This is a genomic window from Pseudomonas sp. LJDD11 (assembly GCF_024584215.1).
GTDB lineage: Bacteria > Pseudomonadota > Gammaproteobacteria > Pseudomonadales > Pseudomonadaceae > Aquipseudomonas.
Genome location: NZ_JANJFL010000017.1, coordinates 1 through 57,671 on the forward strand (window position 1 = coordinate 1; position 57,671 = coordinate 57,671).

The 57,671-nt window shown below is 59.9% G+C and carries 47 protein-coding genes and 1 pseudogene (1 of these 48 running past the window's edge); 22 read left to right on the forward strand and 26 right to left on the reverse strand.

Translation table 11 applies throughout. The annotated features are described in order from the left end of the window. Positions 1–108: 108 nt before the first annotated feature. Complete coding sequence (locus NRB16_RS18790; RefSeq protein ID WP_045492854.1) at positions 109–1,062, reverse strand: sensor domain-containing diguanylate cyclase; 954 nt, start codon at positions 1,060–1,062, stop codon at positions 109–111. A gap of 3 nt (positions 1,063–1,065) precedes the next feature. Continuing rightward, a complete protein-coding gene (locus NRB16_RS18795; RefSeq protein WP_045492857.1) occupies positions 1,066–2,064 on the reverse strand; it encodes a response regulator in 999 nt (332 codons plus the stop codon). A gap of 914 nt (positions 2,065–2,978) precedes the next feature. On the opposite strand from NRB16_RS18795, the gene wecB reads away from it, so the two are divergent. The 15 genes from wecB (at position 2,979) to NRB16_RS18870 (ending at position 17,039) form a co-directional block, all read left to right on the forward strand. Continuing rightward, positions 2,979–4,226 (forward strand): non-hydrolyzing UDP-N-acetylglucosamine 2-epimerase, encoded by a 1,248-nt coding sequence (gene wecB / locus NRB16_RS18800; protein ID WP_045495059.1) that lies wholly within the window; start codon positions 2,979–2,981, stop codon positions 4,224–4,226. 48 nt (positions 4,227–4,274) lie between these two features. Beyond that, positions 4,275–6,479 carry a cellulose biosynthesis cyclic di-GMP-binding regulatory protein BcsB gene (locus NRB16_RS18805; protein WP_257106659.1) on the forward strand — a complete coding sequence of 735 codons (2,205 nt, stop codon included), beginning with the start codon at positions 4,275–4,277 and terminating at the stop codon, positions 6,477–6,479. A 12-nt stretch (positions 6,480–6,491) separates the two neighbouring features. After that, positions 6,492–8,600 (forward strand): glycosyl transferase family protein, encoded by a 2,109-nt coding sequence (locus tag NRB16_RS18810; RefSeq protein ID WP_257106660.1) that lies wholly within the window; start codon positions 6,492–6,494, stop codon positions 8,598–8,600. Further along, the gene (locus NRB16_RS18815; RefSeq protein WP_257106661.1) at positions 8,597–10,552 is read left to right on the forward strand and encodes a tetratricopeptide repeat protein; all 1,956 of its coding nucleotides are present in this window, start codon (positions 8,597–8,599) and stop codon (positions 10,550–10,552) included. The genes NRB16_RS18810 and NRB16_RS18815 overlap by 4 nt, the downstream gene beginning before the upstream one ends. Before the next feature lie 2 nt (positions 10,553–10,554). Continuing rightward, positions 10,555–11,427, forward strand: coding sequence for a hypothetical protein (locus NRB16_RS18820; RefSeq protein ID WP_253141019.1), 873 nt, complete (start codon positions 10,555–10,557; stop codon positions 11,425–11,427). A 444-nt stretch (positions 11,428–11,871) separates the two neighbouring features. Continuing rightward, positions 11,872–12,312 (forward strand): curli production assembly/transport protein CsgE, encoded by a 441-nt coding sequence (locus NRB16_RS18825; protein WP_257106662.1) that lies wholly within the window; start codon positions 11,872–11,874, stop codon positions 12,310–12,312. Between the two features lie 10 nt (positions 12,313–12,322). Then, positions 12,323–12,742, forward strand: coding sequence for a curli assembly protein CsgF (locus NRB16_RS18830; RefSeq protein WP_045492869.1), 420 nt, complete (start codon positions 12,323–12,325; stop codon positions 12,740–12,742). Between the two features lie 70 nt (positions 12,743–12,812). Then, entirely contained in the window at positions 12,813–13,949 is a 1,137-nt protein-coding gene (locus NRB16_RS18835; protein ID WP_045492871.1) for a hypothetical protein, read from the forward strand. Positions 13,950–14,039: 90 nt separating this feature from the next. Further along, the gene (locus NRB16_RS18840) at positions 14,040–14,864 is read left to right on the forward strand and encodes a CsgG/HfaB family protein (RefSeq protein WP_231906518.1); all 825 of its coding nucleotides are present in this window, start codon (positions 14,040–14,042) and stop codon (positions 14,862–14,864) included. Positions 14,865–14,881: 17 nt separating this feature from the next. After that, positions 14,882–15,388 carry a curlin-associated protein gene (locus tag NRB16_RS18845; protein WP_257106663.1) on the forward strand — a complete coding sequence of 169 codons (507 nt, stop codon included), beginning with the start codon at positions 14,882–14,884 and terminating at the stop codon, positions 15,386–15,388. 5 nt (positions 15,389–15,393) lie between these two features. Then, complete coding sequence (gene csgH, locus NRB16_RS18850; RefSeq protein WP_253141017.1) at positions 15,394–15,687, forward strand: curli-like amyloid fiber formation chaperone CsgH; 294 nt, start codon at positions 15,394–15,396, stop codon at positions 15,685–15,687. Between the two features lie 61 nt (positions 15,688–15,748). Beyond that, positions 15,749–16,144, forward strand: coding sequence for a lysozyme inhibitor LprI family protein (locus NRB16_RS18855; RefSeq protein ID WP_045492879.1), 396 nt, complete (start codon positions 15,749–15,751; stop codon positions 16,142–16,144). A gap of 5 nt (positions 16,145–16,149) precedes the next feature. Continuing rightward, entirely contained in the window at positions 16,150–16,293 is a 144-nt protein-coding gene (locus NRB16_RS18860; RefSeq protein WP_158497600.1) for a hypothetical protein, read from the forward strand. 5 nt (positions 16,294–16,298) lie between these two features. Continuing rightward, the gene (locus tag NRB16_RS18865; RefSeq protein ID WP_045492882.1) at positions 16,299–16,655 is read left to right on the forward strand and encodes a GFA family protein; all 357 of its coding nucleotides are present in this window, start codon (positions 16,299–16,301) and stop codon (positions 16,653–16,655) included. Positions 16,656–16,817: 162 nt separating this feature from the next. Then, positions 16,818–17,039 carry a hypothetical protein gene (locus NRB16_RS18870; RefSeq protein ID WP_257106664.1) on the forward strand — a complete coding sequence of 74 codons (222 nt, stop codon included), beginning with the start codon at positions 16,818–16,820 and terminating at the stop codon, positions 17,037–17,039. A gap of 74 nt (positions 17,040–17,113) precedes the next feature. On the opposite strand, the gene NRB16_RS18875 is transcribed toward NRB16_RS18870, so the two are convergent. The 17 genes from NRB16_RS18875 to NRB16_RS18955 form a co-directional block, all read right to left on the reverse strand. Beyond that, positions 17,114–17,668: a hypothetical protein gene (locus NRB16_RS18875; RefSeq protein ID WP_144403350.1), complete on the reverse strand. Its 555-nt coding sequence runs from the start codon at positions 17,666–17,668 to the stop codon at positions 17,114–17,116. 286 nt (positions 17,669–17,954) lie between these two features. Continuing rightward, positions 17,955–18,245 carry a type II toxin-antitoxin system RelE/ParE family toxin gene (locus tag NRB16_RS18880; protein WP_045492887.1) on the reverse strand — a complete coding sequence of 97 codons (291 nt, stop codon included), beginning with the start codon at positions 18,243–18,245 and terminating at the stop codon, positions 17,955–17,957. Then, positions 18,235–18,474, reverse strand: coding sequence for a type II toxin-antitoxin system RelB/DinJ family antitoxin (locus tag NRB16_RS18885; RefSeq protein ID WP_045492890.1), 240 nt, complete (start codon positions 18,472–18,474; stop codon positions 18,235–18,237). The genes NRB16_RS18880 and NRB16_RS18885 overlap by 11 nt, the downstream gene beginning before the upstream one ends. A 322-nt stretch (positions 18,475–18,796) precedes the next feature. Then, positions 18,797–19,909 carry an SGNH/GDSL hydrolase family protein gene (locus NRB16_RS18890; RefSeq protein ID WP_231906520.1) on the reverse strand — a complete coding sequence of 371 codons (1,113 nt, stop codon included), beginning with the start codon at positions 19,907–19,909 and terminating at the stop codon, positions 18,797–18,799. Between the two features lie 151 nt (positions 19,910–20,060). Next, positions 20,061–21,119: an SGNH family hydrolase gene (locus NRB16_RS18895; RefSeq protein WP_231906522.1), complete on the reverse strand. Its 1,059-nt coding sequence runs from the start codon at positions 21,117–21,119 to the stop codon at positions 20,061–20,063. Between the two features lie 49 nt (positions 21,120–21,168). Further along, positions 21,169–22,572, reverse strand: coding sequence for an MBOAT family protein (locus NRB16_RS18900; protein WP_045492897.1), 1,404 nt, complete (start codon positions 22,570–22,572; stop codon positions 21,169–21,171). A gap of 326 nt (positions 22,573–22,898) precedes the next feature. Continuing rightward, positions 22,899–24,032 carry a cell division protein FtsQ gene (locus NRB16_RS18905; RefSeq protein WP_257106665.1) on the reverse strand — a complete coding sequence of 378 codons (1,134 nt, stop codon included), beginning with the start codon at positions 24,030–24,032 and terminating at the stop codon, positions 22,899–22,901. Between the two features lie 10 nt (positions 24,033–24,042). Beyond that, the gene (locus NRB16_RS18910; RefSeq protein WP_257106666.1) at positions 24,043–25,458 is read right to left on the reverse strand and encodes an MBOAT family protein; all 1,416 of its coding nucleotides are present in this window, start codon (positions 25,456–25,458) and stop codon (positions 24,043–24,045) included. A gap of 21 nt (positions 25,459–25,479) precedes the next feature. Beyond that, positions 25,480–26,145 (reverse strand): alginate O-acetyltransferase AlgF, encoded by a 666-nt coding sequence (locus NRB16_RS18915; RefSeq protein WP_045492906.1) that lies wholly within the window; start codon positions 26,143–26,145, stop codon positions 25,480–25,482. Further along, a complete protein-coding gene (locus NRB16_RS18920; protein ID WP_045492909.1) occupies positions 26,142–26,804 on the reverse strand; it encodes an SGNH/GDSL hydrolase family protein in 663 nt (220 codons plus the stop codon). Before NRB16_RS18920 ends, NRB16_RS18915 begins: the two co-directional genes overlap by 4 nt. Positions 26,805–26,822: 18 nt before the next feature. Further along, a complete protein-coding gene (locus NRB16_RS18925) occupies positions 26,823–30,893 on the reverse strand; it encodes a cellulose synthase subunit BcsC-related outer membrane protein (protein WP_045492912.1) in 4,071 nt (1,356 codons plus the stop codon). Continuing rightward, on the reverse strand, positions 30,872–32,074 hold the full coding sequence (gene bcsZ / locus NRB16_RS18930) for a cellulose synthase complex periplasmic endoglucanase BcsZ (RefSeq protein ID WP_257106667.1): 1,203 nt from the start codon (positions 32,072–32,074) through the stop codon (positions 30,872–30,874). The genes NRB16_RS18925 and bcsZ overlap by 22 nt, the downstream gene beginning before the upstream one ends. After that, positions 32,071–34,326, reverse strand: a complete 2,256-nt coding sequence (gene bcsB / locus NRB16_RS18935) for a cellulose biosynthesis cyclic di-GMP-binding regulatory protein BcsB (protein ID WP_045495067.1) — start codon at positions 34,324–34,326, stop codon at positions 32,071–32,073. The genes bcsZ and bcsB overlap by 4 nt, the downstream gene beginning before the upstream one ends. An 11-nt stretch (positions 34,327–34,337) precedes the next feature. Continuing rightward, positions 34,338–36,557, reverse strand: coding sequence for a UDP-forming cellulose synthase catalytic subunit (bcsA, locus tag NRB16_RS18940; RefSeq protein WP_253141008.1), 2,220 nt, complete (start codon positions 36,555–36,557; stop codon positions 34,338–34,340). Continuing rightward, the gene (bcsQ, locus tag NRB16_RS18945; protein ID WP_257106669.1) at positions 36,554–37,669 is read right to left on the reverse strand and encodes a cellulose biosynthesis protein BcsQ; all 1,116 of its coding nucleotides are present in this window, start codon (positions 37,667–37,669) and stop codon (positions 36,554–36,556) included. The genes bcsA and bcsQ overlap by 4 nt, the downstream gene beginning before the upstream one ends. A 224-nt stretch (positions 37,670–37,893) precedes the next feature. After that, positions 37,894–39,051 carry a murein transglycosylase A gene (locus tag NRB16_RS18950; RefSeq protein ID WP_045492921.1) on the reverse strand — a complete coding sequence of 386 codons (1,158 nt, stop codon included), beginning with the start codon at positions 39,049–39,051 and terminating at the stop codon, positions 37,894–37,896. 144 nt (positions 39,052–39,195) lie between these two features. After that, positions 39,196–40,479, reverse strand: coding sequence for a TerD family protein (locus tag NRB16_RS18955; protein WP_257106670.1), 1,284 nt, complete (start codon positions 40,477–40,479; stop codon positions 39,196–39,198). A gap of 533 nt (positions 40,480–41,012) precedes the next feature. On the opposite strand from NRB16_RS18955, the gene NRB16_RS18960 reads away from it, so the two are divergent. Then, the gene (locus NRB16_RS18960) at positions 41,013–42,437 is read left to right on the forward strand and encodes an AAA family ATPase (protein WP_257106671.1); all 1,425 of its coding nucleotides are present in this window, start codon (positions 41,013–41,015) and stop codon (positions 42,435–42,437) included. Continuing rightward, entirely contained in the window at positions 42,421–43,062 is a 642-nt protein-coding gene (locus NRB16_RS18965) for a TIGR02646 family protein (RefSeq protein ID WP_257106672.1), read from the forward strand. Before NRB16_RS18960 ends, NRB16_RS18965 begins: the two co-directional genes overlap by 17 nt. Before the next feature lie 5 nt (positions 43,063–43,067). Here NRB16_RS18965 and NRB16_RS29740 read toward each other — a convergent pair whose 3' ends face one another. The 4 genes and pseudogenes from NRB16_RS29740 to NRB16_RS18980 form a co-directional block, all read right to left on the reverse strand. After that, positions 43,068–43,670, reverse strand: coding sequence for a methyl-accepting chemotaxis protein (locus NRB16_RS29740; protein WP_373568481.1), 603 nt, complete (start codon positions 43,668–43,670; stop codon positions 43,068–43,070). After that, positions 43,653–44,378, reverse strand: a pseudogene (locus tag NRB16_RS29745) (PAS domain-containing protein); the annotation flags it as partial. The pseudogene NRB16_RS29745 and the gene NRB16_RS29740, both read right to left, overlap by 18 nt. Positions 44,379–44,504: 126 nt before the next feature. Beyond that, a complete protein-coding gene (locus tag NRB16_RS18975) occupies positions 44,505–44,891 on the reverse strand; it encodes a hypothetical protein (RefSeq protein ID WP_231906526.1) in 387 nt (128 codons plus the stop codon). Between the two features lie 39 nt (positions 44,892–44,930). Continuing rightward, the gene (locus NRB16_RS18980; protein WP_084710159.1) at positions 44,931–46,139 is read right to left on the reverse strand and encodes a Calx-beta domain-containing protein; all 1,209 of its coding nucleotides are present in this window, start codon (positions 46,137–46,139) and stop codon (positions 44,931–44,933) included. Positions 46,140–46,456: 317 nt separating this feature from the next. On the opposite strand from NRB16_RS18980, the gene NRB16_RS18985 reads away from it, so the two are divergent. Next, complete coding sequence (locus tag NRB16_RS18985; protein ID WP_045492958.1) at positions 46,457–47,596, forward strand: glycosyltransferase family 1 protein; 1,140 nt, start codon at positions 46,457–46,459, stop codon at positions 47,594–47,596. A gap of 48 nt (positions 47,597–47,644) precedes the next feature. Here NRB16_RS18985 and NRB16_RS18990 read toward each other — a convergent pair whose 3' ends face one another. Further along, positions 47,645–50,497, reverse strand: coding sequence for a DUF4214 domain-containing protein (locus NRB16_RS18990; protein WP_257106673.1), 2,853 nt, complete (start codon positions 50,495–50,497; stop codon positions 47,645–47,647). Positions 50,498–51,167: 670 nt separating this feature from the next. Then, the gene (locus NRB16_RS18995; protein ID WP_257106674.1) at positions 51,168–52,586 is read right to left on the reverse strand and encodes a mannose-1-phosphate guanylyltransferase/mannose-6-phosphate isomerase; all 1,419 of its coding nucleotides are present in this window, start codon (positions 52,584–52,586) and stop codon (positions 51,168–51,170) included. 449 nt (positions 52,587–53,035) lie between these two features. Between NRB16_RS18995 and NRB16_RS19000 the strand changes: the two genes are divergently transcribed. From NRB16_RS19000 to NRB16_RS19015, 4 genes are all read left to right on the forward strand, one after another. Continuing rightward, on the forward strand, positions 53,036–53,941 hold the full coding sequence (locus NRB16_RS19000; RefSeq protein WP_253142626.1) for a DUF4214 domain-containing protein: 906 nt from the start codon (positions 53,036–53,038) through the stop codon (positions 53,939–53,941). 40 nt (positions 53,942–53,981) lie between these two features. Beyond that, a complete protein-coding gene (locus tag NRB16_RS19005) occupies positions 53,982–54,839 on the forward strand; it encodes a DUF4214 domain-containing protein (RefSeq protein WP_257106675.1) in 858 nt (285 codons plus the stop codon). 48 nt (positions 54,840–54,887) lie between these two features. After that, positions 54,888–55,781, forward strand: coding sequence for a DUF4214 domain-containing protein (locus tag NRB16_RS19010; protein WP_052483550.1), 894 nt, complete (start codon positions 54,888–54,890; stop codon positions 55,779–55,781). Between the two features lie 364 nt (positions 55,782–56,145). Next, positions 56,146–57,033, forward strand: coding sequence for a DUF4214 domain-containing protein (locus NRB16_RS19015; protein ID WP_257106676.1), 888 nt, complete (start codon positions 56,146–56,148; stop codon positions 57,031–57,033). A gap of 387 nt (positions 57,034–57,420) precedes the next feature. Here NRB16_RS19015 and NRB16_RS19020 read toward each other — a convergent pair whose 3' ends face one another. Continuing rightward, a protein-coding gene (locus tag NRB16_RS19020) for a DUF4214 domain-containing protein (protein ID WP_257106677.1) crosses the window boundary here: on the reverse strand, positions 57,421–57,671 show its 3' end. The gene runs 2,254 nt beyond the window's last position; 251 of the gene's 2,505 nt are visible here — the last part of the coding sequence; the start codon falls outside the window, past its right edge — the gene reads right to left on this strand; it ends in the stop codon at positions 57,421–57,423.

Sequence of the window (57,671 nt, forward strand, 5' to 3'; positions counted from 1 at the left end):
GGTGCGGTGCCACCCACGACCGCGACGTCAACGCCGCAAAGAACATTCTCGCGCTCGGGCATGAGCGTCCAGTTGTGGGAATCCCAGCCCTTTAGGGCCGGGAGGATGTCAATCCTGCACCGTCACCCGGTTGCGGCCGTTTTTCTTCGACTGGTACAGCGCCTGGTCGGCCCATTCGATCAAGGCTTTGTAACCGTTGCTCGGTTTGCTGAGGTCAGCCACGCCCAGGCTGATCGTGCAGCGAATACTCTGGCCTTCGTGTTTCACCTCAAGCGCTTCAACCGCCGTGCGCAAGCGCTCGGCAAAGATACGCGCGCCTTCCTTGTCGGTGTCGGGCAGCAGCACGACGAACTCTTCACCGCCATAACGGCCGGCGATATCGGCACCGCGTACCTGAGCACGGACCACCTCGGCCATCGCCTGCAGCACCTGATCGCCCACCTGATGCCCCCAGCTGTCGTTGACGTGCTTGAAGTGATCGATGTCGAGCATCACCAGCGAGGTCTGTGAGCCGTAGCGACTGTGCCGGGCGTATTCCTGTTTGAGCGCTTCTTCCCAGTGGCCGCGGTTGTTCAGGCCAGTCAGCCGGTCGGTGCTGGAAAGCTTCTGCAACTGGCGGTTGGCGTTGAGCAGCTGATGCCGGTTGGCCGCCACGTCAGTGACGTCATAGATCACCAGGCAGGTGTGGCTGATCTGGTTGTTGGTGCCACGCAACGGAAACAGGCTGGTGTTCTGGTACATGAACTCTTCCTGGCCGGTGATCGGCTGGTAGTTCTTGAAGCGCACCAGGTACGGCCGCTGTTCCCAAATGGTGAATGCAGGCGTGCCCAAGGTGATGACGTTATCGACCTTCTTGCTGAACCAGGCCCGGTTGAGTTCCGGAAACAGCTCGAAGAACGACTTGCCGATGGCCTCGAACGGAATCACTCCGGAGCGGTTTTCCATGAACGTGTTCCAGACCTGCACTTGCAAGTCGCGGTCCAGCACGACAATGCCCACATCAATGTTCTGAGTGACCGCCAGTAGCCAGTGAAGCTCTTTGATATCGATACGCTCGTTCATGGATCAGCTCATCATGTAGGCAAGTTTGTTCGTGAGCCGCTCGACCGAGTCTTCGGTGAACAACATCAACAGATCGAAGTGAATATTGTGCCCTTCAACGCTGTAGCTGACCTCGACGGCCAGGGTCTTCTTCCAGCGTTTCTGGTTGACGTCGATCAGGTCGTCGATGCCGCCCTGCTGACCAAGAATCTGCGGGTGGCCCAGCGAAAACGGCACGTCGATCTGCTCACCGATACCGCTCAGGCAGGCACCGATCACCAGAGTCGAGAGGTCCAGGAGCATTTCCATGTCGGTGTAATCGGTGGAGTCTCGCTGCATCAGCCGGGCGATGTCGGCGACCTCCGAGTCATGCAACAGCAACAAGGCTTCACCGGCAATACCGCCGCCGATGTAACCCTGGCACACGGCGGTCAGCCGCTGACCACGCTGAGCATCGGCCAGGGCCATGTGCAACTCGCCCACCTCAAGCATATTGACGTTGGGCACCGGCAGTTGCACGAACACCCCCAGCACCTTGGCCAGCAACGCCGCGGCACGGCCCATGGCGACGTTGACCGTCTCGCGCATGGCATCCTGAAAGCTGATCCGGCCATCGGCGCCAGCAACGATATGCGGCGCCTTGACGGCAGGCGGGCCCAACAGCGCCAAGCGACTCAGGGTCGCTTGCAGCTCGGTGGGGTCAGCAGGCTTTTTCAGAAATGCCAGGGCGCCCAGCTCCATCACTCGCCGCACCGCTTCGTCCTGGACATCCCCGGACACCACAACGACCTTGGCCGCCAGTTGCTCCGAACGGATCGCTGCCAGGGTCTGATAGCCGTCCATCACCGGCATGGTCAGGTCCAGCAGAACCACCTCGCCCTGCCCCCGGCGTATGGCATCGAGGCCTTCAAGCCCGTTGGTGGCCATGGTCACCGACACATCCCAGTCTTCAGGCAAGGCCCGGAGTAACTGCTTGCGCGCCATGTTCGAGTCATCGCAGATCAGTAGCGCTATCGTGGGCATCGCATGGTTTCTCACTGCAAAGAAAAGTTTCAGACCAATAATGGAACAGCCTTGATGGCCATTGGCAAAGAGCAATTAAAAGCGAGCGTATAACACTCAATGCTGCCTGCGAAACGTTACGGTGGGTGGAATATTCACCTTTGCGCCCGCTTGCCTGCAGCAATGCAATTAGCATGCTCAAGCCCTTGCAGCACGGGCTTGCCAGAAAATACCAAGCCTGTGCGAAGACCATTGCAATACGCCGCAGGACAGCCGACAGCCGCTCAATATTGAACCCGCTAATCATTCTCAACCAGGTCGATGATTAACAGCGCGCGGTTGACGACTAATAGTGCGCAAACACGGCACTCAACGCATCAGCCTGCTGAACTTTCCCACCTTGCGGCGGTCCTGTTTCGCCCTGTACGAAATGATTGAACTTTTAATTCCTCGCGCTCTACGCGTTCTGCCAACCCGTTCGCCATTCTGCCAATATGCAGGCGTCATAGTGCTGACATTAATGACTCCGCTCAGTCGAACAACAGTCGCTAGCCAATGCGTGAGCGCCAGATAATTAATACCCTCAAAACAGCTCAATCAAAAATAGAAAAATGAAAAATATCACATAGTTACGATGATATCAAAACGATAACACCCTCGTTTGAGTTAATCATGACTGCCCGTAACTTCAAAAGTTTCCCGTTCTTTCCTACGCAAAAATCAAATTAATATTTTGCAATTCTTAAATTAAGTGCTAATAATCCCTGCACTTCCGGGATGCAAAGCAGTGCAGTTCTTCATCACATGATGTGACCCCCCTATTGTCGATTCTGTTGACCCCGGTACTACGATAGAACCCGAATCATTAGTTGCCCGCACGCTGTAGCGTACGGGCCGACTGCTGTAAGCGCACGATGACTGCGCGGGAGGCCACCATCGCTAGCAACCAACCCAAAGTCCGTATTCTGTCCATCTTCGGCACTCGCCCCGAGGCCATCAAGATGGCACCGCTGGTCAAGGCGCTGGCCGCCGAGCCCGGTATCAGTTCACGGGTCTGTGTCACTGGCCAGCATCAACACATGCTGCACCAGGTGCTGGAACTGTTTGAGCTCAAAGCCGATTACAGCCTGGAGGTCATGCGCCCCAATCAAGGGCTCAACGGCCTGACCGCCGCACTGTTCGAGGCCATCGACCCGATGCTGGAGATTGCCCAGCCCGACCGGGTGCTGGTCCACGGCGATACCACCACGGCCATGGTCGCCGCGATGGCCGCCTTCCACCGGCGTATTCCGGTAGGCCACGTCGAGGCCGGGCTGCGTACCGGCGATATCCGCCAGCCATGGCCTGAAGAGATGAACCGGCGCAGTATCGACATGACCGCCGACCTGCTGTTCGCCCCCACCGCTGAGGCGCGTCGCCATCTGCTTGGCGAACGCCAGCAGGGCCGTTCGTTCGTCACCGGTAACACGGTCATCGACGCCTTGCAGCAAACGGCCCGGCGCATCGAACGCGACAGCGAACTGCGCCAGCGCCTGGACCACCAGTTCAGCTTTCTGCTGCCCAGCCGCAAGGTGTTGCTGGTGACCGGTCACCGGCGCGAGAACTTCGGCGCAGGTTTTCTCGATATCTGCAAGGCGCTGCGTACCTTGGCACAGCGTCCGGATATCCAGATCGTTTACCCGGTGCACCTGAACCCCAACGTCAAGGGCCCGGTCACCGAGCAGTTGGGCAACCTCGGCAACGTGCACCTGATCGAGCCACTGGATTACCTGTCCTTCGTGCGCCTGATGCAACGCGCCCACGTAGTGCTGACCGACTCCGGCGGCGTTCAGGAAGAGGCGCCGTCGCTGGGCAAACCGGTGCTGGTGATGCGCGACGTCACCGAGCGCCCGGAAGCCGTGGCCGCTGGCACCGTGCGGCTGGTCGGCACCGCGCCGCAGTCGATTGTCGAGGGCGTCAGTGCGCTGTATGACGACGACCTGCTCTGGCGCCGCACAGCCCAGGCCAACAATCCCTATGGCGACGGCAAAGCCTGCACGCGCATCGTCGATGCACTGATGGGCCGACCGGTCGATGACTTCGTTCCCGGCCAGGCCGACTGGCCCCGCGCAGACTGGCTACAAAATACCGCAAGCCTGCCACCGGCGGCGCACTCAGCGTATTCACGGCCGTTCAACTCCTAGTTCGGCGCTTACTTCACCCGCGATTTCCATTCGTTCGAGACCACATTGATGAAGTCCATCCCTGCGGGCGCTCTCAGCGCCCTGGCCTGGGGTGCGAGCCTGTTTGTGCTCGCCCCCAACCTGACCCTGGCCGCCGACAGCCCGCTGACCCAGGCCATTGCCCGGCTCAACAGTGATCTGCGCCAGGACCGCGAGATCCGCCTGGCGGAACTGGGCATCAAGGCGCCCATCATCCTGGGCTCGACCGATGCGCGACGTGAGCTGTACCTGCCGGTACCGGCCGGCGTGCCGCTGCTCGATGCCAGCCTGAAGTTCGATGCCAGTTACCTGAATGGCGAAGGCGGCCGCAACACCCTGTTGTTGTCGCTCGATGGCTACCCGGTGCGCGCCCAAGGCCTGAACGAAGCCCAAGGCGATGCCAGCGTCAGTCTGGGCATCGACAAGGCGCCGCGTGACAGTGGTTCGGTGCGGCTGGGCGTGGCTTGGTCGTCGATCGTTTCCCGGGATCTATGCGAAGACGAACGGGTCATCGGCAACGTGCTGCGCATCGAGCCCGACACCCGCTTGCAGTACAGCTACGACGCCGGTCAATTGCGTGATATCGGCGCGGCCTGGAACGCCTTGCCTGGCAAACCCGGCGTGCTGGTCGCGCCCGGCAGCCTGAGCGCGCAGAGCTACGACGCGGTCTGGCGCCTGGGGGTGGCGCTGGAGCGCATTGGCAAGCAGGCGCAGATTCTGCCGTTGCCCGCCGTGGGCGATCAGCTTGATCTGAGCGCCCTGAATATCCCTGCAGCGCTGCGCAACGTGCCGGCTTTCGCCAGCCTGGCAGGCCAGGGCCGCTATACCCTCAAGACCCCCGCCGAAGTGGGTGCCCTGCTGGTGCTGGGCCAGACCCCGAATGTGCAGGCTGATCTGGCGATTGACGATGCGCAGCTGCTCAAGGCCATCAACCTGGCCCTGGACGCCTTACAGGCCGAAGTCCAGAGCCTGGATGGTCAGGCCGCTGCCGCGCTGACCCAGTGGCGCCAACGGCATATCGGCGCAGGCCTCGGTGCGTTGGGCAAGAACGAAGCGCGCCTGGCGCTGGTCGGTGCCCGGCCGATGCTGCTGATCGCCCCCGACGCCACGGTCAAGGCCATGAGCCTGTTCAACTCGGCGTGGAACAAACTGGCCCGCAATCGTCAGTTGACCATTGCCGAAGCGCAACTGCCATTGAGCGAGGACGGGCGTCTGGCCCTGTCACGTCTGGGCGGCTCACCGGGTGGTCTGCAAGTGCTGGCCAAGAGTGACTGGAGCGCCACTTTCCCGTTGGGCAACGTTGCCTATGACGGCCGCCTGCCGGTCAAGGCGGTGGTCGATCTGGCCAGTTCACCGGGCGCTTCAAGCACCGCGCCGGTGGCCTCGGTGTTTCTCAACGATTACCTGATCGGCGCCGCACAACTGGTCAGCGATGGCCACAAGCAACGCATCGAGGCGCGGATTCCGGCTTATGCGCTGGGCTCGCGTAACGTGCTGCGCGTGTCGTTCCAGCGCCAGCCAGTCAGCAACCGTTGCCTGGAAACCCCGCAGGCGTTTCCAGTCACGGTGCTGCCCACCAGCCATATCGTCCTGAAAGACAGCACGCCGGGCAGCGACTTCGCCGGCATGGCCGCACGCTTTGCCAAAAACAGCCAGATCCTGGTACCGCAAGCCTGGCTGGAGCAACCCGCCAGCAGCCTGCCAACCCTGATCAAGATCGCCGACGCGGCCGGCATCTCGCCACTGCGTGCGCAGCTCAAGGTGCAGGCCGACGGCAAGGCCGCGGTGGCCCCAGACCAGACGTTTCTGGCCTTCGAATTGCCCATCAAGGACAGCGATGCCGCTGTGCAGGTCGACGACCAAGGCCGCTTGCTGATCAACCACAAGCAGCAACGCCTGCTTGACCTGCAACAGCTGGACGGCATGGCCGCCCTGCAAGTGGTCACGTCCGGCGGTCAGCAGGGCCTGGTGTATCGCACCCTGGGCAGCCATGCCCCGCAGTTTGATGAGCCACTGCTGCTGACCCGCGGCAACGCCTCGATACTGGGTTCTGAAGGTGTGCTGTCGACCTTCGACACGCACGACCCCAGCGGCAGTCAGTTGATCGACGCCGACGAGCCACGCGGCCTGGAGGCCTGGCGTCAGCCGTCACTGCTGTGGCTGATCCCCGGTGCCCTGCTGTTGCTCGTCGTCATCCTGCTGGCCGGCCGCCGCGCCCGCCGTCAACGCCAGTAACGGGACCGCTCGATGACCTCGCTCTACTGGCCGTACTGGCTGGCTCATTACTACAGCTACCTGGAAGCCGCGACCCTGGTGGTCGCGGTGATCATCCTCATCTCCAGCCTCGACGACCTGATCGTCGACCTGTGGTACTGGGCGCGGCGGCTGTACCGCAAGTACACCGCCGAGCGCCGCTACCGGCCACTGACCGAGGCGCAGTTGCTGGCCCGTGACCAGCAACCCATGGCCATCATGGTCCCGGCCTGGCTGGAGTACGACGTCATCGCGCCGATGATCGAAAACATGGTCTCGACCCTGGACTACAAGCATTACGTGGTCTTCGTCGGGACTTACATCAATGACCAGCGCACCATTGATGAAGTCGAACGGATGCGCCGCCGTTACAAGCAACTGCATCGTGTCGAGGTGCCGCATGCCGGGCCGACCTGCAAGGCCGACTGCCTGAACTGGGTGATCCAGGCGATCTTCCACTACGAGAAAACCCACGGCATGAGCTTTGCCGGCACCGTGCTGCATGACAGCGAAGACGTGCTGCATCCGCTGGAGCTGCGCCTGTTCAACTACCTGCTGCCGCGCAAGGACATGATCCAGTTGCCGGTGGTATCGCTGGAGCGTAACTGGTACGAGTGGGTGGCAGGCACTTACATGGACGAGTTCGCCGAATGGCACGGCAAGGACCTGGTGGTGCGCGAAAGCATGACCGACACCGTCCCTTCGGCCGGGGTCGGCACTTGTTTCTCACGGCGCGCCCTGGAAGTGCTGGCAGCGGAAAACCAGAACCAGCCGTTCAACACCGACAGCCTGACCGAGGACTACGACGTCGGTGCGCGCCTGGCCAAATACGGCATGAACGCGATCTTTGTGCGCTTCCCGGTGCAGTTCCGGGTGCTGCGCAAGTCGTGGTTTCGCAAGCCGTATGAATCGACCCTGAACATGCCGCTGTGCGTGCGCGAGTTCTTTCCCGATACCTTCCGCACCGCGTTTCGCCAGAAAGCCCGCTGGACCCTGGGCATCGGCCTGCAGGGCTGGGAGCAGATGGGCTGGAGCGGCTCGCTGGCCAACCGTTATCTGTTGTTTCGCGACCGCAAGGGTATCGTCACCTCGTTCGTCAGCATCCTGGCCTACCTCATCCTGATTCAACTGGTGGCGCTGATCGTGCTGCGCTACAGCGGCCTGTGGGATACCAGCTTTCCGACCCTGTTCGATAACAGTGACCTGTTGAGCGTCCTGTTGCTGGCCAACGGCGCGGCACTGCTGTGGCGTATGGCCCACCGTTTCTATTTCACCAGCGTGCTGTACGGCTGGCAGCACGGGCTGTTGTCGATCCCGCGCATGGTGGTAGGCAACTTCGTCAACTTCATGGCCGCCGCCCGCGCCTGGCGCATGTTCCTGATTGGCAAGCTGCTGGGGCGCAAGCTGGTCTGGGACAAGACCATGCACGACTTCCCCTCCACCGACCTGGTGGCCAGCGCGCCGCGCAAGCTGGGCAGCGTGCTGCTGTCGTGGCAGGCGATCAGTGATGAGCGGCTGCAAAGCGCATTGGATGAACAGCACAGCCGTCCCCTGCCGCTGGGCCGAATCCTGCTGAGCCGTGGCTGGCTGGATGACGAAACCCTGGCCGAGGCGATCGCCTTTCAAAATGACCTGCCACGTATCTTCGACCTGCAGACGCAGTGTCAGGATGACCTGCTCGACCATGCGCTCGTCCTGCGCTGGCGTGCCGTGGCGCTGGGCGCAAATGAACACGGCCAGCCACGCATCGCCGTGACCAGCCCGCTGAGCGACGAAGCGCTGCAGCAAATCAGCATCGCGCTGGGCGGTGAGCCGTTGCAGTTGATTGCCCGGGAAAGCGAAATCAACGCCCAACTGCGCCGGATCGGCGCCGCCACACAAGGCCAGCAACCTGCCAAAGGCACGCCGCTGCTCGGCGACTTGCTGATCGAAGCCGGGCTGATCGACCGTCAGGTGTTCGACCGGGCGATGCTCAATTATCAGCCACAACAACACGGAAGAATCGGCGACTACCTGGTGGATCTGGGCGTGTTGCCGCGCGAGACCATCGAACAGGCCGTTGAACGCCAATACCGTTTTGAGCCAATGGAGTCCACGCCATGAAGCGCGCACTGCTGCCGTTAATGGCAAGCCTGGCCCTGCTGCCGGCCAGCGTCATGGCCGAAGTCCTGCCGCTGGCCTTGAGCGGCCCGGCGTATCACCTGGCCAACGAGGCTTACCTGGCCTATGACCGCAAAGATTACGACCAGGCGGTCGCCAAAGCCCGTGAAGCCCTGCGCCAGCGTCCTGATGTGAGCGAGCTGAACGATCTGGTCAAACTGGCGCTACGTGACAAGGATCGCCGCGACCACCCCGAGCGATACCCCGATGCACGGCCAAAACCCGGTTATCTGGCCGGTAATCAGTCGCTGCGCGAATACCGCAACGGCCATTACGATGCCGCCGCCAGGGCTGCACTCAAGGCCATCAGCCAAGCGCCTGAAAACCTCGACTATCGGCTGATGCTGATCGAAGCCCTGCAACGCCAGCAGAAGCTGGAGCAAGCCCACGCAGCCACCACCGAGGCCATCGCAACATTGGGGCCGCAACCGGAGCTGGTGCGCCGCCGACAGGCGATCGAAGAACAGCAGTCGGTAGTGATTGCCGCCAAAGGCTACGAGGCTCTGGCCCAGGGTGACAACGACAAGGCAGTGAGCCTGGCCCGTGATGTGGTGCAGCGCTATCCGCAGAACGTCGCGTACCGGCGCTTGCTGGTCAGTGCCCTGATCGCCCATCAGCAATACGAAGCGGCCCGCGCCGCCGCCAGCGAAGCCTTGGCCCTGCAAGGCAATGACGCCACGCTACTGGCCCAGCGCGGGCAGCTGCGCCAGCGCCTGGGCGACGACGCCGGCGCGCGCCAGGACTACGCCCAGGCATTGGCTGTCGGCAACCTGCCCGACCGTGAACGCGCGGCGCTGTATGCGGCCATGGGCCAACCCGATACAGCGCTTCGCTATCTGCAACAGGCACGGGCCAAGGGCGAGCTACAGGCCGGCGACGAAGTGCAGATTGCCTACTTCCTCAGCCAGGCCGGCGAGCAGGATCAAGCGCTGGCGACGTTTCGCCAGGTGGACCGCAGTACCGGCCTTAAACCGGTCGACCTGCGCAACGCGGCCTACACCGCACAGCGCAGTGGCGATGACGTGCAGGCGATTGCCTACTTCGAGCGGGTGCTCGATTATCAGCGGGCCGGCACGCTGGACATGAGCGAACAGGAGGTATTCGACACCCGTCGCTCGGTCGCCGACCTGTCACGGCAATGGAGCCTGACCAACACCAGCACTTACCGCGGCGCCAGCACCAGCAGCGGTCTGGGCGGCGCACCCGGTGCCAGCAACGACAGCCTGCAAAACAGCACCGAAGTGGCCTGGCGCCCGCTGGGCTACAACAATGCGCGGTTCTTCGAGCTGTACGGCCGGCTGACCGACACACTGTGGAGCAAGGACGACAACGACACCGGTCGCGATGCCTTGCAAGGCGCGCTGGGGATCCGCTTCAAGCCGTTGTCGGCGTACAACGTGATGCTGGCCCTGGAGCGCACCTTCCCGCTGGCCGGCTCGAATGTCGACGGCGACTGGCTGGTGCGCCTGGGCTACGGCTCAAGCATCGGCACCGACCTGCGGGTCGACAAACCCGGCTGGTGGACCTCCCAACTGTATATGGAGGCCGGGCGCTACCTGCAGAACAGGCGCAACTACTTCAACAGCGAATGGCAGATCGGCCGCAGCATTCGTCTGGACCGTATCAGCCGCCGGCTGGTGATTTTCCCGCACATCGTGGCGGCCGCCGACTACGACTCGAAGATGCGCAGCCAGGTCGATGACCTGGGCCGCCAGCGCAGCTCATCCGGCAACGCCGGCGGCGTCGGAGTCGGTGTCGGGGTGCGCTACTGGATGCGTGAAACTCGTAGCAAGGCACCACAGTCCTACATTGACCTGTCGTTGCAATATCGCGAGCGGGTCTTCGGTGACGATCGCGCCGAAGGCGTCTTCGCTCGCTTTACCTACTCGTGGTGACCATGCCCCAGCTACCGCTGCTCCGTCGTCTGTCAACCCGCGCCCGGGTGCTCACCGGCGTGCTGCTGGGCTTGATAGCACTCGGTACCGGATTGCTCTATGCCATCGACAGCGAGCGGCCCGCGCCCGACATCGCCGGCATCGTCTGGCAGCCGGACAACGCGACGGTGGGCATCCAGGGCCAGTGGCACACACTCGGCGCCAAAGAGCTGCTGGTGCAGTGGTCAGTGGTCGACGATCAGGCATTCATACCCGGCACCGGCCTGCCGGGCGTGCCGGTGATGCCCGACTGGGAACGCATCGCCCGCGAACCCTGGGCGCAGGGTGTGATTCTCGGCCTGGCCGGCTATTTCAGCGAAAACCGCTCACGGGACAACATCGAGCACCTCGCAGCGTTGTCAGAACAGCTGGCCAGGGTCCAGACACCGCTAAACGTCACCGGCTGGTATTTCCCCGCGGAAGTCGACCCCAGCTGGACCCGCGCCAAAGAGCTGCCCGCGCTACTGGCCAAACTGCCTCGCCCGCTGTGGATCAGTGTCTATGACGGTGCCAACATCGGCCCTGCCGCCACTGCCGACTGGCTGCAGAGCTGGCTGCCGGCAGATGTCGGGGTGTTCTTCCAGGACGGCGTGGGCGTCTATGCGCGCACCGCGCCGGTGGCCCGCACTTACATGGACGTGCTCAGCCAGCGGCTGGGCAAAGACCGCGTACGGCTGATCGTCGAAGCCTTCCGGCCGCAATGGGGCGGCGGCTTTCGTCCGGCAACGCTGGATGAGCTCAAACCGCAAATGGCAGCGTATGCCGGCTATCCGCTGTACCTGTTCGATGGCCCACACTATGTGACGCCTGAGCTGGTCGAGGGTCTGAACCCATAAACATCTGCCGGGGTGCCGTAAGACAACAACCGGCACGGTTAAATACCTCACTCAAATGAATGCAACTAATAATTCATTTGATGCCAAATAACGCCATCTTATATCCGGGCAGCGGCCTATAAGCCGCCTTTATATTTCATCGCCCGCGGGATTCTCAACACCCATAACCGGCCCACCGTTAGATCATGCCTTTAATGGCTTATGTGCTCAACCCGTCAAATTAATTGACGTCACCTCTTCGCCTGACGGCCCCTGATGAAAGGCTGGCGCGCCCAGATCTATTATTGACGCCAGAAAACACCCCATAAGCCCATTCATTTCGTTAGTTATAAATAACAATTTGGCGCCAGAAAATTATTTCCTGTTTAGTTTAAAAAAACAGTAGCACTTTGTAATTAACCAGTTATAAATTGGCATCACACACCTGTTGTGACTCAACGACCCATGAACTACTTCCGGCTCCTGAGCGTTCTCGTTCTGCAACTGGTACTGGCCTCTATTGGCTTGGCGCAGTCGAGTGTCGATCAAACGCCAGCGCTGACGCAAAAACGCACGCTCGACCAGGACGTGGGCGGTCTGGTCATGGCGCAAACCATGACCCTGGCAGGTCGCGCGTTCTACGACAGTTTCGCCAGTGCCTGGAACGACAAGGACCCCGATGGCCGCTTTAGCGTGTCCATCAGCGAACGGCCCACGGCCCGGCTGGGCAGTCAGGTGTTTGTCGATTACGGCCACCGGCGCCTGGTGCAGATGTTTCTGCCGCCTAACCGCAGCCTTATCCCGGCGTTGGGCGCCAATGCCGCAGAGCAGGTTTATCAGGCAATTCTGGAGTATCAGGTGGCACAGTTTTTTGGCGATCCCGATATCGGTCGCGACGAACTCTAAAGGTAAGGTTATGCACCGTTATGCTTTGTTGCCTATCAGCCTGGGGCTGCTCTTTATTCTGGGCGGTCGCGTGCAGGCCAGCGAACTGGTCTACACACCGGTCAACCCTTCATTCGGTGGCAATCCGTTGAACGGTTCGGTGTTGATGAACCAGGCCACGGCACAGAACAAGTTCAAAGAGTCCAGCGCGTCCACCACCCAAAGTTCGCTGGAGCAGTTCAACAGCATGTTGCAGAGCGCCATTTTAAGCCGGGTCTCTTCGGCAGTGACCTCCAGCATCGTGGGCGCCGATGGCAAACTTTCGCCCGGCGTGGTTGAAACCACCGACTTCAGTATTGCCATTACCAACTTGCAAGGCGGGCTGCTACAGATTGTCACAACCGACAAAAGAACCGGCCAGACCACCCAGTTTCAAGTGAACCAACCGTAATACCGCCGTACTTGCTGTTCCTGCATTCACCGACCTCAAGAACCTGATCCTATTAATAAGGAAGACGTCCATGCGCACTCAAAAATCCCTGCTTTCACTCGCGGTTCTGGTTGCCCTGTCCGGTTCTGCACTGGCTGACAACAGCACCGTCAACGCCATCCAGAACGGCTCAAGTAACGCCATTACTTCGACTCAGATCGGTGCCAACCAGTCCTCGGTCTATGCCGAGCAGAACGGCAGGCGCAACACCGCCGGTATTGAGCAGACCGCCACCAGCAGCAGCGTGAGCGCGGTGCAGGCCGGCAGCAACAACACCGCGACAGCCCAGCAAAACGGCAACAGCAACCAGACCGGCATCAAACAGGTTGGTAATGGCGGTCAGACAGCCGCTGTGAAACAGGGCAGCGCGAACAACACCGCCAGCGTCGAGCAGACCTGGAACACCAACAGCACCGTGCAGATCGACCAGGGCCATACCTACGGCGGCAACAACAACCAGGCGTACGCCACCCAGAACGGTAACAACGGCACCACCAGCAACACCATTCAATGGGCCGGCTCAAACAACCTGGCGTCGAGCAACCAGCAAGTCAACAACGCTGCGCAGTCCACCATTAGCCAGCGCGATGGCAATAACAACAAGGGCTGGGTGACCCAGGTCGGCAACAACGTGGCCACCGCCACCATTGCCCAGTCACGCGGCGACAGCAACGAAGGTTCGATCAACCAGCAGTACGCGATTTACAACAACGCGGCCGGCATCGACCAAAGCTATGGCAGTGCCAACAAAGCGGCCATCGGCCAGAACGGCGGCTGGAACAACACCGCCACCGTGACTCAGGCCAACGGCAACCAGAACCAGGGTTATGTCACCCAGACCGCCGTGGCTGAGAGCAGCGCCGCCGTCAAGCAGACCCAGGGCAGCAACAACACCGCCAACGTCAACCAGTCCTACGGCTGGAAACTGGTCGCCAACGTCGAGCAGAAAGGCAACAACAACCAGGCCAACACCGTGCAGACCGGCGCTTACAACGAAGCCCGCCTGCTGCAGGACGGCTACAACAACGTGGCCAACGTCAACCAGAGCGGCATCGGCCTGGTCGGTCAGAGCAACGTCGTGGCGCTGACCCAGGCCAACAGCAACAACGTGGCCAACGTTACCCAGACCGGCGGCGCCGGCAACACCGCCACTATCACCCAGCGTTAATGGCTGTAGCCCCGCCCCCCACCCCGGGGGGCGTTCTGGGGAGTCACGGGCATGTACATCCCCGCGTTATCATTAATTGGGTGTGCAGCAATGCTGGTCAGCGGTTGTGCTACGTCCCGTCCAGCGGCGACCTTCAACCCCGCGTCGCTGGCTCCCCCTACCCAAATTTCCCGCGATCTGGCCAACCTGCCAGCCCCGGCCGGCCCGATTTCCGTGGCAGTCTATGGCTTGCGCGACCAGACCGGCCAATACAAGCCTTCACCAGACAGCTCGTTTTCCACGGCCGTCACCCAAGGCGCCGCGTCACTGCTGGTGACCGCCCTGCGTGACTCGAAGTGGTTCAAGCCGATGGAGCGTGAAAACCTGCAGGACCTGCTCACCGAGCGCAAGATCATCCGCGCGCTGGAGCAACCTCAGGACCAGGCCCAGGTACAGTTGCCCCCCCTGCGGCCCGCCAACCTGATCGTTGAAGGCGCCATCGTCGGCTACGAAAGCAACGTCCGCACCGGCGGTCTGGGCGTGCGTTACCTGGGCATCGGCCCTTCAGAGCTGTATCGCCAGGATCAGGTCACCGTCAACCTGCGGGCCGTGGACATCCGCACGGGCGAGATTATCCAGAGCATCACCACGACCAAAACGATCTTTTCCATCCAGGTCGATTTCGGCGTTTTCAAATATGTCTCGCTCAAGCACCTGCTGGAAGTCGAGACCGGTATCAGCCGCAACGAACCGGTCCAGCAGTGTGTGCGTGAAGCCATCGAGACCGCGCTGGTGCACATGGTTGCCCAAGGTGTGCGTGACGGCAGCTGGCGTCTGAAAAACCCTGACGACATCAACCAGCCGCTGCTGCAGGCCTATTTGAAGAATTACGACGAACAGACGCTGGCCATGCCTCTTACCGGGTCCGACAAATAATCCTTACGGAGCAGATCATGGCATTTAACATCAACCTGCGCGGCCATCTGGCCGCCGTCCTGCTGATCAGCAGCGGCCTCTGCCAGGCCGCGGATCTGCAAGCTGAAGCCCGCTACGCCGGCATCGTCAACGGTAAAGTGGCAAACATCGAACAGATCGGTTCCTGGAACCAGACCCGGGTCGAGCAAAGCGGTGCCAGCCAGCAACTGACCCAGCGTCAGGACGGCAATCGCAACCAGGCGCAGATCAGCCAGAGCGGCGCGAACAACCAGGCTTACCTGCAGCAGACCGGCAACGCCAACGACATCGTGCTCAGCCAGGCCGGCAGCTACAACCAGGCCAGCCTGCAACAAAACGGTCTGAACAACAGCGCCAACGTCCAACAGAGCGGCGCCTACAATCAGGCGCAGGTCAGCCAGTACGGCAATGGCAACCAGGCCAGCGTGCAACAGAGCGGCTTCGGCGGTACGGCCTCAGTCACCCAGTACGGCAACAATTCCACCGCCAGCATCAAACAATGGTGACCCCGATGATCGACATCTCCCAACTGGTGGTATCGATCGACACCCAGCGCAACGCCGAGGCGGTGCTGATAAGCCCGCTGCTGCAAAGCCCTGCGCCGCTGACCCTGCAATACCGCCTGAGCGTTCGCCAGACCAGCAGCAACGGCACCTCAAGCATCAGCCAGAGCGGCGACCTGCACAGCGGCGTGGCCTCTTCAGTCGTGCAAATCAGCCTGCCTTCAGGCGCGACATGCCAGATCCATCTGCAAGTTCTGCAGGACAATCAGGTGCTCAAACAACTCGAACGCGATTGCGAATAGCCCATATCCGGCTGCGAATCAGTATGCTTGTCGCCAACACCACTGATCGACAGAGGGACCTATGTCGCTGCCACGCTCGCTGCTGCTTCTCACCGCCTTGATCCTGCCTGCACTGCCTGTCCAGGCCAAAGAACCGCAATACAGCGTCACCTATGACCGCTGCATGGACACCTCCGGCGGCGTTACGGTGGAAATGCTCGACTGCAACGCAGCCGAGCTCAAACGCCACGACGCCCGCCTCAACGCCCAGTACAAAGCCGCCCTGGCTGCCCACGGCGAAACCCAGCAAGCGCTGCTGCGCGAGGCCCAGCGCCAGTGGATCAAGTACCGCGATGCCAACTGCAGCTTCTATGCCCAGCTCACCGGCGGCACCATGGACCGCCTCAACAGCAGCAGTTGCGTACTCGAAGCCACCGCGCGGCGGGCTGATGAGCTGGAAGGACTGGCGGGTATGTGAGCGTCATGAACCTGCTCGACCACTACCTGCCCGGCTACCAGTTTCAGGAAATACGCCAGACGAGTGCCACGCCCGAGCAACCGGCCTACGCCGACAGAGCGACGATGGCCTGGAAACCATGGCTGACGGTGCAGTATTCAACAGGATGAAACACATGGCCCAGACCTTTACCGGCGGCTGCCTGTGTGGTGCGATCCGCTTCGAAGCCCACGGCGCCGCTGGCAACCCGCACAACTGCTCATGCCGGTTCTGCCAGCGCCACACCGGCAGCCTGAGCGCACCCTGGGTGGAATACCCCAGCGACCAGATACGCTGGACCGGCCCCGGCGGTGCACCGGCCACCTGGCGCTCCAGCGATTATTCGAGCCGGGCCTTCTGCGCCACCTGCGGCAGCTCACTCGGTGCGATAGACGATGCGCCGACAGTCGCCCTGCTGATCGGCTGCTTCGACGACCCACGTAACCTGGACTTCAAGCCGGAGTATCACTCGTTTGAAGACCGGCTTGTTTGAGCGTACGTACGAATAGCCAAAGGCTTACACGCGCCAGAGAACAATTGCCATTTGCGCACCCCGGCGACAAGCCTATATTCAGATCCAACCACTGGTGAACAGGATGCTCACCAGGATCAAGGACGATCGACCGTGAAGGGATACTGCCGACAGGGAGTTGGAATGGTCTGGGACAAAAAACCCGCTGCGGCGGGTTTTGTTTTTTCTGCGGTATTGCAACGGCTCGTTATACCTCAAAATCCTTATGTACCTTTTTCAGTACGTCTAACGAAAAGGGCAGATTTGCATTCCCAAAGGGTGTTGCTTAAAATCGACCACGACTACGCAGACAGCAGAAAATTTGTCGGCGGAGCTGCGAAGACCTGGCTAGCCAAGGTCATATGAAGGGAAATCCTGGGCGTATGGGTTGTTCTGCTTAAATGCAGGAGACTCGCCTTCGAAGCCGTCCTTCCTCGTAGTCACCTGATTTTCCGGATCTTGGCCTCAGTCGCGTGATACGCAGTGACTGGGGCCAAGTACCTTCTGACCCCATCCTCGCACACCTTCACAACAGCCAGAGCGTAGTAGCTACCTCGGCCTATACTGACCTTTCTGCCCGTATTGAAGAGAATGCCTTGTGCATGCTTTGGCTTATTCAGGCCCACCTGGCTATAGGCACAGTACGCGTTGACCAGGATCTGCAAAGCCTCCTCCGACGTACAGTGATCTTTGGTTTCGCGAGCGTCCAAGGGGTGAGCAATAGCCTGGAGGTCCATGAGAATTCCCCTTTGATTTGGCTCAGGCCAACCCTTTTCCCGGCAAATCCGCTTAATCCGGTCAAACTGTTTGGGGGTCAACAGATAGGTGAATTCGGGGGCATGCTGTACCTGATTCAGGTCGACTCCGGCCTCACGCATATTGATGACTGCATTCATCAGCTCACGAAAGGCATCTGCCAGGCTGTCGTCTCCCAGCTGCACGGCAGTTTTCTTCATCGTCGTATTTCCTTGGCGCTCAACGATCAAATCGTCCACAAAATGCCTTCATTCCCTTTGACCCATTCCAAAGCGGCAAGCTTTTCAACGTGGCACGGCCGCCAATGGTAGCCTCCAGGTACAAATAGCCAAAGGCTTACACGCGCCAGAGAACAATTGCCATTTGCGCACCCCGGCGACAAGCCTATAGTCAGATCCAACCACTGGTGAACAGGATGCTCACCAGGATCAGGGACGATCGACCGTGAAGGGATACTGCCGACAGGGAGTTGGAATGGTCTGGGACAAAAAACCCGCTTCGGCGGGTTTTGTTTTTTCTGCGCTTTCAGTTTTTCAAGCGTTCAGCCGCCTTGGTATAAACCTGGCTACGTTCACGCTTGTCTACTGCCACCACGAACACGACCACTTCATGGTCAATAACCTGGTAGACCAAGCGATATCCGCTGCTGCGTAATTTAATCTTGTAGCAGTCTGCAAACCCCTGCAGTCGGTTGGCGTCAACACGTGGATTGACCAGCACTGCAGCGAGCTTCTTTTTGAGTTGCTGGCGAATGGTATCGCCAAGCTTGTGCCACTCCTTCAACGCCCTCGCATCAAACTCAAGACTAAAGGTCATCCAGTGAAACCTTTACTCGCTGAGGTTCAGCAAGCCGCTCACGCAGTGTTGTCAGTAGCGCTTCATCCTCTTCGGTAACCAAAACCGGCCTGAAAGGTAACTGCCCCCGTTCTGCCACATATTGCAGCGCCTGACGCATCAGTTCGGAGGGGGTAACGCCAAGCCTCTCCAGCTCCCGGTAAGCCCGCAGTTTCAGATCATCGTCGATACGGATGTTGATGGACGCCATGACCAACCCTCGATGTAATGACATTTGTGCATACACTGAACCAGATTTCTGTTTCAAGCAAGCCCCTTTGGCGATGTACGGACCTGTCCAGTCATGGTGCACAGATCCTTTCAGCAATAGCCAAAGGCTTACACGCAGCAGAGAACAATTGCCATTTGCTGCCCCCGGCGACAGGCCTATATTTACATCCAACCACTGGTGAACAGGATGCTCACCAGGATCAAGGACGATCGACCGTGAAAGGATACTGCCGACAGGGAGTTGGAATGGTCTGGGACAAAAAACCCGCTTCGGCGGGTTTTTTATTGTCTGCTGAAAAGACCTAGCGTTTCCCGACCTGGCCCTTGAACCAGGCATACAACCCGGCTGCGCTCTGCCGGTAGCCTTCGGCAGTCAGATGGACCAGGTCCGGGCGGGCCAGGTCGCGGGCTTGCCAGCGCTCGATGGCGCAGTTGCCGCCCATGAACGCCTGCCAGTCCCAGAACAACGCATTGACCTGAGCGGCGACCCGGCGCTGGATCTGGATCACCGGGCGCAGGTTGTTGGCCTGTTTGCTTTCGCAACGCGCCGCACGCTTGTTACGCACCGAGTCCGGGGCGCTGACCACCAACAACACCGTGCCGGGCAAGGCCTTGCGAAGCATCTGCAGCCGCTCGCGCAGGCGCTGCTCGTAGAGCGCCGGCTCCAGGCTGTCGTCGTAGGCTTCGTTGGTGCCATAGGCGAGGATCAGCAAGTCCGGGCGCAATTGTTTGAGGGTGTCGAGCCAGCCGGCCTGCCACTTGTCGACCACATCGAAGGTCGCACCATTGATGCCCAGCGCCGAATACAGCACGCCATTGTTGCGCTGCGACTGCAACAGCCAGCCGCCCACCGCCAGACCATTGCTGCTGGCAAAGTTCAGCTCGACAGGCAGGCGCACATTGCTGATCGGCTGGCTGAAACGCCACTGGCCTTGAGTGACCGGCAATGCCCGGGCCTGGGTCGCGGTGTCTTTAGCCTGCAAAATGGTGCCGCGACTGGTCTGGTAGAGGGTCGACAGCGTATAGCGCTGTTCGCTCGGCTCACGGCTTTGCAGGGTCACGCCGGGACGGCTGGCGATCGGCAGCGACAGGTAGCCGCCCAGCGGAAATTGTGTGCTTTGCTGATTGCGCGCCGACACCAGGTCCCACTGACGTTTGCCGGTGTTGATGATCACCTGCTCGTAACGGGTGCCCGGGACCGGCGTGGCGGCGATAAAACCGATCCCGCCGTCGCCGTAGTCTTGCTGGAACAGCCGGCGCAGCTCGCCGCTGAACAAGTCGGCGGCCGTGTGTGAGTCGCCCAACTGGACGATATTGACCGGCTGACGCTGGGCGTTCTTGAGCTTGAGCGCCAGTTGGCTCAGGTTCGGGTCGACCCGGTTGGCCGGCAGCAAGGGTGTCCAGGCTTTGGTCACGATGCGCGTGGGCGGGCGCGGCGCTTCAGGCTGAACCGCAGCCGCACTCAGGGACAGGCCCGTCAGCAGCAGACAAAGGGCACCTCTAAAAACGACCTGCGTTGCCATCGCAGCGTTTTTAGAAGCACCCCAAAGGGCATGTTTGATCAACTCAACGCTCCGATAAACCAGGTTGGTGGACATCAATCAGGGTGAGCACCTTATTGGCGATCAGCCGCTGGCCCAATGGCGTGAAATGGATACCGTCGTCCCCACGAATCTTGCTCTTCTTGCCCGTCTCGTCGGTCATGTAGAACGAAAAATCATCGGCGCCGTAACCGAATACATCGTTGGCCGACAGGTAGAACTGCTGGTACTGCTGCGCCTCACTGCGATACACCTCGCGCAGGTACTGCATGGCCGTGGACAGTCTGGGGGTGTTCATGTTCGGCGGGCCGACCCAGATGACCCGGGCATTGTATTGCCGGGCCTGTTCGAGAATCGATTGCACACGCTGACGATATAGCGCTTCCCAGGCTTCGCTCTTGAAACGCAGGAATGGCTTGCCACGACTTTCGGGCATGTCCCAGGGATCGTTGGGGCCGAGAAACACCACCAGCAGACGAATGTTGCGGTGCGCCTCCAGGGTTTCATGCACGGTCTGCGGCCAGTTGAAGAAGCCTGGATACGCAAGCCCGGTGCTCTGTTTGCTCAGGTTGATGCTCTTGATGTTGAAGCGCTTGAGCAAGGTATTGGCCAGATGCGGCGCCACGCCTTGCATCAGCGAGTCGCCGACAAAGAACACCTCGTCGCCGGGCTCAAGGATGACCTGCCGGGTATTGATTGAACGGGCAGGCACCGGCGCGACGGTCGATACTGCGGGCGCCGCAACAGGCGTCTGGGGTGCAGCAGGCGGCGGCAGTACAGGAACCTCGACCGGCGCAATATACACCGGTGCCTCGGCAGCACCGGCCATGACCGTCACCGCTGCCACCGTGGCGGGCAGTTGCACCACCGGCTCCGGCGGCACGCCGTCTGTACGCTTGCCAAGCTCGGCGACAAACGCATCGCGCCCCTGGCCCATGGCCCGCGTGATGTCCGCCCCCAGGCGCCACGCCGGGTTATCGCCCAGCCCGGGCAGTTCGCAACTGCGGTGGTACTTCTGCTGACAGTACAGACGCATCGAGTCCTGATTCAGCCAGCAGAGAATGATCATGGTCGTCAGCAGCATCAGCAGGGTCTTCAACGCAACCCGCAGACTGCTCCCAACAGTGGTGGACTCAAAAACTGGCATAAATGAAACCCGGCACGCCCGCAGGCGAGGCAAAGATGACCACGGAAATGAACAGCCCCAGCACCACCGGATACACCACCGCCGGCATCCGCTCGCCCGCCGCCAGCAGCTCACGCACGACACTCACCCAGGCCGGATACAACACCAGCACCGCCAGGCACGCCAACACCTTGAGTCCCGCATCACTGCTAAGGCCGTGCAATGACAGACCGGCCAGACCGTTGAGCAGTTCGCTGGCGTCTTCCAGCGTCGCACTGCGAAAGAAGATCCACGCCAACGCCACGTAATGGAAGGTCAGCAAACGTGCCAACAGACGTCCGCCCGGCCAACTGGCCTGCTCAGGCACCCAGTGCGACCACAATTTGTAGATCGCCAGACCAATACCGTGCAGCGCGCCCCAGACGATGAAATTGACGCTGGCGCCGTGCCAAAGACCGGAGATCAGCATGGCGATCATCATGTACAACATACCCAGCCACAGGCCATGCCGGTTGCCGCCCAGCGGGATATAGATGTAGTCGCGGATAAAGCGCGACAGGCTGATGTGCCAGCGGCCCCAGAACTCCTTGAGGTTATGCGCCAGGTACGGGTCGTTGAAGTTGTCCGGCAAGCGAAAGCCCAGCAACAGCGCGATGCCGGTCACCAGGTTGGTGTAGCCGCTGAAGTTGAAGTAGATCTGCAGCGAGTAACCGTAGACCGCCAGCAGGATCTGCTCCGGCGAACCCGCCGAGGGGGTGTCGAAAATCGGGTCGACCCACTCGTTGGCCAGCCAGGAGCTGAGCAAAAACAGCTTGACCGCCGCCAGACCGATCAAACCCAGCGCGCGCTGCGGCTCAAGCACCTGACGCAGGCCGTCGGGACGAATCTGTGGCAGAAAATGCAAGGCTCGGTTCACCGGGCCGGCAATCAGGCTCGGAAAGAACGCCAGGTACAGGGCCAGATCCGGCAGCCCCGCCGGCTTGAGCTCGCCCCGGTTGATCGACACCAGATAACTGACCGAATGGAACACATAGAACGACAGCCCTACCGGCAGCAGCACCTGAAACACCGGCAACGCCAGGTTCAGACCCAATGACTGCCCGGCCGCCTGCACGGTCGTGGCCAGCAAGTCCTGATACTTGAAGCAGTAGAAACAGCCAAACACCACCGTGAGTATCAGCAGCCGTATGAACCAGCGCCCGGGCCATCGCGCGCTCAGATGCCCCAGGCCATATACCACCGCGGTGTAGCCCAGCAGCACATAGAGAAAGCTCAGGCCAAACGAGGCGAGGATGCCGTAACTGGCCGCCAGCAACAGCAGGTTCTGCAAGCGCGTGCTGGCGCACAGGCCCCAGTAGAGAATGAAAAAAGGCAGGAAACAGAGACCGAATTCGATCGAGAAATAGCTCATGCGCGTAGTCCGTTACGTCCGATTTCAGCGGGCTGGGCGAAGCGGCGCGATTATGTCAGAGCGTAGGGATCTGTAACAGGATGTATGAAGAACGCAGCCTGAAAGATAGAGCGCAGTTGAAGCTGGAGCGCTAACTCATAGGTTGTACAGCCGCTTGAAATGTCGGTTCTTGTACAGAGGGGTAGCTCATATTGGCAAGATAAGAACACGTCTTGAGAGAAGCGATCACCGGCATGTTCACCGGATTTAGATTTATAGCTATCTAGATAGATAGCAATATATCTAGTTAGCTATAAATATAGGTGGCAGGCCTACAGCCCCCGTTATCAGGGCTTCAACGGCACATAAGCCGTCTGCAAGTCTCGTTCGGGTATCTCCCAGAGCACCAGTTTCGGTGGGGTCTGGGTAAAGGCCGGGCTGCTGAAGTAGGCATTGGCCGCGCCGGAAAATTCGCCGCCGTCTTTGGCAAAGTTGCCAATCGGCGCCCCCAGCGCCCGTTGCAGAAAACCCACGAATCCGGAGTTACGCGAGAACGAGGTGCCGATCAGCGCAATGTTGGGCAGTTCAGCATCACCGAACAAATCATCGAGGTTGTCAGCGTCACCCTGCGCCGCTTTCGCCTGTTCACTGATGGTGGTTTCGGCCACGCTTTGCGGCGTGGGCTGTAGCGACAGCGGCAACCAGTCGAGACCGGCCAGGCGGACCAGATCACCGGGGCGCGGCGCGGCAGGTGCTACGCGAGTGTCGAAGTCACGCTGCGGGCTGGCCCTGAAGCCCGACTCTTTTATCTGCCGCGCCAACGCCAGGGCGGCAGCGTTGGCGCCGGTTTCGCTCCAGTGGGTGTCGGTGCGCAGAAACGCTGCCTCACCCAACGGCTGCAAACTCGAGGTCAGGTCCAGGGTGGTGACGCCTGCGCTCTGTAACTGACGGGTCCAATCGCTGATCCGTGACTGTAATTGCTCAGGGCGATACAGCCCGCACAACTGGCTGGAGGCGATGCGGCTCTTGTCCGGGACCACCGCCACCCATAGGTCGATACCCTGCCCCTTCAGCCGCTGCTTGAGTTCGATCACCGCCTGGGCTTTGCGCTGGGCGTTGGCCTCGGCATTGCGCTGGATGCGTCGTTCATCGGTCAGGAACAGCCAGCCAGGGCAGCCTTGGCGGACCCGCGGGCCACTGTCTTGCAACAACAGCCAACTGGCGCCGCGTTCCAGATTGGCCGCTTGCTCAGCCAACAACGTGGCAGACAACTGCTTGGCCAGGGCATGGGTCACCTCACCGTGCAGCAGCGCCTCGCGGTCGACGTTGGCCGGCAACCATTGCAGCTTGCCGCTGGCGATCAGTACTCCACAACTCAGCAGGCCGATGCCCAGAAATGCCGCCAGGGTCACTCCGGCCAAAGGGCTGCTGCGCAAGGCCAGTTCAGTGGGCGCGAGCGGTGCATTGGATGGCTGGCTCATGAACAGGCCCTCAAAACTGGAAGTACAGGAACGGCACGGTTTCACGGCTGGCGATCAACGCGAACGACAGCAGGAAACCCGCCACCGGCCACACCGCCGCGCCGGTGACAAACCAGCGCGCCTGGGCCCAGCGTTGTTCGGTGCGGCGTTGCAGCAACGGTGCCACGATGCACAACAGCCCCAGCACGGCCGCCATGCCATGCGCCGGACGCAGGGTCACAGCCATGGCATCCCCCAGGCCAATGCCGTGCAGGCCAAACTGGCCGGCGTACATGCTCAAGGCCGTATGGAAGTCCGGCGAGCGAAACAGCGTCCAGGCCAGGCATACAAACAACAAGGTCAGCACATGGGCCAACGGTCTGGGGATCGCCGGCAGGCTCGAATGCGCCCAGGCCCGATCGACACACAGCGCGATACCATGCGCCGCCCCCCACAGCAGGTAATTCCAGCTGTCACCGCCATGCCACAGGCCGGCGATGGCCATGGTCAGGAACAGGTTGCGGTAGGTGTTCCAGACCCCATGGCGATTGCCGCCCAGGCCGATGTACAGGTAATCGCGCAGCCAGCTCGACAACGACAGATGCCAGCGCCGCCAGAAATCCTGGATGCTGCGCGCCAGGTACGGCCGGTTGAAGTTCTCCGGAAAGTGAAAGCCCAGCATCAGGCCCAGGCCGATCGCCATCGCGCTGTAACCGGCAAAGTCGAAGAACAGTTGCAGCGAATAGGCCAGGCAACCGATCCAGGCATCGACCAGGCTCGGCTGCGGCAGATGAAAAGCGACATCCACCAGCGGCGACAAGGTGTCGGCCACCAGCACCTTCATGCTCATGCCGATCATGAAACGCCGTGCACCCAGGGAAAAAAGCTGCCAGTTGAATTCACGCTGGTTCAGTTCACGGCGCACCCAGTCATAACGGATGATGGGCCCGGCAATCGAATGGCCGAACATCGAGATGTAGGTGGCGTAGTTGATGAAGCTGCGCTCCACCGGCACCGTGTGACGATGCACATCCACCAGGTAGGAGATCGCCTGCAGGACGATGAACGACAGCCCCGCCGGCAAGGCCACGCGCTGCCATTCGAACGGCATCGCACCGTAAGCGCTCATCAGCTCATTGGCAGTCAGGGCCAGGATGTTGGCGTACTTGTACCAGCACAGCACGGCAGTGTTGAGCACGATCAACCCCACCAGCCAGCGCATGCGCCGGCTCGACCCCTCACGGGCGCGGTCCACGACCAGCCCGCCGCCCCAGGCGATCACCGTCAGGACCATGTGCAGCGCCAGAAACAACGGGCTCAACCAACCGTAGAACAGCCAGCTGCCGATCAGCAGAATCGTGTTGCGCCAGGCCGGCCGCCCCAGCGCGTAGACCAGCATGAACGCCGGCAGGAACAGCAGGAGAAACTCCAGAGAGGCGAAGACCATGACGACAACTGCCTGATTCGATCAGTGGGACAACGTATCCGTAGCCGCCAACAGGCGCGGGCCATTGGTCGATGGCAACAGCAGCACGCTGTAGCGCTCACCCGCCTTCAGCTCACCCAGATCCAAGGGCGCGCCGACATTGGCCTGGCCACAGACCAGTTGCACCGACAACTTGACCGGGTTGATCGAGCGACGCTGCAAGGTGCCATCCGGCACCGCCTTGAACAAATCGGCCGTACGCCCGGCCGGACGCAGGCTGGCCTCGGCGCAACTGGCGTCGAGGCTGAAGAACGCCAGCGAAGCCTTCAGCGCATTGAAGTCATCCGGTGCTTCGCGCACCGCGACCTGACGCAGGCTGCCATCGGCCTTGGCCAGGGCCACCACCGTGGCGAACTCGCCGGGTTCGACCGCCTGCGCCATGGCCAGCCGTTGCGCACCACTGATCAGCGTGCCTTCAACCGCCCCTTTGGCCTGTACCGGAAAAAAGGCCGACGGCTGCTCCGCCTCCAGGCGCAGCGGTTTCTGTCCTTCACGGGCCACGACCTCCAGCGGCGCGGCGCTGGCATTGACGAAGCGGATGAACGCTGAGTCTTCAGCCGGGCCGCTGGGGTACAGGGCAATCTCGGCCGCCTGCGCGACGCCACCCAGCATCGGCCAGAGCAGCAGCGCTGCCAGTGGCCGGATCATGGCCGCAGTTCCTTGACCGCAGGCGCCTGCACCAACGCCTTGCCGATGTTATCGCTCCAGGTCTTGTAGCCAGGACCGGTCAAGTGCTGGCCATCCACCGTGGCCCACTGGCCCGGTTTGGAGAACTGCAGCGAATCGATGTAGCTGCAAGGGGCAACGTTGCTGGCCAGAAACTTCGAAGTCATCTCGACCCGGGCGAAGGTCTTGCCGTACTTGCCGCCCTCGGTGCCCCAGTTCGGGCCGACCCAGACGCAGCGTGTGCCGCTGGCCGCCAGCGCCTTGGTGAACGTGGTGGTCTGCTGCCACAGCCAGGCTTTAGGGAACGCCGGTTTGGTGTAGCTGGCCATGGTGTCGCCCATCACCACCAGCACCAGATCCGGTTTGTCGGCGGCCAGCAACTGGCTGATTGGTACGGTCGCCGCTTTGCTGCCCAACACCACGGTCTTTTCGCTGCCACGGCGCTCGGCACCGCCACAGGTGCCTGGTGTGGCCTGCAGCCAGTCACCGGCGTTGGCGCCGCAGATGCCCAGGGTGTGGACCTTGGCGCCCTGCTGGACCAGGCTGTCGTGCAGGCTGCCGATCAGGTAATCGGGGGTCGCCAGGTGGCTGTCGCCAATCATCAGGATCGTCAGGCCCGCCAGGACCGATGCTGTTGCCATTGCGTACTACTCCTGCTGCTAATTCGAATAAGGGGAACGGTAAGGGCTGACCGGCAAGGCCATCGGCCCGCTGAAGTCTTCGAACATGTAGCGCAGGTACAAACCGCCGCTCCATTGTCGGTAATCACGGGCGTTATCCAGACCGAACTGGCCACCCAGGAAGAAGTTGTCGCCCATCTGGTACTCGGCCGCTGCGGCCAGGTTGTAACCCACCCCGGTCTTGCTCTGCCCGGCGTACTGGGTTGACACGCCAAGCCCGGCGCCGGCCAGGTTTTGCGCCGTCGCTTCAAGACTCGCCTGCAAGGCCTTGTCGTTGGGATAGAAGTCCGCGCCATCCTGCTGGATATGCTGTACACCCAGTGCACCACGCAACGAGTAGCTCAGCCGGCCGGAACGCTGCGACCAACCAATCGGCGCACTGAGGGCATAGAAGCCCTGCGGGCTGAAATAACCACCGTGGCCATAGGTATAGAAGTTCTGGTTCTGGTCAAAACCGATGGCGGTCAGGTTGACCCCGACCGTGAACTGCTTGCTATCGTCGTTGAAGATGTACCAGTAAGCGCCGGCACTGCCCTCGCGGCGTTGGTTGTCAGCGACGTTATGCCCCACCAGTTCATGCACGGCGGCCACACCATAGGTGCCGAAATGGCCATTGTCGTAGCTCAGTTGTACACGCCCGCCATTAGCGGTGACACCGCCCCACTCGACGCCGGTACGCCGGTCCTGAACGCCGGCAAAGGAGGCCAGGCTGTCGGTGACCGGACGCCGCGACAGATTGATGCTGTAACGCCAGTCACCGCCCTCGACAAACGGCCGCTCCAGGCTGATGCCTCCGACCACGGTGCTGTACAAAAAGCCTATCGGGCTGGTGCCCAGATCGCTCTTGAGGCCCAGCGAAGGGCTTTCATAGGCCACGGCCAGCCCCACGCCGCTGTCTTTCTGGCGACCGATCCCGGCCGCCGAAGCACCGCGCAAATCCACGTCCGCGCCCAGTGCTTCCTGAGCGGCTGCGGTCTGTACGGCGGTCAGACCGCTGAGGTTCTGCAAAGGTGACAGGGTCGGCCCGCTGCCAAAACGAAATGCGGCCGTGTCGTCAACCGAACCGGCATTGAGTGACACTGGGGTCACACGCAGCGCCAGCCGGTCATCGCCAAGCGGCATCCGAATTTCCAGGGGGGCCTGGACTTCGGACATCTTGCCCAGCCCGGACTCGCTGTTGTTGCTGCGATAGCTGACGCCTTGAGTCACGCTGGGGCTGCGCTCCTGGCGAATCTGCTCCAGGCTCTGACGCGCTTGCTGCCAAGGGTCAACCGGCACGGGCGCCGCCTTGCGCACGGTTGCCGGTTCACGCGGGGGCGGGGCCGACGCCTGGGCTACAGCGGCATAACCGGCGGCATAGCCCGCCGCGTAGCTATCGGGTGTAGCGTAGCGGGCTGGCGCTTGTGCGGCGGCAAACTGCGGCACCGGTACGGCAACCGGGGCCACTGGCTCAACTGCCGCGGCCTGAACTTCGGCCGGTTCCGGAATCTGATTCAGGTTGCCCTGCTGGGCCAGCCGCGACTGACCGCGCTGGCCAGGCTGACCGACAAAGGGATTGCTGGCGGTCGCCTTGGCAAACGGATTAACTCCCGGTTGGTGCAGCGGCTCCTGCAAGGCCAGGGCGCGGCTGTACAACTCAGCGGCACGTGAGGTCTTGCCCTGGGCGCGCAGCAGCCCGGCGGCGGTCAACAGGATCTGCGGATCGTTGCCCGCCAGGTCCACAGCTTCATCGACGGCCTTCTCGGCCTTGCGCGACTCGCCCAACTGGTTCCAGGCCTGAGCAATGCCGATCTGCAAGCTGGCATCACGCGGGTACTTGGCCAGCAACGGCTGATACAGTGCAACCGCCTTGTGCGGATCGTTGTTGGCCAGGTACATACGCGCCAGGGCAGCACCGGCCAGCGGGTCATTCGGGCGTTGCTCCAGGGCCGGCGCCAGGGTGTCGTAAGCGGCGACCAGATTGCCCTGGTCACGCAACAGATCGGCCTGACGGACCCGGTACAGGAACAGCAGATCGTCATAGCTGCGCCGCTGCGCAGGCGTCAGGTTGCGGTTCTGCAACTCGTTGAGGATCTGGTTGACCTGCACATCATCGCCACTTTTGAGCAACGCACCGGCATAGGCCAGACGCAGCTCCGGGGTTGGTGAGGGGCTGCGTTCCTGAGCCTGACGCAACAGTTGCAAGGCTCGCTCGGGCTGCCCGGCTTCGATCCAGGCATTGGCCAAAGCACTGAGTTGCTCGTCACGGGCACTGGTTTCGGCGCGGCTGAGCAGGTCCACAGCAGCCTGGCGGTTGCCCTTGCGCACCTGTTCGCCGGCCTGGGTAATCAGGCTCTGCACGCGCAAGTCACTGGCCAGGCTCTGCATCGCCGGGGTGCGCTGCGCCGCCGGGATCCGCTCCAGATGACGCTGCGCCGCCGGAAAGTCGCTCATCCGCGCCGCCACCAGTGCCGCCACGTACAACGCTTCAGGATTGGCCGAATCGTTTTTGAGCAGGTCATCGATGACCTGACGGGCTTTGTCCGGCGCATTGTCGAGCAGGTACAGGCGCGCCAGGTCGTTGCGCAGCCAGGCATTCTTCGGCTCGTTGCGCACCGCATCCTGCTGGGCAGCCAGCGCCGAGCGAAGGTCGCCACGCAGTTCGGCGTTGCGCGCCTGGCCAGCGGCCAGGGCCGCGCGTAGCGGCCGTAGATCGCCCAGGCGCTGTTGCTGGGCGGCGCTCAGGCCGTCGATCAGACGCTGGGCCTCTGCGGTCTGGCCACTTTGGGTCAGCACCGTGAGCATCCCCATCAAAGCGTCGGGATTGGCCGCATCCAGCGCCAGCGCCTGGCGATAGCTGGCCTGGGCGTCATCGAACCGCCCCTGCTCAGCCTGCAGGCTGCCCTGCGCTACATGGCCTTCAATCTGCCGGGGCTTGAGGGCAATCGCCTGTTGCAACAGGTTTGCCGCCCGTTGCAGGTCCTTATCGGCCCGCGCCGTGCCGGCCTGGCCCAGCAAGGCCCAGTAACGGTTGGCATCCAGCGCCGTCTGCCAGCGCGCATTGCCGCTGCGCGCCACGGCGCGGCCCAGCAGTTCGTTGGCCTCGTTAAAACGCCCCTGACGCTGACGGACCAGCCCCATACCGCCCAAGGCATCGGCGTCCTGTGCCTGTTCTTTCAAACGCGCCTGAAAGGCCTGTTCGGCGACATCCAGCTGGTTGTCCTGCAGCGCCTTGAAACCACGGGCCAGATGCGGGTTCTGCTGCACCTGAGCGGCCGCAGCGCCCTTGCCCTGCATCTGCTCGCGGAGCTCAGAGTCATCGGGGTTGGCCTTCAAGTAGGCCTCGAACAGCGCGACCTCGGCCGGTCGCGGCGCGCCTAGCCAGACCAGCGCCTGGCGCCAGCTTTCAGTGGCCTCGCCGCCCAGTTCCGGGACTGTCGACAATTGCGCCAGACGCCTGATGCCATCGACACGAGTGGTCTCATTGCGGATCAGCAGCTTGGCCAGCACCAGCTTGACCTTGGCGTTGTCCGGCTCCTGGGCCAGCAGACGCTCCAGGCCTTGGCGCGACTCGTTCCAGCCGGTGCGGGTGTAGCCCAGGTAGCTGTAAAACTCCAGAGCCAGTTCACCCTGGGGCGGTTTGTTGGCAAACAACTGCCGGTACAGACCGACCGCCTTGTCCAGCTCACCGTTCTGCGCTGCCAGACGGGCATTTTCCAGACGCTGGCTGGCATCGCCACTCGTCAGGGCAATGGCCTGTTCCAGTTGCAACGTCAGCGGGTCACCGGGATGAGCACTGCGCATCTGTTCCAGATAACGGGTAGCAGCGGCGGTGCGTTTGGCCTTGAGTTCCAACAGGCCCAGACCGTACTGCGCATCGATCTGCTGCGGGTCGATCAGCAGCAGTTTTTTCCAGACTTCTGTGGCGCGTTGCGGGTCGTTCTGGTTCTGCCAGTAACGGCCCTGTTCCAGCAGCGCCTGGCCGGCCGGAGTCAGCGGCGCGGCATACACGCCGGCATTGAAAAGGGTCGCCAGGACCCCGGAAAGCATTACGGTGCGAGGCGTGCGCATGGCGTCCCCCAAGCGGTCTGCAACAGGCCGTCAGCGTCCATACGGTAACGCTGCTCGATGTGGCCCAAGGCAAACAGGCTCAGTACAAAATGGTAATAAGGTGGCTGGGCGGCCTTGAGCGCTTCAGGTGTCAGGCTCTGGGCCATGCCCTGCCGAAAGCGTAGCGTCTGTGCGTCAACTTGCGCCGTGTTGCCTAACGCCTGGAAGTACGGCAACAGGGCCGCCGAAAACCCAAAACCACCCTGGCCACTGAAGGCACCGCTACGGGTTTGAATTTTTTCCGGTGGCACGCCGCTTTGCACGGTGGCGACGCTCATGCCATTGAGGGCCGCGAGCATCGGCCTGGCCAGCGGATCTTCAGCCGCCGTGATACCGGCCCAGAGGTAGACACGAATCGCGTCGTAACTGCCCAGTTCACCTTTGACCGGGTCGACAATGAACTGCCCTTGATCGGCGCCGCTGGCACGATAACTCACCCAGTCGGCGATGAAGCCCTTGGGCCCCACAGCCTGCATCAGGGTCAGGGTATTGTTGGCGATCTCGGTCCACGGGCCGTTGCCATCCACTACCGCCAGGCGCCGCAGCAGCGGTACTGGCAGGTAACTGGGGTTGAGCTGCCACAGGTCAGGCTGGTTCAGGTCCGGCTTGATGAAACCGCGAAACCCCGGCATCAGCATCTTGCCCAGGCCCGGCAGGGTCTCGATTTCCTGAGCCTTGATATTGGTCAGCAACTGGCGCGCCGCCTCGGTGTAGCGCTGGTCTTGCCATAGCCGCCCGGCCTCGAACAGCGCATAGGCGAACCACAGGTCAGCATCCGAGGCCGAGTTGTCATCCAGCAAGCGCCAGACGCCCTGCTCATCCTTGCCCCAGAACCAGCCAGGCAGCTTATGGGCAATGTCATCGCCCGCCAGGTTGTTCTGCGCCCAGCGCCACATCAGGTCGAAACTCGACCGGTCGTTGGCCACCAGCGCAAAAAACATCGCGTATGACTGACCCTCGGAGGAGCTGTGCTGCTGCGGCGTGCTGGCATCCAGCACGCGGCCGTCAGGCTGCACGAAGTGCTCGCGAAAGGTCTGCCACAACGGCCACAGGCTGCTATCGCAGCGAGGCGCCGCTTGCACCAGAGAGCTGCTCAGCACCAGCAACAGAATGCCGGCCAGCCAGGCCTTGAGCCGACTCACGGGTCGAGCCTGCGGCGTGCCCGGGCACGCAGCGCCAGAAACGCCAGCCCCGCCAGCACCGCGACACTCAGGCCGGTGACCAACAGCGACACCGCCAGGTTACGCGACAGGATCCATTGCACGTAGCGCACAGCGCCCAACTGGCCAATGTAGTACTGCTCGTCAGCCACCAACGCCTGAACCGACTTGCCACGCACCGCCACCAGGCTGCCCTGGATCGCCTGGGTGTAGTCCTCGCCCCCCACCAGCGCACGAGTCACATCAGCCAGATCCTGCGGCCGGCTGCTGGCAATCACCACCACGCTGCGGCCGCCCTTGAGCGGCGACTCAAAGCCGGTCAGGAACGAACTGCCTTGCTCGGCCGAGAACGACATGGCCACCCGCGCCCGGCGCAGGTTGGCCTCCGGATCAGAGCTGAACCAGCTGCGCACCTTGAACGCCAGGTCCGACAGTTCGACCCGGCTCTGGTTACCATTGACCTGCGCCGGCAAACGCTCGGCCCAGGTTTCAAGCAACGGTTGATTGGCACCGGAAGCCAGCACCAGCAGGTCTTTGTCGGCCACCTGGCTGACTTGCGCGGCCTGGGTCACAGTCACTGCGGTGGCCGGGTAACCGGTGGACTCACCAAAGCGGCCAAGGATATCCAGGTAGGCACCCAGCTCTTCGATACCTGCGTTGTCGGGGAGCACCACGGCGCTCTGCGACAGATCGGCCAGGCGTGTGAAGGGGAAGCCGGCATCCTTGAAAACGCCCAGGTTGGGCATGGCCATAAAGTGATCGTAGCCACTCAGGTCGACCGTCGATTCAGGGTCGATGCTGCCGCGCATGTTATCGATGATGATGTCGCCGCACTCACCCTGGCGCATGAACTCATACATGAAACGGAACTGCAGGCGCGATTGCAGGCTCAGCGCTTCGAGCGGCAGGCGGGCTCGGGTATCACGCGGCAATACCTCATCGCGGATCTTGCCCAGCAGGCTGCTGTCGAGCTGCTCGGTCGATGGCAGGTTCTCGGATTTGACCAGCGTGTCGTTGAAGCTGACGATCAGCGACGAGTTGCCTTTGCGCGACTGCGGGGTGTAGCGGTACTTCAAATCCAGCGGCACGCCTTCCTGGCGCCAGTTGAACAAATCCGGCGGCAGCCGCAGCGGTACGCTGATGGTGTTGGGGTTGTAGCCAGAAACGTTGAGGGCTTTGGCCTCGATCAGTTCGCCGAGCTTGACCGGGCGATCAGAGGGGACCCAGTTTGGCGCATCGTAGGGTTTGCGCGGCTGCAGGGTTTCCAGCTGGCTGATGACCACTTGGCTGCCGCTCAGGGCATGGCTGCCGACCACCACTGCGGTCGCCGCGGTTTTCAGTTCTTTGGCGTCCCGGCCGCTGATCAACAGCAGCTTACCGTTAGGGTCGTTGGGGTTGGCCATCAACGCCACGCTGGGGCCGCTGGGCGCCGGTACAGGGCTGTTGCCCAGGGTCCCGGCGCTGGTGGCCACACGCAGCACCACCGCGTTGCCGCTGGCAGGCAGTTCGTTCAGGCTGACCGGAAAACTCGCCCCGCGATAACTGGCTTGGGCACCGAACCAGGACGACAACGCGCCAGCGGCTTCGAGGGTGGCATTATCGGTCCCCGAAGCAAACACAAACGGCAAAGTCACCGGGTGCATGTCGCGGCGATCGAAGAACGGCAGCGGCAGGATCGACAGATCGTCAGGCAGATTCAGTGGCTGGGTCTGCAACTCCAGCGTCGATGCAGGACTGACCCGCGCCCACAGGCTGCTGTGCATCGGGTCTTCACAGCTCATGGTGTAATGCCCGACAAATTGTAAGCTCAGGCGGTTGAATTCGGTGATCAGGTGCGCCGGGATCTCGATCAGCTGCTTCTGCGGTTTGCCGGCCCCCTCCTTGACCAGCGGCAAACTGGCGGCGACCTCGTCGTTGACCATCACGTTGAGCTGCGACATGTCGGCCAGCAATGCCGGTGAATAGGAATACTCCAGGGTCAGCCGCGCGCCGGTAACCACCTGATCGGCACGCACGTTGAAGTTGACCGTATCGGCCGACTCGATGCCCTTCAGGATCATCGGATAATTACGCCCCAACTGCTTGAGGCTCACGCGATACCCCTCGCCTTGCATCAGCGGCGCCACAGGACCGGCCACGTCGGCCAAGGCTTGCGTGCTGCCACCGAGCAACAGCAAGGACGACATGAACGCCGTCAGGTAGCGAGAAGCAGGCCCTGCGTAGCGGCTTTGCATTGGCTTGGACATCATGATTTTTCCGTAAGAGTGGCGGGCGCCGTATTCAGTGCGCGTCGGGCCCGCCAGGCATGGCGGGTGGCCGTGAACAGTTCGCGAACACCGCGCAGGCTGACGCTGCAGACCTCGCGCAGGGCCTTGAGTGGGGTATCGATCAGGCCATGGCCCCAAGTGGCGGCCCAGGTGTCGGCCCGCGAAAAGGTCAGGCGCACCAGGTCACTCTGCTGGCGCAGGGTCAACTGATTGAACTGCACACCGATCAGCGAATCGCGGCAGAACACCACCGTGGCGGGAAACTGGCTGAGCTGGTCTTTGCGGAACAGGCCGATCTGCACGATCTCACCGCGCGTCAGGCTCTGCCCTTCGGGCAAGCGCAAGCCCAGGCCGTTCTGCGAGAAGTCCAGGGTCGTGGCATCCAGGCTGCTGCCATCGGCGCGCTGCAAACGCATCGGCAGGCTGGCCGCGACGCGCGGCTCGTTACGCACCTGGCGGGTCTCACTGGCCACCGCCACAGCGGCGCCTGCAATAATGATGTTGTAGAGCGTCCAGGCCAGGTTGATCAGGATCGTGACCGTGGCGCCCTCCTCGTTACTGCCCTGGATCAGCATCACGATGCCGCACAGCAGGCCGGCCAGGTTCAGGCCCAGCAACACAATGTAGGGGCGGGCCAGTTTCCATTCGAAGAACTTCTCGTCGATGATCCCGCCCTTGTCGGTCACGTTAAAGCCGCCGAACTTGGGGTTGATCAGGGCCATGAGCACCGGGCCCATGATGTACCAGGCCAGCACCGTCTCGTAGACCTCGTTCCAGAACGAGTGACGAAAGCGCCCCTGCATGGTCGAGTTGGTAATGCTGGCATGCAGGATATGCGGCAATACATACACGGTGATCATCAAGGCCGAAGCCTGGAAAATCCGCGCATCGAAAAACAGAAAGGCCAGCGGCGCGGTGAGAAACGCCAGGCGCGGCAAGCCATAGAAAAAGTGCAGCATGGCATTGAGGTAACAGAACCGCTGGCCCATTTTCAGCCCCTTGCCCAGCAAGGGGTTATCGGTGCGGAAGATCTGCGCCATGCCTCGCGCCCAGCGAATTCGCTGGCTGATGTGCCGCGACAAACTTTCAGTAGCCAGGCCTGCCGCCTGCGGGATTGCCAGGTAAGCGGTGTTGTAACCGGCCCGACTGAGTTTGAGCGCCGTATGGGCATCCTCAGTCACGGTCTCGACCGCCACTCCGCCGATTTGCTCCAGAGGCTTGCGACGGATGATTGCACAAGAGCCACAGAAGAACGCCGCGTTCCACAGGTCGTTACCGTCCTGGACCAGGCCATAGAACAGCTCGCCTTCGTTAGGCACCGCGCGGAAAGTGTTGAGGTTCTTTTCGAACGGGTCCGGAGAAAAGAAGAAGTGCGGGGTCTGCAGCATTGCCAGCTTCGGGTCCTTGAGGAACCAGCCCATGCACAGTTGCAGGAAAGAACGGGTCGGCACGTGGTCGGCATCAAAAATCGCGACGTATTCGCCGTCGGTGACCTTCAGCGCTTCATTGAGGTTACCGGCCTTGGCATGCCGATTGTTGTCACGGGTGATGTAATTGACCCCGACCTGGGCACAGAACTGCCGGAAGTCCTCGCGGCGACCGTCATCGAGTACATGCACGCGCAGCTTGTCCCGAGGCCAGTCGATGGCCTGCGCAGCAAAGATGGTGAGCTTTACGATCGACAGCGCTTCGTTGTAAGTGGGGATGAACAAGTCCACCACCGGCCAGCTATCCGGATGGCCCTTCATCAGCACCGGCTCGCGTTGCAGCGGCCAGCAGGTTTGCAGGTAGCCGCACAGCAGCACAATCAGCGCATACAGCTCGGCCAGCACCAGACCGTAGCCAAACAGCATGTCGACCCAGTTCTCAAAGCCCAGCGTCGAGGTCACCCGCCAATACACGTAGCGCAGTGACATGACCAGCGACAGGACAATCATCGCCAGAATCGCCAGACGACCGCCAATACGGCGCAACAGCAACGCGGCGATAAAACACATGATCCCGAAACTGGCCTGAGCCTGCAGATCGAAGGGCGCCGAGACCACAAACACAAACAGCGCCGCCCCCACCAAGGCGCCTGCGACTTTCAGGATCAGACGCACCCGTGCCGACAGCGCATCAAGACGCTCCGGCAACCCCGTCAGGCCACGGCAGATTCGTGCCCGCAATCCAGGCACTTCGGTTTGCGCTTCGCTCATGAAAGGCTGGACTCTGCACGGGCCTGTTCCATGAGCCGAGTGGTCAGTTGCTGCCCCAGCGCGTGCAGGTCCTGGACACCTTGGGTCGGCGTTTCGGCCAGCAGCGGATATGTACCATAGGCGAGCGCTTCAGCCAGACTGTAATCGAGCCGTACCCAGCCCAGCAGTTGCTCACCGAGACGACGCAGCAGCACCTGGTGCATGTCACAACTGAACGCCCGCGTGGCATCGAACTGGTTGATCACGTAATGACAGGCCGGTGGCCGAGGCTTGCTGGCAAGAGGTGCCAGCCACTGCTCCATGACATTCAGGGTCTGGTAACAGGCGGCGTCGGTGTTCACCACGGCCAGTACCTGATCGGCAACATCCAGTGCCTGCTCCAGATAGCGCGACGGCCCCGTGGCCACATCCAGCACCAGCACGTCATGCTCGCCCAGTTGCATACGCTCGATCTGCCGGGCCAGCCAATGCCGGTCCTCATCCATTGCCTGTTTGAGCGAGCGGCGCTGCTCAGCGCTATGCGAACCGTAAGGCAGCACCCAGGTGTTGGCAGTGCCCGGCAGCAACAGGCTGTTCCAGTCCTCGTCACGCAAACGGCCATTGACCAGACCGCCCTGTTCAGTACCGCCCAACAAGTGATGACGCAAAGCATCCTGCGGATCGAGTTCAACGACCAGTGTCCGGCCACCAGGCAACTGCAACAGGCTGGCCAATGCGGCGCTCAAAGTCGTCTTGCCTACCCCGCCCTTGGCCGAGACGACAGCAATTACCCGCGCCTTGATTTCAGGAACGGGTCTTGTGTGCTGCGGCTGCGTGTAAACCTCATTGCCGATACCGGCATTCGCTTCACGGGCACGGGCAGCTTCGGCCAGCAGCGAGCTGAGCGATGCTGATATCACCGCAGGCGATGCAGAGGGCGGCTCAAGCGACGCCGTCGGCAGCGACGGGCTTTGCGCGGACGCAGGCGAAGACGCCTCGCTGACCGCACGCAAAGGTCGCAAGGGCGTCACTGTGGTTTCCGGATAATCGAAGTGGCTGTCCATGTCCAGATATCCGTCTGTACTTGCTCCAATTCCCTGGAACAATCTGGCGATATCGTCGGCGCGACTCATGCACTTCGTCCTATCAGAAGGCCCAGGGAATGACCCTGTGAGAAAGCATTAAACAGTAATGTGTAATATCAGTATGACAGTGTCAATATATTGTTACTGGCGTCTTTGATACAGCTTGTCGGAAAAAGATTCATTCATTTAACGCCATGTTTTTGACGACAAAAAACAAGTCAAAGTCCTGTTTAAATCTCTAACCCATACGCCGTTGGAAAACGTCAGGTTAATCACGGCAACGCCACGCCTTGGGGCCACAAAAGCCACACATTGCCCTTCTGCTTCATGTCCCCCGCCAGATGCCCGGCGGCCTCACCGGTGCCCCAGAACAGGTCCGCACGCACTTCACCGGCAATCGCACCGCCAGTGTCCTGAGCAGCAACAGGGCGTATCAGCGCTGTCCCGTCGGGGCGCGTGGTCGACAGCCACAGCAGGCTGCCCAACGGAATCACTTTACGGTCGATAGCCACGCTGTAGCCGGCGGTCAAAGGCACGTTCAACGAACCACGCGGCCCTTCATTGCTGTCCGGGTTACGGGTGAAGAACACATAGCTCGGGTTGCTGGCCAGCAACTCGGGAACTCGTTGCGGGTTGGCCTTGGCCCAGGCAGCAATGCTGCCCATGGTCACGTCTTCTTTCTGCAACTGGCCCTGCTCGACCAGCCAGCGGCCGATGGCGCGATACGGGTGGCCATTCTGATCGGCATAGGCCAGACGTGCTTGAGTACCATCAGGCAGACGAACCCGGCCCGAACCCTGGATCTGCAGGAACTGCAAATCCATGGGGTCGGTGAGCCAGGCAATCACCGGCGCATCCAGGCCATTGGCATTGATCGTCGCGGCATCGTCATAAGGCTTGAGTACCCGGCCCTCGACCCGGCCACGCAGGCGCTTGCCCTTGAGTTCGGGGTACAGGCTGTCGAGATTGACCACCACCAGATCATCAGGAATGCCATACACCGGCACCTGGGCCTGTTCGGTACGGGTCAGGCTGCCTGGGTAGACCGGCTCGTAATAACCGGTGATCAGACCATCGGCACTGCCGCCATCGGCACGCAGGCTATAAACCTGCAACGTCGCCTGCAGAAAGGTCCGGATCTCGGCCGCAGACGGCGCCGCGGCCAGACTGGCCGCCGATGCACAAGGCGCCCCCCACACCGGGTCAGCCTTGAGTCGGGTACAGGCGCTGCGCCAGGCGGCAAAACCAGCCTGCAGATCGGCATCGGTCACCGCCGGCAGCTCATCCCAGCCGGCCTGACGGTAAGTCGTGTGCGGCGGTTCAACAGGCTTTTGTGGTTGAGCAGGCTTGTCGGTGTTGTCACACGCGGCCAGCAAAACAGCCAGGGCAACCACCAGCGCCTGACGCCAGGACGCAGAAAAGACAGACATTCAGAACGGTCCTACAACAAAAAGCGCTCATTGTGTCTGAATAGGGCTGGTTAGCACAGGTTAAAGACTTCAGGCCGATGAATGAATCAACACCCGGTCTCCAAAAGGGAACGATAAGTCCCTGTTTGGGACTTATCGACTGATTCAGATGTACTGCTTATCCTGATCAGGATCGATCGGCTCCCCTTTAAACACTTCCGGCCCGTCCATGCTCAGCAGCACCTTGCCGTTACTCCAGGTCAGCCAAGGGGTCGCCTCGCTGCCCGGCTCTGCCGTCACGCCTGAAGGACTGAGAACGATCTGCTGATCATCAATCTCGATCAGGCCAATAACATAGGTGTAACTGTCTGGATAGGTCGAGACGATGGTCTTGCGGCCGAAGAAGCCCTTCTGTACTTTCTGCTCAAGCTCGAACTCGTAGGCGCACTCCACCACTTGATCACCGTACTCCATACGCATTCTGGGCTTGAGCGAGCCCACCGACACATCACCGTTGTCCACCGCCGAATAGACACTGCACACCAAAGCCACTTTGCCACCCAGCTTGCGCGAGATCTGCGGATTGATTTCGACGCTTTCAGTGCCCGGCGCCGAAGCACTGGCGCTGACCACATCGCCGGTATGGAACACGAACGGGTCCAGATCGAAGGCGCCGCGCCTGGCCGGTGCGTGGATGAGCGACATCTGACCGTCAGGACGCAGAATACCGACGCGCAAGTCCAGATCATCGTTGTCGTTGCCATCGCCGTTATCGATCCAGGTCGCGCTGACCTTGATCGAGCGTGGCGCCCCCGGCCCCTTGTCCAGCGACACCTTATGCGTAACACCCGGCTTGTCCAGCGTGATCAGCGACTTGGCGATATTCACCGGCTGCGGCGCCGGGGCTTCAAGCGCCGGGGCTGGCTCTTCGACGTCCACGCCATATAACCCGCACAACCCGGCCAGCCCGCTGGCAAAACCCTGCCATACCGAACGCGCCTTGGCCTGGCCATTACGCACATACAGCTCAGCGACGATAATCCCGGTTTCGTCACTGAACGCCGCCGGCGCCAGCACCAGTGACTGCCCGCCGGCACTGATCTGCGCCTGCAAATCAGCTACCTGAGCGAATCCGGCGCTGCTGCCGTCCTGGGTCAGGGTAATCGCGATCCTCGAAATACCTGCGGGCAAACGACTGAGATCAAAGCGGATCCGGTGACTGACCACCCCGCCCTCACTGGACGGCGCCACGAAACTGGCCGCACCGCTGGCATGCTCCGGCGCATTGAAAAACACCATGCCGCTGTCGTCGACGACCTTGCCGCTGTCCGTGACCAGAAAGGCCGTCAGGTTGACGTCCAGTTGCGCGTCGGCGCGGTGGCTGACCGTGACCTGGCCCTGAGTATGTTCAAGGCTGGTGTTCTCGCCGGGTTTGAGGCTCTGGCTCATGCGAAGGTGTCCTGCTCCATGGTCGAAGGAACACACAGTGCCTTTGCCGGGTGGGATGGGTCAATTGGGTAGGCTCGACTGCGGTATGCGTCCTCTTCTCTTGCAGGAAGGTTCCGAATTTCAGCCGGAGTGGCTGCCCCGGCTGGTTGTGCTTATAACCTGCTGGTATGGCGGACTTTTGCTACATAAAGAGAACTGTATGCGCATCAAAATTCAGCAATGGGGCAATAGCGCAGCCATTCGTCTTCCCTCTTTAATGACGCAATGCGATACGAACGCACCTGACGCCGTCTAGAGGGTGCGAGGTATGAGATAGACATGGGTACTGCCCCCTGCTTTTTTCAATACTTCAGGCCTTGCAGTCATTGCCCTAATAATCCCAAACGGTGATTCTTCGCGTTATGCCAGCAGACGGAACAGATCTGCTTCCTCAAGTGCCGTCCCTCTGACCCGGGTACAGCCCCATGCTATGCTCTGGCAATTTTTACAGGAACCGGAGCCCCCTTGAAACCGGGCAGGCCCGGGGAGTGAGCATGCAGATCAGAGCGTTCCGGCTACACAATTTCGGCCGATTCGAATCCCTCGAAGCCTCGTTCATGGCCAACGAAACCGACCCCGCCAAAGTCATTGTGCTGGTCGGTAACAACGGAGCAGGCAAAACCTCCATCCTCAAGGCCCTGGCGACCTCCCTCAGTTGGTTTGTCAGCCGGCTGCGCACAGAAAAAGGCAGTGGCAGCCCAATTCCCGATCATGCGATTCTCGAAGGAGCCTCCTCGGCCGCGATAGATATCGAAATCAGTGATGCCACGACAAAGCATGATTCTTTCCGTTGGACGCTAGCCCGAACGAAACCGGGTATGAAAGGCCAGCACACTGCGGCGCTGATGGATGTTTCATTACTGGCCGACCACTATCGTTCGCTACTTACACAGGCCAGCAACAACAGCCTTCCACTGTTGGCGTATTACCCGGTAGAGCGCTCGGTGCTCGACGTCCCGTTGAAAGTCAAAAAGAGAAATGCCTTCTCGCAACTGGAAGGCTATGAAGACTTCATGAGTCCTTCAGTGAGCTTCACCCGGTTCTTTGAATGGTTCCGAGATCGCGAGGATCATGAAAATGAGCACGGTTTTAAGGTACAACAGGCCGAGTTCGAGAAACTGAATCAGCTTGTCGACAAGCTGGATGTTGCTGACATCGAAAAAATAGAGCCGTTTGACTTCAAATCGCTTAATCAGGAGTTGGCAAAAGTACAATTACTGATGCACAGGTTTCAGAACCTTTCGGCGCACCTCCCCAGAGACCCGCAACTGACCGCCGTGCGTACAGCGATCAAACAATTCATGCCCGGCTTCTCCAACCTGCGTGTGCAGCGCAAGCCCCAGCTACAACTGATGGTCGATAAAGACGGTCTGGAATTGAATATTCTCCAGCTTTCACAAGGCGAAAAAACGCTGATGGCACTGGTCGGTGATATCGCCCGGCGTCTGGCGATGATGAACCCGGCCCTTGACGACCCTCTGCAAGGCTCGGGCATCGTGCTGATTGATGAAGTAGACATGCACCTGCACCCGACCTGGCAGCGTGAAATCATCCGTAACCTGACGCGCACCTTCCCCAACTGCCAGTTCATTCTGACCACTCACTCTCCTCTGGTAATCAGTGATTATCCGGACATAAAAGTGTTCACCCTGAGCGATGGTCAACTGGACGAGGTCCCGTCGCAGTTCGGCCAGGATGCCAATTCTGTTCTGCTGGATGTCATGGACACGTACATCCGCAACCCAGGTATTGGAGCACTGCTGAATGACGCGCTGGATGCCATTCAGGCAGGCCACCTGGATGACGCCAGACACATTATCGAGCAACTTGACTCAGAGTTACCGGCCTCAAACCTCGAACTGGCCAAGGTCAGGCTGTTGCTTCGTAAACAGGAGTTGCGCCTTGAGAAAAATCAATAAAGGCGCAGAGCCGCAAGCGCTCACACATTTCAAAAGGAACGGCCGGAGTAAAAACTACAACGACCTCTCACATACAGAACGTTCGGCGATCAGAGAAGCCTGCGCATCCGAGCAGCTCTATCTGTGTGCCTACTGCTGTACAGAGATTTCGGGGACCTCGTCGGACACCATGAATGAACACCTCCAGTGCCGCGACCACCATCCTCAGCTGGGCCTGTCATTCAACAATATCGTGGCGAGCTGCAAGACTTCAGGGCAATGCGATGCCGCCAAAGGAAACCAAACCATCAAGCTCTCCCCGCTAATGAGCGAGTGTGAACACGAGCTGCGTTTTCTTCTCAGCGGTCGGGTCGAGGGGCTTTCTCCCAGAGCAATCGATGCGATCAGGGTGCTGAACCTTGGCGATCATGAACGCAATAACAAGAAGCTGGTGGAAAAACGTCGGGTGCTTGCGCAAGCCACGTTACAGACTGAAGACCTTGGCCCCTCTTCCTCTATTGAGGATGACGAACTATTGCAACTGTTGATTGATGACCTCAGCCAGCCCACTCAGGGCCGGCTACAGCCTTATGCGCCAGTAATGGTCAATATCCTCAAGAACTGGCTGAGTACAGGTATGCCCTGAGCCCCCTACAACTGACTGGCAAAGCGCCCCACCGCATTGACCACCTGCTGCGCCCCATCCTGAATCTCGACAATCACCGACCCTGCCTCATTGGCCAGCGCCAGTCCTTGTTCGGCCTGGCCGCGACTGTTGGCCATGCCGCGCACGGCTTCGTCGGTCAGCGACTGGTTCTGCTGCACCACGCTGACAATCTCTTCGGTGGCCGCGCTGGTGCGCCCGGCCAGTTGCCGGACCTCGTCGGCGACCACGGCAAAGCCCCTGCCCTGCTCGCCGGCACGGGCCGCCTCGATGGCGGCGTTGAGGGCCAACAGGTTGGTTTGCTGGGCAATCCCGCCGATGGTCTGCACGATGGAGCTGATCAGCAACGACTGCTTGCCCAGCGCCTCGATACCGGCAGAGGCCGACTGCATTTCTTCCGAGATCCGCCGCATGGTGTGCACGGTGTTCTGCACCACTTCGGCGCCGCGCCGGGCAGTGACGTCGGTGCGCTGGGAAATATCGAACGCGATACTCGCCGCCTGGCTGACATCCTCTTCGCGGGCGACCTGATCCGTGATCACGGTGGCGAACTTGACCACCTTGTACAGCTTGCCCTGAGCATCGTGCACCGGGTTATAGGTCGCCTCCAGCCATACCGGGCGGCCATGGCTGTCGATGCGCTTGAAACGGCTGGCCACGAACTCACCCCGGTTAAGGGTCGACCAGAACTCCCGGTAAGCATTGGACGCCACTTCGGCGGGCTCACAGAACATGCTGTGATGCTTGCCGCGGATCTGCGCCATGTTGTAGCCCATGCCACGCAAAAACTGCTCATTGGCCTTGAGCACATGGCCGCTCAGGTCGAACTCGATCACTGCCGTAGAGCGCAATAGCGCCTGGATGAACGCCGCGTTTTCGGCGGCGGTGTCCACCGACTCGGTAATGTCCGAACCCAGGCAATGAATGCCTGTCAATTGACCGCGAGCGTCCTGCAGCGGCTGCCATACGGCCCGGATCCAGGCCAGGCTGCCATCGGCTCGCAGAAAGCGGTAAGTGTCGGTCACCGGCTCGCCCTTCTGCACCGACGCCACCAGATTGCGGTAACAGTCGAGCTGTTTGACATAGGCCGGGATGTACTGATCCAGTGGTTTGCCCACCACCTGCTCGGCGCGATAACCCAACATACGCAGGAAATTGTCATTGGCCTCAATAACATTGTATTGGGCATCAAGGATGATATGCACCAGACATGCATCAATGCCTTTTTGCAATTGCTGGAACATCGACAATTCGGAATGCAGCGCCTGGACTTCCGTTTTCAAGCGGGTATTGAACATAGCGACACCGATCGTTGGAGTGGACCCTCTGCTATTGGCAAGCGTAGACGGGGTTTATTCAACTCATGCATCCGGACATAAAAAAACCCCGAAAACGGGGTTTGAAAGCGGCCATAAAATGTCCTGTCACTGATCGCTATCAGCCTGACAGTTGAGCAAGTCCTCATCATCGATCACGAAGGCCTGCGAGGTACTGATCTGCTGCCTTTGAATCACACACTCATCTTCATCCTCATCCACCAGGCGCACATCCCAAAGGCCTGCTTCCACGTTGCTGACGCTAAGGGTCATGCCGGCTTTGAGTACTTGCTTGCCCAAGTGATCATCGCCCCAGTCGCCTTGACTGGAGGGCGCGAAATAGATTTCGTGGATATCCCAGGATGACTGGTTCTGAATCTGGATCGTTGCCGCAGCAGCAGGCGCGGTTGGCATGAACACCAACGAAAGACCAACGATGGCAAAGGCTTTCTTCATAGGGTTCTCGATAACAGGCTCAATGACAGAGGCGGCCACAATGCTAAGACCGCTCTGCCGCGTCAACACCCTGCCCGCTTAAACCAGCCAGACATCATCATTGAGGATGGTGCGCATGCCGGTCAAAACCAATGCCCCGTTGTCGAACGCTGCGCCTGAGGGGTTAGTAAAGTCCATGTAGAAGGTTTCGTTGGACTCCAGTTTGTTATCGCCCACGATCTCGACCGCCACCACGGCTTTGGTTTCATTCGGGTAGAACACCAGGGTGCCCTTGTTGGCCAGGTAATCCTCACCGGCTTTGGCAGTGCCATCACGGGTAGTGAAGTTCAGGCTGATCAGCTTGTTGGGGTCTTTTCTTGGCGTGGTGAGCTCGACCATGAAATAGGCATTGGTGAACGTACCGGCCTGCCCCTCAACCACCTTCTGCTTGACTTCGGACATCTTGGTCGGCGCATCGGTGTAGCTGGCACGAATGGCCTGGTCGATGAACTGTTGCTGGGCGCTGACCCGCTGCCAGGCGGCAAACTCACCAAAGCTGCTGTTAAGGCTGTTGTCGATGTCAGGGCGTACATTGCCCAGGCTCAGGGTGCTGATGTAGCTGGCAATGCCGGCCACCTTGTTGCCAATGAAAGCAGGTCCGCCACTGTCACCGCTGCTGAGCATGCCTTCATTCTGGCCAAGCCCAGTGTGCTTGAGATTGAGAAAGCGCCCCAAAGCATCCTGATTGCTGCTGCCATTATCGAAATCGGCGATCAATTGGGTGCCGGCCTTGGGTGAGAAAGGCAGATAGCCGCCGGCCTTGGCTTTGAGTGCAGCCGCATCGGCATCAAAAGTATTCATTGCCTTCTGGCGAATCGGCGCCGACGAGTAGCTGCTGGACATCCCGGCGGCGCCGGTACCTGGCTTGCCGTAACCGATGATGGTCATGGCCTGGCCGATCTCGTCGGTATTGCGGTAGATGTCATAACGCTCGGCGCTCACCGGGGCGTGGCCGTTGAGCCAGACAATGGCCATATCGTTGTTCAGGTTGGCAGCGTCATAACCCGGCAAGATCGTGACCTTGCTTGAGCTCATGCTCTTGGTGCCAGCCGAGGTCTCGAAGGTCACGGTACTTTGCGAATTGCCCGGCTTGAACAGATGCGCCGCCGTGAGAATCGCCTGGCCGCCGTAGAGCAGCACGCCGGTTCCGTAAACACCTCCTGTGGAAACCTTTACAACGCCATCATATCCCTGGCCTGGCGCTGCCTTGTTGCGAGAATCCGTGTAGGAGGTGACCGTCGAGACCATGAATCAATACCCGGTGCTGGTTGTGATGGCCGCGATTGTGTCGATTTGCCATTACGCAAGGGAGTGCTGGTCGTCGGATTGGCGTCACGGTGCCATCATCTCTTTAGTTATCCGCCAAACGGTATAACGCTAAAGAGCTAACGCTAAAGTTAAGGTGCCGTTCTCCACTGGCCTGGAAAATGCCTTTAAGCCCCAGTCGTGTTAGGCTCCGCGCCCTGATCAAGTTGCATATATGCACACGCTGGCATCGGCTGAAGACTTGTTAAAAGTCTGCCGTCGAATGAACCAGCCATCATTGAATCGAGATAAATCACAGAATGAAGATTGGCTTGAGTTGTACGGTCTGGGCAGGCGGCGAACGCGCTGGTCACCTGGATGGCATCGGCACTTACTCCCGTGCATTGTGGAATGGCCTGGGCGAGATCACCCAACAGACAGGCGACAGCCTCAGCCCTTATGCCTTCGGTCGTGACTTGCCAAACATGGCGTGTGGCACACCGAAGCAACTTGCCGAACGCTTCCCGGTACACGCCCTGCTCAGCGGTATTCTCAAGCTGCCCCTGGCCAACTCTCGCGCCATCGCCCAGGACATTGACCTGTTCCATGCCACTGACCACCACATCCCGCGTATTGCCGGGGTGCCCACGGTGGCCACCATCATGGATGTGATCCCCATGCTGCACCCCGAGTGGATCAAGAACGACCTGCGCAGCCTCAAGAGCTGGCTGTTCAAAACAGCGATTCTCAAGGCCGACCACATCATCACCATCTCCGAATACAGCAAACAGGACATGGTCGAGCACCTGAAAATCGCCCCGGAGCGCATCAGCGTCACCCCGCTTGGGGTCGAACCGGTTTATTTCGAGCAGATCGCAGAGCAGCACAAAGAAGCCGTACTGAATAAGCACGGCCTCAAGCCCGGCTTCTTCCTGTTCGTCGGCACCCTGCAGCCACGCAAAAACCTGCCGCGCATCCTGCAAGCGTTCAAACAGCTGCCGCAGGCGCTGCGCAAGGAACACCCGCTGGTGATTGTGGGTCGTGACGGCTGGAATAACGAAGAGCTGCTGCCGCAACTGGCACAGCTGGAACAACAAGGTGAAGGCCGCTGGCTCAGCTACCTGCCACAAACCGAAGTCATGGCCCTGCTACAGAGTGCCAGCGCGCTGGTGTTCCCCTCACTGTATGAAGGTTTTGGCCTGCCGGTGATCGAAGCCTTTGCCGCGCAGTGCCCGGTGATTGCCTCCAACAGTACTTCGGTGCCTGAAGTGGCGGGCGATGCAGCCTGGGCTGTCGACCCTTACAGCGTGGAGAGTATCAGCGCTGCCATGCAGGACCTGCTGAACCAGCCACAGGCCCGTGAAGAAAAGGTCCAGCGCGGTCTGCAACGCGCACGCCAGTACACCTGGCAAGAATGCGCGCGTCAGACCCTGGCGGTTTATCACAAGGTACGGGGCTAACGCACCGCAACCCCTGGGGGCTTGTCTTTCAGACAAGCCCCCCCGGCCTCAAACCAATCCCAAGTTGACAATGGCTCCAGCATTGTTTGGACTTTGCCCGACCAGAACGATCGCAACCTGTTCGATACCTGATCCGGTGTCAGCATCCCACACCACAAGCGTGTCCTCAGAGTTACCGTTTTGCGAAGCCACAAACTCGCCGTCGGCGTATATACCCTTGACGAACGCATAGCCGCCATTGCTGACCGTGGTGATGCTGCCCTGTTGCAACGCTTGAGAATCATTGTTGCTCAACTGGAAGCTGCTCAGATTAATATGGTCCCGATTAGAGTCAGCTAAACTGCCATAAAACGCCGAGTAGGTATCAAAACTACCGTCTGCCGCCGTGAAGGCCCCCTGAGAGAAACTGAATGTGTCAGCCTGTGCGGCAGACGTGTACGCGACAGTGATCTTGCCATCGGAAATGTTGCCATTGAGCGCATCATTGCCTGCTGTAGCCTGCAGTGCCAGAGCACTGGCATATTTCAGTCCATATTCTGGCAAGTTGCTGACATCGGTAACGGCTCCTGACACCGAGAAGTTATTGATGAACTCATTGCTATTTTCAGCAATTGACAAGACAAAACCTTCTAAAGCCGTGACCACGCCACCGGCCACAAAATCAACGACCTTGACGCCCACGACATTCTGGCCTTGCAAACTTTGCGGGACCACCAGGTTGCTGAGGGTGTCTGAAAGGATGATACCCGTATAACCAGGCGCATTAAAAATCGGACTGTTATTGGTTTGCGCGGTGGTGATGTTTGCAATGCTGTCTGCGACTACAAACCCTTGGGCGCCGATCACAAGACTCGTGCCAGTGCTCACAGGCACATCAAGATTGGCCACTGAATCAGCAATAATATAGTCATGCGAGCTCGTCAGCGCTGACGCGCCCAGATTTGTCAGGGTATCGCGCAGGACAATGCCACTATTGGGAAATGACAGATTAACGGTGCTTTGAAGCTCATTGTAGTCTGCGATACCGATCGGGCCTGCCGGCACAACGGTAATATGCTCAGCCCCGGCAAGAACAGTAGCGTCATTGATTTTACTGGCGAGCAGGTTCTTGGCAGTGTCGCTCAGGCTGTAAGTCCACTCTGTGTCATTCGGGTCATAAATCATCTTGGCCAGGTCGCTGCGCTGCTGAACCGTCAGGGTTCCTGCCGCCTCATTGACGAGTGTCAGACTGTTGGTATTGCGCGTCTCACCTTGGGTCAATTGCAGAAGATTCAGCGCCGTGTCTTCGACGTCGGCGTACCAGGCCTGAGTGGTGACCAACGTCTTGAGCACATTAAACTGCTTGGCGGTAAGCACAACACCCAGCACGTTACCGTTCAGATCAAGGTCAGTGAGCGTGACGGTGCCGGTACCAGGGGTAAACGTGGCTTTTATCAGCGCCGTGGCAGTGGACGATAGGGTCTCGAACGAAACCGTACCGGTAATCTTGATGCCCAGTGCATTCAGGTCAGCCAACGTCACCGGACCGGAAACTTCAAGATTCACAGGACCTTTTACATAAGTGGTATTGGTCTTCAGCGCGGTTGCCGTGTCCAGGATCTTGGTCGCCAGCACCGGCCCTGAAATCTGATCGTCGAAAGCACTTAGTTGGGCAATATTCAACGTCTCCGTCACCCGGGCATTGAGGGTACTCAAGCCTGTCACATCAGTAGAAGCCAGGTTATAGAACGCAAGCAGATCGGCCTGAGATCCATAAACATTTGCCAACTTATTGAGGTCTACCTTGATGCCATAAGTATTGGCGATATGCGAGGCGGCCTGAACCGACAGGTCTTCACCTTTCAGAAACGGAATGACCAGCGTTCCGGTACCGTTGATTTCAATATCAGAGAAATTCGTACCCAACTGGTAAACGGTGGTGGTGGGCGACAGTTTGATACTGTCCACAGTCAAACTGGAAACGTCCAGCTTATTGATGCTTACCGAACTTCCAACCGCCGGCGTGAATACGTATTTGTCGTTCACCAGCGACAACGTGACATTTCCGTTGCCGTTGCCAACGGTGTAATGCCCAGCACTCGTTTCAGTCACGGTAAAGGTCGGCGTAACAGTGCCACCGCCTGTCCCCGGCGTTGCAGTGCCCACATCATTACCTGCCTGTGTGGCCGGATTGGCCAGTGCGGTCGGGTCTGTCAGAGCGGCAGTGGTCTTGGTGTTGATCGTGGTAAGCAGGGTGGTCAGGTTGGTGCCACTGCTGACATTGGCAACAACGGTTTCCAGATAGGTTGCCAGGTTCTTGACCTCGGCAGGCGCAGTCTTGATCAATTGCGCAACCTGGTCGAGTGTCGATGAGACCAGAGTCAGAATGGCAGAGGTCTGTGCCGCAGGATCGGCAGGTACTAGCTTGATCAGATCCAGAGTAGCCGTGAGTGTATCGGCGTCACTGGATACTGCACTGAGCACCTTGACCGCCAGAGACAGGTCCGTCAGGCCCTTTTCAGCGAAGGCCACACCTACCAGGGCCTTGTTATTGACCAATGCCGCATCAGCCTGACCTTGCGTCGAGGTGTTGGCCTTGGCGCCATTGAGCACGGCAGCGATGAACACCTCACGGCTCATCCCATTGTTTTCCAACTCGGTTTTCCAGTAAGCCACACCGCCGCTGTCGCCGCTGCGACCGAAAATATTGTTGTAGACCGCTTCAATAAAAGCGTCCGTCGACAAGGAGGATGGGTACTTCTCCAACGCTTCGGCCTGTTCATTTGCCCAGTTGGCGGAGATCGACTCAAGGCTCATGTTGCCGTTGCTCAGTTCGTTGACCCAATAGGCCAGGCCACCGGCATCAGGGGCACGATTGAAAAAGGCGGTATACAGCTCTGCCAGATCTGATTGAAAGCTCATGAGTTGCTCCTGATGAAAAGGCCCCAGCGGCTCACCTCTACGAGTGAGTAGGCGATCCTTTATCAATGGTTAGGTGTTGGCTAAGCGACGCCCCTGAAAATTTTTGTTACAGGGTGCTTTCCGAGCATCTCAAACAGACAAGGCAACTTCTATAAAAATATTTAACGACGTCGTTTTTGATAAGGACATAATCAATTCTGGCTAAATTAAACAGCCATTCAATTGACGCCAATAAAACTCAATACCTGAAAGTTATAAAACTATATAGATAGGCACTTTCTTGATAACTCGCTTTATCCTGCGCCTTGGAACCCGTTGCCAGCTCATCTGTCGAGAAATACCTGCGTACCTTTGCAAGTCTCGAAATAGACAGTTCATAAGGTATGAGCAAGCAGAATAGAAAGGGCATCTTTTGGCAGATGCTAAAGTATTTACAGCCAGGCGCTCATGGTGCGCCGACAGGAGAATGCAGATCCGTTCAGCGATTATCGAACCTGATTCGATTCCGGTGGGAGCGACCGTGGTCGCGAAAGAGTCGGTGAAGGGCACCTCTAAAGTCACAGCATCTGCTGCGAATGTGCCTTCGCCTTCGCTGGCAAGCCAGCTCCCACCGGGATTTGCGCCTTTAACCGAACATAGTGGCTAGCCCGCAAGCGCCACCGACATCGGTTTACTTGGCCAGACGCCCGTAACGATCCTCAAACCGCACAATGTCGTCCTCGCCCAGATAGGCACCGGACTGCACTTCGATCAGTTCCAGCGGCACCTTGCCCGGGTTGGCCAGCGAGTGCTTGACGCCCAGCGGGATATAAGTCGACTGGTTCTCGGAGAGGATCAGTTCCTGGTCATCACAGGTCACCTTGGCGGTACCGGACACCACGATCCAGTGCTCGGCGCGGTGGTAGTGCAGTTGCAGCGACAGGCATTCACCCGGCAATACGCTGATGCGCTTGACCTGGTAGCGGTCGCCCTTGTCGATGGTGTCGTAATGGCCCCACGGACGGTTGACCAGCGGATGGGTGACGAACTCGGGACGCTCTTCGGCCTGCAGACGCTTGACCACGTCCTTGACCTGCTGGCTGTCGTGCTTGTTGGCCACCAGGATGGCGTCCTTGGTCTCGATGACGATCAGGTCCTCGACGCCCACGGTGGCCACCAGGCGGTGATGCGACTGCACCAGGCAGTTGTTGGTGTCGATGGCCAGCACGTCGCCTTCCAGGCGGTTGGCGTTGGCATCATGCGGGCCGACATCCCAGATCGCCGACCAGCTGCCCAGATCGTTCCAGCCAGCGTTCAGCGGCACCACCAGACCGGCTTCGGTGTGCTCCATCACCGCGTAGTCAACCGACTCGTCAGCGCACAGGGCGAACTGCTCGGCTTGTACATGGGTGAAGTAGCTGTCGGTCTGCGCATGCTCCAGCGCCACCCGGCAAGCACTGAGAATATCCGGGCGATGACGCTCCAGCTCGGCGAGGAACACCGAGGCACGGAACATGAACATGCCGCTGTTCCACAGGTAAGCCCCTGAAGACAGGTACTCGGCGGCCAGCTCCGGCGATGGCTTCTCTTTGAACGCGGCGATCGCGAAACCACCCTGCTCAATGGCCTTGCCACACTGGATATAACCGAAGCCAGTCTCAGGATGCGTCGGGGTGATGCCGAAAGTCACCAGACGGCCCGCCTCGGCATGCGCCTGGGCGACCTGCACGGCGTTGCGAAACGCCTGCTCGTCATGAATGTGGTGGTCGGCCGCCAGCACCAGCAGCACCGGATCGGCACCGTCTACGATGGCTTGCAGCGCCGCCAGAGCAATGGCCGGCGCGGTGTTGCGCGCCAGCGGCTCAAGGATGATGCGCTGGCTCTTGATCTTCGCCACACGCAGTTGCTCGGCGACGATAAAGCGATGGTTTTCGTTGCTCACCACCAGGGCTGGCGAGTGCTCCAGGCCGTCCAGGCGCGCCAGGGTGCGCTGAAACATCGTCCCCTGATCCTGACCGTCCAGGGCCAGAAATTGCTTGGGGAAGCTCTGCCGCGACAGCGGCCACAGCCGTGAACCGTTACCGCCAGCCAGAATTACAGGGGTGAACATAGAAGCTCCATTCTGATAGCCACGCGGGCATGCGAAGGGCCGCATTATCCGGGGGCTGTAAGGGGGATGCAATATAAAGCGGGTATGAGTCCCGCCGGTGTTTTATAGGTGTTACAAGCCTGCTGCACTGGCTTGACATCGAAGTCATTCGAGGCAATGAACGCTGCTCAGAACATGGCTTGCTGGCAAGAGTTCAAGACCCTCGATGGATAAATGGCGTTTAGCCACAATCTCGCTGCGATCTTCTCTGAAAGCCCCGTATTTTCACTCATTCAGCGCGGCTTTAGCACGAATTGTAATCAATACGGAACAATTGGATCCATTACGAGGTCGAAGGTTACAAATTTGTATCGGCCACCTGTAAACGTCGATACAGAAGTACGGGCTGGATACCCTTAGTTCGATTCATGATGATCGTGCGCGGCCAGCCTTCGAACCCAGGAGGATCAATGGCAACGCTGAAGCTTCATCAACCCATCAATATGAACACCCTCCAGGCTTGGGATGGCGAATTTCCCATTGCCGATGCGGGGCATATCAGGGCTACCGATGGCGTCAGAACCCAGGATTATTTCGGTTCTTTCCAGTACAGCAACGGCGAACTCAGCGGCGGTACGTTGACCGCGACGAGCGCTTATCAAAACGGCCTGTATTACGAAGTCACCGACCTGAACATCGACGCCGCGATCATGGCCGAGTATGTCTACAACTTCGACATGGCAGGCGCCATGCGCGAAGTCCTCAAAGGCAACGACACCATCATCGGCTCTGCGGGCAATGACCTGCTGATCGGTGGTACAGGCAACGACCATTACGACGGCGGCGCGGGCATCGATACCGTGGCTTATACCACCGGCAGATCCAGCGCCAGCGTAACCGCCACCGACAGCGGTTATACCCTGCAGACACCCGGCAAAACCGACACGCTGGTCAACATCGAACGGGTTAACTTCGGTGACGGCTCGACCCTGGCCCTGGACGTTGGCCAATGGCAAAACACCGGCGCAGCCTTTCGCCTTTACCAGGCCGCGTTCGACCGAGAGCCGGACCAGGGCGGGCTGAAATACTGGATCAACGATCTGGACAAAGGCGCGACTCTCCAGCAAGTCGCCCAGGGTTTTATCGACAGCGCCGAGTTCAAGAAACTCACACCAGGCACCGATAACAAGTCCCTGATTAACAGCTTCTACCAGCACGTCCTGCATCGTGAGGCCGATGAAGGCGGCTTCAAATACTGGGAAGACTCCATGGCCGCCGGCATGACCGCCAGCGAAGTACTGGTGTCGTTTTCTGAAAGCGCCGAAAACCTCGCCAACACCAACGCCGACCTCAATGGCGGGCTGTGGCTGGTTTGATCACTGTCCATCCAAGACATTAAGGAGCTAAGGAGTCCCTATGGCCCGTGTAGTTTATAAACGCCCTTTCGATGGCTTTGATCTTGACCAAGCGCTGCGCGCCGTCGCACCAGAACACGTTAAATCCGCGTTAGGCCCTGCCGTCGACTATGAACTGGGCGCCTACAGCGTCAATACAACGCAGGTCGGCGGCCGGCTATTTCGCGCGGAGTTTGCCAAAGACGACGACCTCTACCTGACGGTTCAAAACCTGACACCAGACACCTCCCTGTCCAGTGCCGCCTCGTTGTTTTCCGGCAGTGATTCCTTTGAAGGCTCAGACGGCAACGATCATTTTTATGCGTCTGCCGGTAACGATCTTTACCGAGGTAATGGCGGCATCGACACCGTTCATTACAGCGGCTCAAAAAACGATTACACGCTTAACGGCGGCAACCTGACTGGCGAGGGAAAAACCGACTTCCTGAACCCCGACATCGAGCGCATCCACTTCGAAGGCGATAACTCGACCCTGGCCCGGGACGTTGGTCAATGGCAGAACGCCGGCTCAGCTTACCGCCTGTACAAGGCAGCGTTCGACCGTACACCCGATACCGGTGGCCTGAAATACTGGATCAACGACCTGGACAATGGCGCCACGTTGCAACAAGTCGCACAGGGCTTCATCGACAGCGCCGAGTTCAAGGCCCTCACACCCGGTAACGACGCCGGCTCGATCATCAACAGCTTCTACCAGCATGTTCTGCATCGTGACGCCGATGAAGGCGGCTTCAACTACTGGGCAGACTCCATGGCCGCCGGCATGACCGCCAGTGAAGTCCTGGTGTCGTTCTCGGAAAGCGCCGAAAACCTCGCCAACACCAACGCCGACCTCAATGGCGGGCTTTGGCTGGTCTGATCACCCATCACCTTTCACCTCCAACTCCAAACGGGACAAAGACTCTCAATGGCAACTATTACCTACAGAAGCCCCTTCGACAGCACTGATCTGGACCGCGCCTCCCATGCAGGCGTTAACGGGCAGGTTGTTTCGGCCAACAGCATGCGCATCGTCTACAGCGATGGCACCTACAAGGCCGAAGTAAGCGGCTTCCTGGGCTCGGGCAACCCCCAGGTCGATAAATTCACCGGGGTCAGCTACTCGAAGAACGACGTGGTGTTTCTGACCGTCACCGGGCTCGACGTCAAAGTCGCCGATGCATCGAGCGTCACCTCGTTCTACGACGGTGATGACACCTACCGAGGCTCGGCAGGCAACGATGATTTCCAGGCTTCGCTGGGTAACGACACCTACTTCGGTGACGACGGTATCGATACCATCCATTACAACGCGCTGAGCAAAGACTTCACCGTCGACTCCATGGGCAGCGCCCTGAGCAACGTCGAAGGCCTGGGCAAAAAAGACACCTTGTTCAGCATCGAGCGAGTCAACTTTCAACAAGACAACGCCACCGTGGCGCTGGATGTTGGCCAGTGGCAAAACGCCGGGGCAGCCTTTCGCTTGTACCAGGCTGCATTTGACCGCAAACCGGACATGGGCGGCCTGAAATACTGGATCAACGACCTGGACCAAGGCGCAACCATTCAGCAGGTCGCACAGGGCTTTGTCGACAGCGCCGAGTTCAAGAAGCTCACACCCGGCACGGACAACAAGTCGATCATCAACAGCTTCTACCAACACGTGCTGCACCGTGATGCCGATGCCGGTGGTTTTAAATACTGGGAAGACTCCATGGCCGGCGGCATGACCGCCAGCGAAGTGCTGGTGTCGTTCTCAGAAAGCGCAGAGAACATGAACAACACCTCGGCAGACCTCAACGGTGGTTTGTGGCTGGTTTGATCTTTTAAGGGCTTTGGGTCACCACACGGGCTATATCTGGATTGGCCCTTTCACGAGCAAGACGGATCGCCGCCCGCTCGTTCCCACCGTATTTCAAGTCAGAATCCGGGTGGGAACGACCTTGGTCGTGAAAGCCATGGGTCTGGCGATACACCCTGTTGTGTCTGGCCTGCCCTCTTCACGAGCAAGACGGATCGCCGCCCGCTCGTTCCCACAGCGGTTTCCACAAAGACAGGGCTGTTTTTGGTGGGCGCGACCCTCTTCAACACGCCGGTATTCTGCGCGTGTCATTTCTGATACAAATCCCCGCCAATCAACACTGCCAAACGCGCTGTCTCCATCACCCGGGAAAAGGATTCCTTGGATGTCTCGTATCACCTTCAACCAGCCTTTCACGCCCAATGACCTGCAGACGGCCACTAATGCCGGGTACTTTGGACGAGTGATCACTCAAAGCAACACCTATCTGAAAGCCACCTATGGTGACTACACCGCTGAAATGTATGGCTGGTCGTTCAATTTCGGTGCACGCTTCGGTGTTGTCGATAGCCTGGTCTATTCAAAAAATGGCCAGCCTTTCGCGACCATCACTGGCATGAACCAAAGCATTAGCAACACCAATACGGCTGCCTACTTATACGGCAACGATGTCTATACCGGTTCTTGGGGTAACGATCACTTTTATTCGTGGCCGGGCAATGACTATTACGATGGAGGCAGCGGTGTCGATACTCTTCATTACAACGCCCAAGCCGGTGAGTTGGCCATTGCCCAAACTGGCAATGGCTACAGCGTAGGCATTTGGGGCAAGGTCGACACCTTGGTGAACGTCGAGCGGATCCAGCTGGGTGACGATGGCGCCGTTATGGCACTGGATGTCGGCCAATGGCAGAACACCGGTGCCGCCTACCGCCTGTACAAGGCAGCGTTTGATCGCCAGCCTGATATGGGCGGCCTGAAGTACTGGATCAATGACCTGGATAAAGGCATCACCCTCCAGCAAGTCGCCAAAGGCTTTATAGACAGCGCCGAGTTCAAAGCGCTAACCCCGGCCACTGACAACAAGTCGATCATTAATAGCTTCTACCAACACGTACTGCACCGTGACGCCGATGAAGGTGGTTTCAAGTACTGGGAAGACTCCATGGCCGGCGGCATGACCGCCAGCGAAGTGCTGGTGTCGTTCTCAGAAAGCGCAGAGAACATGAACAACACCTCGGCAGACCTCAACGGTGGTTTGTGGCTGGTTTGATCTTTTAAGGGCTTTGGGTCACCACACGGGCTATATCTGGATTGGCCCTTTCACGAGCAAGACGGATCGCCGCCCGCTCGTTCCCACCGTATTTCAAGTCAGAATCCGGGTGGGAACGACCTTGGTCGTGAAAGCTATGGGTCTGGCGATACACATCTTGTGCCTGTCCCAGCACTTTCGCGGCCAAGGTGTCCCACAGGTTCAGTGCAAGACTGCTCGCTTATGTGCATTAACGGCCAATAAAAAACCGATCCCGTTACGGGATCGGTTTTTCTGTGATGCATATTTGTAGAGGCTGGCTGGCTTTGACGAGGCTGTTTCAGGCGCTAGTTATGTAGCGCCTGAGCAGGACTCTTCGCGACCAAGCTCGCTCCTACAGAGGCAGCGTCAGGCGACGAAGGCGAAGTCACCATCAGCCAGGAGACTGACGCCAGTCAGGGTGAGCACTGGGATAGCAGCGTTGGCAGTGTCTGTGCCGTCGGCATCAAAGCTCAGTGTACCGGTGGCAGTATCGAACAAGAATGTGGCTTGAGCGCTGCTTGCAACCAGCGTACCTCCAGTACTCACAACCAGCTCGGCCGCACCGCCGGAAAACGTGACTGCGGTATTACCGCCAGAGTAAGAGATAAACCCAGCTG

Excerpts from the sequence above, each read along its gene's own strand:
- NRB16_RS18960 (WP_257106671.1), top strand. The coding sequence starts at position 41,013 with ATGCAGATCAGAGCGTTCCGGCTACACAATTTCGGCCGATTCGAATCC.
- NRB16_RS18860 (WP_158497600.1), top strand. The coding sequence starts at position 16,150 with ATGAACCTGCTCGACCACTACCTGCCCGGCTACCAGTTTCAGGAAATA.
- NRB16_RS18790 (WP_045492854.1), bottom strand. The coding sequence starts at position 1,062 with ATGAACGAGCGTATCGATATCAAAGAGCTTCACTGGCTACTGGCGGTC.
- NRB16_RS18910 (WP_257106666.1), bottom strand. The coding sequence starts at position 25,458 with ATGGTCTTCGCCTCTCTGGAGTTTCTCCTGCTGTTCCTGCCGGCGTTC.
- bcsA (WP_253141008.1), bottom strand. The coding sequence starts at position 36,557 with ATGAGCGAAGCGCAAACCGAAGTGCCTGGATTGCGGGCACGAATCTGC.
- NRB16_RS18805 (WP_257106659.1), top strand. The coding sequence starts at position 4,275 with ATGAAGTCCATCCCTGCGGGCGCTCTCAGCGCCCTGGCCTGGGGTGCG.
- NRB16_RS19010 (WP_052483550.1), top strand. The coding sequence starts at position 54,888 with ATGGCAACTATTACCTACAGAAGCCCCTTCGACAGCACTGATCTGGAC.
- NRB16_RS18920 (WP_045492909.1), bottom strand. The coding sequence starts at position 26,804 with ATGGCAACAGCATCGGTCCTGGCGGGCCTGACGATCCTGATGATTGGC.
- NRB16_RS19000 (WP_253142626.1), top strand. The coding sequence starts at position 53,036 with ATGGCAACGCTGAAGCTTCATCAACCCATCAATATGAACACCCTCCAG.
- NRB16_RS18985 (WP_045492958.1), top strand. The coding sequence starts at position 46,457 with ATGAAGATTGGCTTGAGTTGTACGGTCTGGGCAGGCGGCGAACGCGCT.
- NRB16_RS18865 (WP_045492882.1), top strand. The coding sequence starts at position 16,299 with ATGGCCCAGACCTTTACCGGCGGCTGCCTGTGTGGTGCGATCCGCTTC.
- NRB16_RS18990 (WP_257106673.1), bottom strand. The coding sequence starts at position 50,497 with ATGAGCTTTCAATCAGATCTGGCAGAGCTGTATACCGCCTTTTTCAAT.
- NRB16_RS18980 (WP_084710159.1), bottom strand. The coding sequence starts at position 46,139 with ATGGTCTCGACGGTCACCTCCTACACGGATTCTCGCAACAAGGCAGCG.
- NRB16_RS18950 (WP_045492921.1), bottom strand. The coding sequence starts at position 39,051 with ATGTCTGTCTTTTCTGCGTCCTGGCGTCAGGCGCTGGTGGTTGCCCTG.
- NRB16_RS18895 (WP_231906522.1), bottom strand. The coding sequence starts at position 21,119 with ATGCTGCTGACGACCATGATCATTCTCTGCTGGCTGAATCAGGACTCG.
- NRB16_RS18855 (WP_045492879.1), top strand. The coding sequence starts at position 15,749 with ATGTCGCTGCCACGCTCGCTGCTGCTTCTCACCGCCTTGATCCTGCCT.
- bcsQ (WP_257106669.1), bottom strand. The coding sequence starts at position 37,669 with ATGAGTCGCGCCGACGATATCGCCAGATTGTTCCAGGGAATTGGAGCA.
- NRB16_RS18845 (WP_257106663.1), top strand. The coding sequence starts at position 14,882 with ATGGCATTTAACATCAACCTGCGCGGCCATCTGGCCGCCGTCCTGCTG.
- NRB16_RS18880 (WP_045492887.1), bottom strand. The coding sequence starts at position 18,245 with ATGACCTTTAGTCTTGAGTTTGATGCGAGGGCGTTGAAGGAGTGGCAC.
- NRB16_RS18870 (WP_257106664.1), top strand. The coding sequence starts at position 16,818 with ATGGTCTGGGACAAAAAACCCGCTGCGGCGGGTTTTGTTTTTTCTGCG.
- NRB16_RS18840 (WP_231906518.1), top strand. The coding sequence starts at position 14,040 with ATGCTGGTCAGCGGTTGTGCTACGTCCCGTCCAGCGGCGACCTTCAAC.
- bcsB (WP_045495067.1), bottom strand. The coding sequence starts at position 34,326 with ATGCAAAGCCGCTACGCAGGGCCTGCTTCTCGCTACCTGACGGCGTTC.
- NRB16_RS18995 (WP_257106674.1), bottom strand. The coding sequence starts at position 52,586 with ATGTTCACCCCTGTAATTCTGGCTGGCGGTAACGGTTCACGGCTGTGG.
- csgH (WP_253141017.1), top strand. The coding sequence starts at position 15,394 with ATGATCGACATCTCCCAACTGGTGGTATCGATCGACACCCAGCGCAAC.
- NRB16_RS18830 (WP_045492869.1), top strand. The coding sequence starts at position 12,323 with ATGCACCGTTATGCTTTGTTGCCTATCAGCCTGGGGCTGCTCTTTATT.
- NRB16_RS18795 (WP_045492857.1), bottom strand. The coding sequence starts at position 2,064 with ATGCCCACGATAGCGCTACTGATCTGCGATGACTCGAACATGGCGCGC.
- NRB16_RS18955 (WP_257106670.1), bottom strand. The coding sequence starts at position 40,479 with ATGAGCCAGAGCCTCAAACCCGGCGAGAACACCAGCCTTGAACATACT.
- NRB16_RS18900 (WP_045492897.1), bottom strand. The coding sequence starts at position 22,572 with ATGAGCTATTTCTCGATCGAATTCGGTCTCTGTTTCCTGCCTTTTTTC.
- NRB16_RS18815 (WP_257106661.1), top strand. The coding sequence starts at position 8,597 with ATGAAGCGCGCACTGCTGCCGTTAATGGCAAGCCTGGCCCTGCTGCCG.
- NRB16_RS18925 (WP_045492912.1), bottom strand. The coding sequence starts at position 30,893 with ATGCGCACGCCTCGCACCGTAATGCTTTCCGGGGTCCTGGCGACCCTT.
- NRB16_RS18915 (WP_045492906.1), bottom strand. The coding sequence starts at position 26,145 with ATGATCCGGCCACTGGCAGCGCTGCTGCTCTGGCCGATGCTGGGTGGC.
- NRB16_RS18835 (WP_045492871.1), top strand. The coding sequence starts at position 12,813 with ATGCGCACTCAAAAATCCCTGCTTTCACTCGCGGTTCTGGTTGCCCTG.
- NRB16_RS18905 (WP_257106665.1), bottom strand. The coding sequence starts at position 24,032 with ATGAGCCAGCCATCCAATGCACCGCTCGCGCCCACTGAACTGGCCTTG.
- NRB16_RS19005 (WP_257106675.1), top strand. The coding sequence starts at position 53,982 with ATGGCCCGTGTAGTTTATAAACGCCCTTTCGATGGCTTTGATCTTGAC.
- NRB16_RS19015 (WP_257106676.1), top strand. The coding sequence starts at position 56,146 with ATGTCTCGTATCACCTTCAACCAGCCTTTCACGCCCAATGACCTGCAG.
- NRB16_RS18825 (WP_257106662.1), top strand. The coding sequence starts at position 11,872 with ATGAACTACTTCCGGCTCCTGAGCGTTCTCGTTCTGCAACTGGTACTG.
- NRB16_RS18810 (WP_257106660.1), top strand. The coding sequence starts at position 6,492 with ATGACCTCGCTCTACTGGCCGTACTGGCTGGCTCATTACTACAGCTAC.
- NRB16_RS18885 (WP_045492890.1), bottom strand. The coding sequence starts at position 18,474 with ATGGCGTCCATCAACATCCGTATCGACGATGATCTGAAACTGCGGGCT.
- NRB16_RS18820 (WP_253141019.1), top strand. The coding sequence starts at position 10,555 with ATGCCCCAGCTACCGCTGCTCCGTCGTCTGTCAACCCGCGCCCGGGTG.